This window comes from Pedobacter sp. R-06 (genome assembly GCF_049913135.1).
Lineage (GTDB): Bacteria > Bacteroidota > Bacteroidia > Sphingobacteriales > Sphingobacteriaceae > Pedobacter.
In genome coordinates this window covers 1,211,098-1,268,768 of sequence record NZ_CP183977.1, presented here as the reverse complement: position 1 = coordinate 1,268,768, position 57,671 = coordinate 1,211,098, and the positions used below count along the sequence as shown (strand labels likewise).

Genomic DNA, 57,671 nt, shown 5'->3' with positions numbered 1-57,671 from the left:
CCAAAAATCATCTGGCTGATCATCGGAACATGGCTTTTGCCTTCAATCTCTTTTATTTCTACCGGGACGTTGTTGGCTTTAAGTTTCTCGTATAACCTTGGCGTTTGCAATTTAATGGCACCATAGGTTTTGCTTCCATAAAAAAGCAGGTGCGGGTTTTTGATGTTGTTTACATAATCCAGTGGCGAAGCCACTTTCCAAACCGCAGGCTGATCGGTAAAAGTCCGGATGAAATCGAAGTAAAAATGGTCTTTTTCAGCTGTGGTTAAATATTCCTCCATATCTAATCCAAAAGGATCGTTCAGGATTACCCCTTTAACCGGGTTTTTAATACCCGCTTTTTTAAAATATTTAGGATCGGCGTTGATCAGTTCGGCAAGATGTGCCCCGGCCGAGTGCCCCATCACAAAAATCCTCTCCGCACTCTCTGTATAATCCCCGATGTGTTCTTCCACCCATTTTACTACCAAAGCACAGTCATCGCCCATTTTTCCGTACTGAACATTTGGTGCCAAACGGTAGTTGATGATTACCGTAACCACCCCCTTGCGCGCAAAGTTTCTGCCTAACCACCAATAGGTCTCTTTTTTGCCACTGCTCCACGAACCGCCATGAATAAATATCAGAACAGGTTTATTTTTGATGCTGTCGTTTTTATAAAAAATATTCAGCGTATTGGCTGCATCGGCATTGCCTGCATAATTGATATTTTTAGCCTTTTTTACCTGGGCCGAAGAAAGTATCGTTTGAAAAAGGAGCATCAGTAAAGCAAGGAATTTGTACATAAAAAAGATTTAACGCTTCACTTAATAAACGAAATTGTTGTAAAGGTGGATTTGTTAGCAGCGGGTATTAAGTAGAAAGTATCAGGTATCAATACATTTATATAGACGCCAAGCACACCCACTAACGCTATTAGCCTTATGGTTTAAACCCTTCATCTTTATACCGCAACCGCTCTGGCCCGGATCCGATATCAGATTTATTTCAGGCTCTATTCTATCTAAAATATATAAGACTAGGCGCTAAACAATTGTACTGGGTCTTCGACTCCGCTACCATTGACGTTGTTATTTAATTATTTAATAGTTAGTGACTTGTAGAAGATGCATTTCCATCCAACAGGGCCTTCGCACTGTACCTCCGTTCTACTTAAGTCCGGCCTAACAAATTTTTCGGACTGCACTGTCCAAGCCAACCTACTAGCTTCGAAAGAAAAATTTTCAGCTGGCAGTTTTTGTTTCTTTTTGATGCCAAAAAGAAAGAGCCCTTCGGCGGCGGCGAGCCGAGGCAAGACCGAGCAGTAGGAAAAGGGAAACGATTGTACGTCACTCATATTGATTTTTATACAATAAATTACCCCTCAGACTGACAATTCATCTAGCTTAAACTGCCAACAAAGGCACCGAAACGCCAAACGCTAACCGCAATACGCTATTCTATTTACCTTAGGCCTTAAACCTTCTACCTTAAGCCTTAATCAGCGGATTCTTTTCTTTCGCAAACAGATCAAAAACCTTTTTATCTACAAAAGCCGGGAAGAGTTTATTCATCCAAACGGCTAATTTTCCTTGTCCGGTCATGATTAAGGTACGTTTACGTTTTTCGATACCATCGGCGATAATGCCGGCTACTTCTTCCGATGTCATCATTTTGCCTTCATCCATACTGGTTTCGCCATGTGCAGCACCATCTTTTGATAAAGCGGTTACCCTGATGTTGGAAGCGGTAAAACCAGGACAGGCCAATAAAACATTTACGCCGGTTTTTAGCAATTCGGTGCGCAAAGACTCCATAAAACCGTTCATCGCAAATTTAGAGGCCGAATAACCCGTTCTGCCCGGCAAACCGCGGAAACCTGCAATTGATGATACACCAACCACAGTACCTTTGGTTTTCAAAATCTCGGGCAAAGCATATTTGGTGCAATAAACCGTCCCCCAAAAGTTCACATCCATCAGGTTTTTAAGCACCGATAAATCTAAATCGTTAAAGAGTGCACGCATGGATAATCCGGCATTGTTTACCAGAATATCGATCTTTTGAAAAGATACTAGTGCTTGTTTGATAATCAGTTCGCAATCTGCCTCTTTACTTACATCGGCCTGAACGGCTACCGCCCTGATGTTATATTTTTTCTCCAGATCGGCGGTAATTTCGCAAAGGGTTACATATTGACGGGCAGCTAAAACCAAATTAGCACCACGTTTAGCAAATTCTTCCGCACAGGCTTTTCCGATTCCGCTCGATGCACCAGTGATGATGATTACTTTATTTTTTAAATCCATATTAAGTTTAGCGTAGTAAGATCCGGTTTTTAGTACCGCCGTAGTTCTTACATCAAATGTTTTTGTTTAAAATATGCCGTAGCTTCGGTAACCTTGTCGGTATTGATAATGCCTGACATTGATTGCTTCCAATAATCTTCAGTATCGGGCGCTCCCCAAAAACGAAAAGGTTTATGAATTTGATGAGCGGCAAATATAAGTGTGAATAATTTTTGTCGATCAGCTTCCGGTATTTCGCCAACGCCTTTCCATTTAGAATAATCAGCAAAATTGGCACTGATCATTGTGATCTTTTTTAAATCTTCGGGTGCATAATTTACGCCAGGCAAGCCATCAAACTTGATCATCTCTGGATAAAGATGGAAAGTATGGTGTGACGGACGGTTTCCGCTGATGACAATACTTACTTTTTTCCCTCCTTTAGAAAATAATTTTTCGTAGGGTTTTAATGTTTTCAGCAAAACGGGATAAGTTAAATCCCAGCTTTCTTTAAAATCGATCATCAACTGAAAGCTATAAAATTCTTTGGTTTTAGATAAGGTAAGAATTGGCTTCAGGTACATATTCTCCAAAGTATTCCCTGCTTTAATCTCTTCTTTGCTGTGTGCCACCATTAATGAATCGCCAACTACAAAAACATCGGCCTCTATCGAAAAAGCCTTGTTTCGAATAGCTTCGTAAAAAGGTTTTTTGTGGGCATAATCGTTATGAGAATGGATCCTGATAGGTGTTTGATCAAACCAACCGGCAAAAATAATTACAGATAATAATAAAAAATGCTTTACCATTATTTCATCATTGCAGTTTCGTAAGGCACGCGGGTTACAATCGATCTGCCCAATGTAATTTCATCTGTATATTCCAGCTCGCCGCCAAAAGCAATACCCCGCGCAATGGTCGTTACCGGAACATTAAACTCCTTTAATCTTTTATACAGGTAAAACAATGTGGTATCGCCCTCCATATTCGGACTAAGGGCCAAAATCACCTCTTTAATCCCTCCTGCTGCCATTCTGACTATTAATCCATCAATAAACAGATCAGAAGGGCCTACGCCATCCATCGGAGAGATTAAACCGCCCAAAACATGGTAAACTCCAAAATATTGACCGGTATTTTCGATCGCCATTACATCGCGGGTATCTTCAACCACACAAATGGTTTCTTTATCGCGTTTTGGCGAAGTACAGATCTCACACACCACGTAATCGGAAATGTTATGGCAGGTGCTGCAATGTTTAATCTGCTCCTTAAGTTTTATAAAAGTATTGCCAAACTGGTTTACCTCTTCCTGCTCTTTGTTTAAAAGATGTAATACTAAACGTAAAGCTGTTTTTTGCCCTACACCAGGAAGTTTCGAGAATTCGTTTACTGCATCTTCGAGCAGTTTGGATGAAAAATTCATAATGCAAAAATAGGTAAAATGCTTCATTGGTTCAATAGTCATTGGTTCATTCGTCATTAGTTCATCAGGCTATTTGACTTCCGACTTCGTACTCCGGACTTCCGACTCAAGAATATTGCTTGATTTGATACTTTTCTTTACATTTATCAGCTTAACACAAAACTATGTCTCCAACCATTCTCTTATGTTTTCTGATCGGCTATTTTTTACTGCTGATTATTATTTCGTTCGTAACCTCAAAAAAATCATCCGATAATTCTACCTTCTTTGTCGCCAACCGGAATTCTAAATGGTATTTAGTAGCCTTTGGTATGATAGGAACTGCACTTTCGGGTGTTACTTTTATATCGGTACCCGGAGAAGTTGGTGCACCCAGTGGAAACCAGTTTCAATATTTCCAGTTCGTTCTGGGTAATGCAGTTGGTTTTATCATCATCGCCACAGTTCTGCTTCCACTCTATTACCGGATGAATTTAACGTCCATTTATAGTTATATTGAAAAGAGATTGGGGCATTACAGTTACAAAACAGCAGCATCGATATTTTTATTGAGCCGCACGCTCGGATCAGCAACAAGGTTATACCTCGTAGTAATTGTTTTACAGCGATTTATATTCGATAATTATGGCGTTCCGTTCTGGTTAACGGTTTTAATTTCCTTGGCCCTGATCTGGTCGTACACCTTTAAAGGTGGATTAAAAACCATTATCATTACCGATACACTGCAGACTTTTTTCCTTGTACTTTCAGTTTTTCTGACTATTTATTTCATCTGCAACAGTCTTAATTTTAATATTCCACAGGCATTCGAAACCATAAAAACCAGCAGTTATTCGAAAATATTCTTCCTGGATAATTTCCTGACCAATAAATTCTATTTCAGCAAACAGTTTATCGGCGGTATCTTCGTTACCATCGCCATGACGGGTTTAGATCAGGATCTGATGCAGAAAAACCTGAGTATGGGCACCATCAAAGAGGCACAAAAAAACATGTTTACTTTTACAGGGGTATTCGTAATCCTGAATGTTTTCTTTTTGAGTGTAGGCGCCTTGTTATACATTTTTGCAGCGAAAAACGGCATCGATATTCCATTAGATCACATTACCGGAAAACCGAGAACAGATTTATTGTTCCCTGAAATTGCCTTAAATAACCTGGGTGCTGTACCCGCAATTATATTCATGCTGGGCCTAACGGCCGCAACCTTTGCCACAACCGACTCGGCACTTACAGCTTTAACTACCTCCTTTTGTGTCGACTTTTTAGGCATGGCTAAAGCAGAAAATGTAAATGCGAAAGACGCCGTAAAAAAGCGCCATACCGTACACGTGGCATTTTCTATTCTAATGTTTTTAGTGATCGTTGTGATCAATGCATTGAACAGCTCATCGGTAGTCAGTTTGATTTTTACCATTGCCTCTTATACCTACGGACCGCTTTTAGGACTATATAGTTTTGGATTATTTGTAAAAAAACGTGGTCTTCACGATAAATTAGTTCCGATAGTTTGCTTATTATCACCTTTTTTATGTTACTTGCTTTCCACGTATTCTACCACTTTATTGGGCGGTTACGTTTTTAGTGTTGAACTGATTTTGATTAACGGTTTAATCACATTTATAGGCTTGTTGTTCATCAGTAAAAAAACCGATGCGCAAACCAGATTTTAATATTAGAATAACAGTATATGACGAGTGAAGAAAAAATTAGAAGTGCTTTTGAAAACAAAGACTGGCAAGAAATTAAAGTAACAGATTCTTGGCAAATTTTTAAGATCATGGCCGAATTTGTAGACGGTTTTGAAAAACTGGCTAAAATTGGCCCATGTGTTACCATTTATGGTTCGGCCCGTACAGCTCAAACGCATAGATATTATCAATTGGCAGAGCAGTGCGGCAAATTATTAACCGATCGTGGTTATGGTGTAATCACTGGCGGTGGTCCTGGTATTATGGAGGCCGGTAATAAAGGCGCCCACACCAATGGAGGTAAATCGGTAGGTTTAAATATCGAGTTGCCTTTTGAGCAGTTCCACAATAAATATATCGATCATAATAAATTGCTGGAGTTTGATTATTTCTTTGTGCGCAAAGTGATGTTCATGAAATATAGTCAGGGTTTTGTGGTTTTACCTGGTGGTTTTGGCACCATGGATGAACTTTTTGAAGCTTTAACCTTAATCCAGACCGGAAAAATTGCACGTTTTCCAATCGTATTGGTGGGTGTTGATTATTGGGGAGGATTAATTGATTGGATTAAAGGGACGATGTTGCAGAAGGAACACAATATCCACGAAGAAGATTTAAACCTTTTCAGACTGGTAGATACCGCTGAAGAAGCTGCAGAGCACATTTTCCGTTTCTACGATAAATATGTACTTAAACCGAATTTCTAGGTTGGTTTAATGGTTCATTTGCCATTGGTTCATCAGTCAGTTGCAGATGGTTAACTGAAAACTGCCAACTGTCAACTGAAAAAGTGCTTACAAAAAATAAGCACTTTTTTTATGTCTTCATTTATTGTAACAACTGGAGAAAACTGCTATCTAAAATAAAACATATCTAAAATGTCGAAATTTATCAGCTGGAAAAACAATTGGTTAAGTGGAAACTTTCAACTTTTTGCCGATGGTGTACAAAAAGGGGCAATCACTTTTGGAACATGGAAAAGCGATGCAGAAAGCATGTTAGAGGATAAAAACTATTTCTTCTCGAACGAGGGCTTTTGGCAATCGAGCACCAAGGTAATTGATAGAAAAACAAATGAAACGGTGGCCATGATTACTTACGACACCTGGAAATCGAAAGCGGTAATCAGCTTAAAGTCGGGTGAACAGTACGAATGGAAATCGACAAATTTATGGCGTTCGCAATGGACGGTGAGCAATTATAAAGATGAGCACATTATGTACAGCGCTAACAGCAGCAGTGGAGCATTATCGTCTGATACCGACAACGAATTATTGATTATAGCAGGTTTATTTATTAAGCAGATCTATAATAAACAGGCAATTCTACTTATTGTGTGCTTCGTGCCGATCATTACAGCATCGACACTTCATAATTAGTGATAAATTAAATCCTTTTGTGAGATGGAACAGGTATTAAATTGGAGAAAAGGTTTATTTGATAGCAATTATCAGGTATTTAACAACGGACTATTAAAATTTTCGCTGAATTTTAGTTCGTGGAAAAATTCGGCAATAGCCACTACCCAGGCAGGTATTTACCTGTTAAAAAGTGAAGGGTTTTCAAAACCTGAAACTAAATTGCTGAACAATCAGAATGAGGTTTTAGCTATAATTACTTACGACTGGCTTCGTTTTAAGGCAAAAATTGTATTTGCCTCTGGCGATAATTTTGACTGGAGCTTTCAAAACAGCTGGTTAAGCCGGTGGTCGATAAACGACCATCAGGATAAACAGATCTTGTTCAATGCTTCAAGCGGAAATGGAATGTTACATAGTAATGTAGACGACGATAAACTGATTTTATGCGGGCTTTTTATCCGGGAATATTATTCGAGGCTTCTTGTTGGTTTTATCATTTTTATGTTTATTCTGTTTAGTTTCAAGAATATTTTTTAGGCTAATACCGCCACTTTCAAACTTTTCATAGCAAAACATTTCTTTTGAAGCGCTAACACCCGTAGTCAATAGGAAGGTTCCAGTCCTGCTGTACATTCCAATCCTTTTGGAAATTATGCTATACAGACAATCACCTACGCCCAAAAGGGATTTCCATTTCCATCAGGGCTATTGTGTGCAGGCAGTCATCAGATATCACCACAAAACAATCTGGTCTTAGCGTCTCGCTAAGACATTAGAAAATACTAAATTTAAGTTACAGAACTATTGTATGTCGTAGCGAGACGCTACGACTAGAGTCAGCTGAAGAAGATGCTGAAACAAGTTCAGCATGACGATACCCGATAATAACACAATCTGGTCTTAGCGTCTCGCTAAGACATTAGAAAATACTATACTTAATTTACGGAACTATTTTATCTCGTAGCGAGACGCTACGACTAGAGTCAGGTTATCCCAAAATCTCTTTTATTTTTTCGGTTGGTCTGGCGATAATTGCTTGATCTCCTGAAATGATAATCGGTCTTTCAATTAAAATAGGATGTGCAACCATGGCATCAATCCATTCTTCATCAGTTAAGCTTTTTCCTTTATAATTTTCGGTAAAAACCTTTTCCCCTTTACGGATCAATTCCAATGGTTTAATACCCAGTTTTCGAATAATTTCTTTTAGTTCGCTTTTATTGGGTGGGGTTTCCAAATAATAAACCACCTCGAAAGCCTTTCCGCTTTTTTCAAGTTCATCCAAGGCACAACGGCTTTTGGTGCATCTGTTATTATGGTAAATCGTAATCATTTAGAAATTTTTAAAGTCCGCTTACGCCACCGCTAACCACCAGTTTCATGGCATCAGCTGCTGTCATATGCAAATCAGTCACTTTATCTCTTCTTACAATGCAAAGCTGACCTGCAAAAGAATAAGAAAGTGGAAAATATACTGCAACTTCATCGGGTAGATTGAGTTTATGCAGATCGTTCTGCGTTAAAAATCCAATCTTTTTTAGGCCTCCTTCTACTTCTACCAGCACCGGGTGGTTAAATTTCTTCTCATCACCTACAAAAGCTTCTGTTAAATCTTTTATAGAAGAATAGATAAAATTAAGCAAGGGCAGCCGCTGCATAATCCGCTGAAACCAATTGTACATGGGCTCGGTTACCAAATTGGTTACAAAAATACCGGCCAGCAAAATAAGAGCTAAAACCGTTAGCAAACCTAGCCCAGGAATGTTCCGGCTTTCGCCTGTATTTGGATTTACGCCTAAAATATTGTTTACATTCAACCAGCTATCTACAGTTGTAACCGCCCAAACCACAATAAAAATACTTACGGCAATGGGCACAACAATTAATAAACCTTTAATCAAATAGTTTAAAATAGCTTTCCCGACTTTATTCATGGTGCAAAAATAACATTTTTTTTAGTTCATTCGTGCGGGAGTTCTACAGTTCATTCGTCATTGGTTCATTTGTGCTAAAGTGTTCATTGGTTCATTAGCCATTGGTTCATTTGTGCTGGGTGCATAGCCTTGCAATACGTATAAGAGATTTTATTTGGCACATTTACCTGGTTTATTGCACCTAACGTGTACCCAGGCAATTCTCCATACCAATAAACTATTAAACAAAAAAGCTGATAGGCAATATGTTACACTAATGGCCAATGAACCACTGAACGAATGAACTTATAGGCAATATGCTGTACTAATCACCAATGAACAACTGAACGAATGAACTACACAACTATTCGTAGAAATAAACCCGTTTAACCCTTTGCGAGATATTGGTTAGAATTTCATACGGAATGGTGCCGATATCTTTGGCCAGCTGCATAATGGTGTGCTCCTTATTAAAAACAATAGCCTCATCGCCTGGTTTAACATCAATGCCTGAGATATCTAACATGGTCATGTCCATGCAGATTGAACCAATGGTAGGCACCAAGTTACCATTGATGAGCATTTTACCTACTCCATTGCCAAAATACCTGTTATAGCCGTCGGCATAGCCAATTTTTACAGTTGCTATTTTTCCACCATTTGGCATCACACCCTTTCTGCTGTAACCTACAGTTTCGCCCGGGGCTAAAGTCTTCACCTGTGTAACCGTAGTTTTAAGTACCATTACGGTCTGCAAACCCCGGTTATTCGGCAATGCAGCATCAAAACCATATAAGCCTATGCCCAAACGAACCATATCCATTTGCCCTTCCGGCCAACGCGAAATACCCGAAGTATTGGAAATATGAAGTAAAGGTTTATATCCTAAAACATCTACCAGTTGATTTGCGATGGTTTTAAACCTCTCAATCTGCTGTTGCGTAAATCCATCATGTTCTGCCGCATCACTTGCCACCAGGTGAGAAAAAATACTTTGCACTTTTACCTTTGCCGAATCTTTAAGCAGATTAAACAATGTGTCGATCTCCGACTGGTCAAAACCTAAACGGTGCATACCGCTATCTATTTTAATATGGATCGGATAATCGAAATCATAATCTGATAATGCGTTTAAAAAGCTATTCAGAATTTCTATGCTGTAAATTTCGGGTTCGAGCTTGTGTTTAATGATAGCTTCGAAAGCAGATTCCTCCGGACTCATGACCATAATCGGTAAAGTGATGCCCGCTTTACGCAAGGCAATGCCTTCATCGGCATAGGCTACCGCCAGATAATCTACCTTATGGAACTGCAATAAATTGGCAATTTCAAAACTTCCGCTCCCATACGAAAAGGCTTTAACCATGGCCATTATTTTAACACCTGGTTTGATTTTAGAACGGTAAAACTGCAGATTACCAACCATGGCATTCAGATCGATTTCTAAAACCGTATCGTGTATTTTTTGGGTAAGGAGTTTACTGATCCGGCCAAATTCAAACCGCCTGGCCCCTTTTACCAATATGGTTTCGTGGTTAAACTGTAAACCGGGGAAAGCATCGATAAAAGCATTGGTATCGTCGAAAAACTGCGTTTCAAACCTAAAAAGATCAGCATACTTCGAAATATGAGTCCCAATTCCAATCAGGCGGTTTACTTTCTTCTGTAAAAGCAATTCGGAAATCTCCGTGTATAAATCCAGATCATCTCTCCCCGTTTCAAATAATTCGGAAAGAATAACGGTTTTCTTTGCGTGCTGATTCTGTTGATTTAAAAAATCCAGGGCAATGGCCAACGAAGAAATATCGGCACTGTAAGAATCGTCGATAATGGAACATTGGTTAATCCCATTTTTCAACTCTAAACGCATGCTCACATGACTTAGTTTTTCCAAACGTAAATCGGCCTGCTCTGGCGTATAACCTAAAGCCAGTAAGGTTGCCCAGCAGATCATTCCATTTTCTATCGAAGCTTTATCTTTAAAAGGCAAAATGCATTCAATTTCCCTATTCTGATAAATGGCCCTCAGGTAGCAATTGCCTTCGATGGGTTCAACCGCAATAACCTGAAGATCTGCCGCTTGTTTGCTGCTCCAGCTAAACTGTTTTTTACCAGGTAGCTCTTTTACACTTATTTCGCTTACATATTCAGGCGAGTAAATAAACAGTTCGGATGCTGTAAAGAGTTTCAGTTTCTCCGTTAGTTTTTCCTTTTTAGAACTGAATCCTTCGGCATGTGCTTCGCCGATATTGGTTAAAATTCCGATTTCAGGGCGGATAATTTCAGCTAAATGCTGCATCTCGTTAACGGCAGAAATACCAGCTTCAAAAATACCCAGGCTATGATCGGCCTCAATCTGCCATACCGAAAGTGGTACGCCAATCTGTGAATTATAACTTTTCGGGCTTTTAACAATATTAAAATCAGCTGCCAAAAGCTGGTAAAGCCATTCTTTAACAATTGTTTTTCCATTACTCCCCGTAATACCGATGGTTTTTAAATCAAATTGATTCCGGTGTTCGATAGCAAGTTTTTGTAGCGACGCTAAAGCATCATCTACCAGTAAAAAGTTGCAGTCGGGGTACTCGTTAATATATTTCGCTTCGGTAATTACAAAATTCCTGATTTCCTTTGCATAAGCATCTCTAATAAATTCATGTCCGTCGCGGTGCGAAGACAGCGCAAAAAATACAGAATTTTCCGGAACCAAAACCGAACGGCTATCCACCACCAGATATTGAATAATGACCTGTTCATCAACTAATTTGGCATCGGCATTTAAAATTTCGGCTATTTTGGCAATGGTGTATATTGGATTTTGCATGCTATTATATTCAGAAAAATACGGTAATCGCTATTATTTTTACGAATTTCAGTAAATAATTATGAAAAGCAGTAAACAAGAGGCAGTATTATTAGATAAAAAACAAGCGCTGGTAAAAGCCGAGCATTTTTGTGCTTACCAGGAGCGCTCGCAAAAGGAAGTAAGGTATAAACTGGTAGAATGGGGCATGCGCGGCGATGAACTGGAAGAAATAATCAGCGAACTGATTTTGAATAATTTTTTAAATGAAGAAAGGTTTGCAAAAAGTTATGCATCGGGCAAATTCAACATTAAACATTGGGGGCGTGTTAAAATTAAACAGGGTTTAAAATTGAAAGGTGTACCGGATAAAATTCTGCAAAAGGCAATTTACAGCATTGATGATGATGATTATTTACAAACGATAGAAAAATTGGCCATTAAAAAAGCGGAGAGTTTGAACGAAAATGATCTGTTTAAAAGAAAAAATAAGCTAATGGGCTACCTTCAGGCAAAAGGTTTTGAAACTGATTTAATTTTACTTGTACTGAAAGCCAGCAATTTAAATTAAATATTAAATTTTTAACAAGAAATCTCTTGACAGAAATATAAATCTGCCTATATTTGCATCACCAAAACGAAACAACAACATCAGTTTTGTTCATGCGAAAGTAGCTCAGTTGGTAGAGCACGACCTTGCCAAGGTCGGGGTCGCGAGTTCGAATCTCGTCTTTCGCTCTATAAATGCCTTCCTACCAGAAGGCATTTATTTTAAAGTTAACCAAGCCGATGGAGATCGGCAGCGGCTAATGCTCGGGTGGTGGAACTGGTAGACACGCAGGACTTAAAATCCTGTGCTTTCAAAGGCGTGCGGGTTCGATTCCCGCCCCGAGTACACTCAAAAAAAATCGAATGAAAACCTTTCAGAAATGAAGGGTTTTGTTGTTTATGGTCATTTTTCTTTATAGATCGAAAGGCTAATGCCCGGATGGTGGAACCGATAGACACGTCCCGACATAAGTCGGGATGCTTTCAAAGGCGTGCGAGTTCGGTTCCCGCCCCGAGTACACAAAAAAAAAATCGAATGAAAACCTTTCAGAAATGAAAGGTTTTGTTGTTTATGGTCATTTTTCTTTATAGATCGAAAGGCTAATGCCCGGATGGCGGAACCGATAGACACGTCCCGACATAAGTCGGGATGCTTTCAAAGGCGTGCGGGTTCGATTCACGCCCCGAGTACACTCAAAAAAATCGAATGAAAACCTTTCAGAAATGAAGGGTTTTGTTGTTTATGGTCATTTTTTTTTATAGATCGAAAGGCGAATGGTTGATGGTGGAACCGATAGATACGTCCCGACATAAGTCGGGATGCTTTCAAAGGCCTGCGGGTTCGATTCCCGCCCCGAGTACACTCAAAAAAAAATCGAATGAAAACCTTTCAGAAATGAAAGGTTTTGTTGTTTATAGTCATTTTTCTTTATAGATCGAAAGGCGAATGCCCGGATGGTAGAACCGATAGACACGTCCCGACATAAGTCGGGATGCTTTCAAAGGCGTGCGGGTTCGATTCCCGCCCCGAGTACACTCAAAAAAAATCGAATGAAAACCTTTCAGAAATGAAGGGTTTTGTTGTTTATGGTCATTTTTCTTTATAGATCGAAAGGCTAATGCCCGGATGGTGGAACCGATAGACACGTACCGACATAAGTCGGGATGCTTTCAAAGGCGTGCGGGTTCGATTCCCGCCCCGAGTTATAACTGCTGTTATATTCTTACCACAACTGTATTTCTAAATGCCTGGCCAGATATAAACCAGCTCCTCAATTATCGTTTATTGTTATTATAAATTTCTATTTTATCATTAATTATATGAATCGGAAGCCACAAATAACTTGATTTCTCCAGATCGGATTTATTCCATCTGTCGGCCATAAAAATAAATTTCCCTGGTTTGTTAACTACAGGCAGTACAAACGCACCCTGTGAAAAAAAAGACACTTCGGCGTTTGGCTCTTTACATGGATTTTCACGCACTACCCATGGCCCCATAATATGATCGGCAACAGCATAAGAAGCCGCATTAGGCGACCAACCGGAACAGCCGGATGTAATTAAAAAGTATTTGCCCTGGTTTTTAAAAATAGCCGGACTTTCTCTTCCTTTGTTTTCCAATATCCGAGTATAAGTTTTTGTCGGTGCCAGATAATCATCGCCAAGCAAACATACATGCATAGTATTGTTATTTTCTGATGAATAAATGAGATAAGCTTTCCCGTCGTCATCTTTATACAAAGTCATATCTCTTAACATTTGATTGTTAGGCGCAACACTACCCAGGTATTTATAAGGACCAAAAGGATTATCGCTTATCGCAACGCCTCCACGGGAATAACTGTAGTCGTTTTTGTCTATGTGCATCCACATCACAAATTTCCTGGTACGTTCATTATAAACTACCTTTGGCCTTTCAATCACCCTACCTGTATCGAGGTCGTAACCAGGATTATCCGTAGTTGGTTTTAACACCACTCCCCTGTTTTTCCAATGTTTGAGATCTGTAGAAGAATAGCATGAAACCCCTCCGGCAGGAACCCGAAAATCTTCCCAGTTCTGCTTCGGAACAAGCCATGTTTTACCTTTCTTCACCTCTCCAAAAAGATAATAAACACCTTTGTGGTACAATACACCTGCGCCATGAGCATTAACTGGCTTTCCATCAGTATCGATTAACATAGTGCCATTAAACAGCGTATCAGTTAACGGACGTATGTTACTTGAAAACGATAAGTTGCAACAGCTTATCAATAATATAATAAGAAAAATTTTAATTCGGCCATTCGAAATATTCATAACAGTTATTTAATTTTTTGTTTTTAACGCCAGGGTAGTTACCACAGGGTCTAATTTAATCCCGGCCAAATCAAGCGTGATGCCAGTTGCATCCTGCTGAAATTTAACTTTTTCACCTTTTATTAGGGTACATGCCGTAATAGTCTGCTTAACTGCCGGTAATTTAATGATGCTGGTTCCTACAGGAGCCTTCAGGAGGTGGATATATATATAATTATCTTTGTGTGTAGCGCCATAAAAACCATCAACAGGCTGAAAAGGCCCTGGACGTGTTCCGTAAATCCCTTCGCCATTTTTAGCTAACCACTCTCCTACTTCTTTCAATCGCTGTACATGTGTAGGCGGAATAACGCCATCGGGATCTGGTCCAACATTTAATAGCATATTTCCGCCACGGTCTACAGTATTCACCAACATATCTATAACCCTTTTTAAAGGCATCAAATTCTGAGCTTTGTTGTATCCCCAGCTTGTTTCATTAAGGTTCAGGGTTTTTTCCCATGGAAAAGGAATAATAGGTCCTTTAACATCTCCTCCACCTTCGTCGGTCTGGAAATCTCCAACCATCCCAGACCTGGGGTTAATCACTACATCAGGGTTATATTTACGCACCATTGCATTAAGCTTTAACGGTTCCCAAAACCAGGCTGCGTCAGCATCGCTCCCCTTGTGCGCCAGCCAGCCCCCATCGTACCACAAAACATCAATTTTGCCGTAATTTTTCATGAGCTCTTCTACCTGCCCATAGGTCTGTTTCTTAAGAAGCGCAGCATTTTCAGGAAGTCCTTTAGGGTCAAAGTAACCAGGAAAGCGCCAGTCCAGCGGAGAATAATAAATACCTACATAGAGGCCTGCCTTACGGCATGCATTGACATACTCTTTTACAAAATCGCGATGAGATGCAGTTTCCCAGCTATTAAAGTGTTTATAACTTGAAGGGCTATTCCAAAGGGCAAAACCATCATGGTGCCTGGCAACCATTACCATATATTTCATTCCGGCTTCTTTCGCTACCTTTGCCCAGGCGGCACCGCTAAAATGTTTCGGATTAAACTGATCAGCCAGTTTTGCATACTCCTCAGCTGGTATTTTTTGATTAAACATAGTCCATTCGCCACTGGCGGGGATTGCATATAAACCCCAATGTATGAACATTCCGAATTTCTGATCTTCCCACCATTTCATCTTTTCCGGCGAAAGGTTAGAACCCGGACTCGATACGCCTTCTCCTCCTCCCTTTAATGAAGGATAAACTGTTCCCTTTTCCATTGATTTTCTTTCTGCATCGCCCATTACCTGGCTCTTTACAGATAAAGAATAACTCATGAACATTAATGCAAGCCCAGTTGCAGTAATTTTTATTTTTTGTTTGAACATCATCTGATTTAGAAACTTAACAAGTTAAGTAGTGACATACATTGTCGTATTTGGTTAATAAATATTTTCGGCATTAGCGCGCAATTATAGACTGTTTTGCCAATAATTATACGAAATTAAATAAATTTCCAACTTCCAGATTGTTTACATCAGACCTTATTTTGTACAGATCCGACTCAATTAAGTACCTTCAAATATCCTGAACAGCACAGCATGCTTAATCGTTCGTCTTCATGGGGACAGATTTACAATTGGATTTAATACCTAACCATGCTGATAAATTAACATCAGGATATACTTCCACAAATTATTCTAATCAATTATAAAGGTTTAGCAATTATCTGGAATTCCAGCTTTCATAAACTCATTACCTGATGTTTCAAAACCTAGCGAGACATAAAATGCTTTGACATCAATTTGGACACTAATCCTAATTAGAACATTGTCAAAAAAATATTTCATTTTTTTCAAGTTGGATAATTTCCTTCATCCAAGTTGCTAAATCTGCTTTTAACTCACTGATAATCTACAAATTTTAAAATTAAAACAAAAAAAACGCAGCACTCATTTCTTGTTATTCCGGCACAAAAAATCCCTCAATCCACCTTTTAGAGCAAAAAAAAATAAAATTATTTTTGATAGTGATATTTATATTTCTATATTTGCAACCCCAAAGGAATACAACACAATGTATTAATTTGCGAAAGTAGCTCAGTTGGTAGAGCACGACCTTGCCAAGGTCGGGGTCGCGAGTTCGAATCTCGTCTTTCGCTCTAAATGCCTTCCTACCAGAAGGCATTTATTTTAAAGTTAACCTACCGAAGGATTTCGGAACAGGCTAATGCTCGGGTGGTGGAACTGGTAGACACGCAGGACTTAAAATCCTGTGCTTTCAAAGGCGTGCGGGTTCGATTCCCGCCCCGAGTACACACAAAAAAATCGAACGAAAACCTTTCAGAAATGAAGGGTTTTGTTGTTTGTGGTCATTTTTCTTTATAGATCGAAAGGTTGATAGTGGAACCGGTGGACACGTCCCGACATAAGTCGGGATGCTTTCAAAGGCGTGCGGGTTCGATTCCCGCCCCGAGTACACACAAAAAAATCGAACGAAAACCTTTCAGAAATGAAAGTTTTTTTTTGTTTATAATCATTTTTCTTTATAGATCGAAAGGTTGATAGTGGAACCAGTAGAGACGTCCCGACATAAGTCAGGATGCTTTCAAAGGCGTGCGGGTTCGATTCCCGCCCCGAGTACACACAAAAAAATCGAACGAAAACCTTTCAGAAATGGAAGGTTTTTTTGTTTATAGTCATTTTTTTTTATAGATCAAAAGGTTGATAGTGGAACCGGTAGAGACGTCCCGACATAAGTCGGGATGCTTTCAAAGGCGTGCGGGTTCGATTCCCGCCCCGAGTACACTCAAACAAATCGACAACGAAACCTTTCAGAAATGAAAGGTTTCGTTGTTTATGGTCATTTTTTTTTATAGATCAAAAGGTTGATAGTGGAACCAGTAGAGACGTCCCGACCTAAGTCGGGATGCTTTCAAAGGCATGCGGAGTCGATTCCCGCCCCGAGTACACACAAAAAAATCGAACAAAACCTTTCAGTAATGGGAGCTTTTGTTGTTTATGGTCATTTTACAGTGTATCCTAGGTTCTGAGAAAATCGGAAAATTTTGTATTGGAGTAATACCACACTATCCCCATGCAGCAATTATTTCACAGCCCTGGTCGCCTTATCAAAAGACAGCACCAGATTCTTCTGATCAATATCTTTTAAGGAAACCTCGTGAACACCACTGCCCAGGCCCGCAGTAAAATAAACATCAGCCTTAACAGTAGTCCCTTTCTCAAGCCCCTCCTCAAACAGGGCGATCCCGAACAAAGTACTGTCCACCTTGGATGAAACAGTTATACTCACCGTCCCCAGATCATACTTTCCGTTATTCTTCAAGGTAACAACCCCTTGCTTATAAGTATAGCTCACCCCTTTCAGTGTTTCCAGATAAGTTTTATTCTTACTTGTGATAGCCTGATAGGTTTGTGCATAACCTGAAAAACCAGCGATTGCCAGTAGTAAAACTAAAATGATTTTCTTCATGATCTTAAGCATAATAATTCAATTATTTCATTTTGGTAAGCGCAGCTTTAAGTTCCCCTATTTCATCATCAGGATCCCCACCTGAAGCAAAGATTTCCGCGACATCCATGTCTTTACCATATACTGCAGCATTTGCGGCCGCATCAATCTCCAGCGATGCGCCGTTTACAGAAAGCCCTGCAAAAAGCCCCTTACTACGGGAATAGGAATACACCTCGGCATCGAGTTTGTAATCTGTATTCACTGCAGAACTGCGTCCCAAGGGACCTGCCGCAATAGAAAGATCACCACCAAGGGTAAAACTACTTTTCTTGATATCAGTCAGACTATTGGCATGGGTAAAAACAAGCACAAGTTCAGTCGATTGTACACCCGCCTGAAGGCCAACACTTCCTCCGGTAATGGTTACAAAAACAGGATTGCTCCAAGAGCCGTCTGCCCTTTTCACCATTGCAATGCCCCTGCCGCGCTTCCCTCCAATAACAAAACCTGCATTGATCAGCTTTGGTACAATAACAACGCCCTCTGTAAGCTCAAGCAGTCTTGAGGGAATGGATTCTTTCATTTTCCCGAAACCCGAAAGCACCTGGGTTGAAGCTTTTATTCTTTTTTGCTCCTTATTCTGCGCAGCGGCCGCAGTAGGAAATAGTAATGCTACGCAGCAGAGCGCAGCGAGATTCATCTTGATCAAATTAATTGTGTTCATATATATCGAAAAAATAACCGGCATTATTCAAGCAGATCTGCTCTTAATAACGGTCCGGAAATGCAATATTATACCTTTTATTTCTTTTCCCAACCGGTCTACAGGTAAATTACCTTTCTGTGAGAATTCACCCGTGATACCTTAAAATTTCAGGATATAATGGATTAAAAATTTTGATTTCCCAAAATAAAGCCACTGATCAATTTCTAAATCAAGGGCCATGGTTTCTTTTGCCTGATCGGTAAATATGGGGCAATTGCAATATCCGATGTTAGGAGGAAAAACATTTAATCTCATTGAAGATCTTCGAGTTAAAAATCATCTGTAGCATTTAAGTAGTGCTTATCGTTTATGTTTAAACATATCATACACGATGAAACTTAAATTTATTATCCCCGCAGTATTGATCGTACTTGCAGGTTGCAGCCAAAAAGTGCAGCATCCGTCCTCCAACCGGCCCTCAGAGCACCAAGGCGATTCACTTTACGTGGTTCTCAGCATAAAGGATATTATAAAGACAGGAGAAAAAGCCACCTTAAAATTTGCCGTCCACAATGATCAGCCAACGGAAAAATCATTTTGCAAATGGCACACTCCCTTTGAACCCCTGATGAGCAAATACCTTGATATAAAAGATGAGAATGGAAATGAGGTTTTATATAAAGGGCCTATGGCAAAAAGGATTATGCCCCCTCCCGCAGATAGCTACCTTGTTGTTAAACCAAAAGACATACTTTCATCAGAAGTCGACCTTTTAAAAGCTTATCAGCTGGAAGCCCAAAAAAAATATACCGTTTCTTATAACGCTAGCGGCATGAGCGGAATAAAAAGCACCAACACCGTTACCTTCAGTTACACCAATTAACCTTAATAACTCCAGAGGCAGAAAAAGGGGAAGGCCATCCAGCTCCTCCCCTTATTTATCATCCACTAACTTATATTATTATGGATTTATTTAATGATAAATCTATAATCGCTCTTTATAAATGGTATTTACCCTCCTTAGGCTGAACAAGTTAAACAGTGCGGCCGCTTGAGAATATTACGGGTTTTGAATTATCTTGTTGAAGCGCTCAATTTATTTGACCGCGACACTGAAATTAACTTCTTCAGGGGGCAGACACTGCTTGTCGTTGCACACCATCGATTCTACAGTTCCTTTCACCACCGCTGTTTTTCCGTTAGTTTTAATTTTTTGTTGAAAGATCACACTGTGTTCAAAATATTTTACATCCATTTTGAAGGTATCCTCATATTTTGTTATAGGTTTTGGCTCCAGCGTCGTGCCCACAAGGGAGTATTCCTTTGAAGGCTTAAAACTAAATGTGGTTTTCACTGGTCCTCCATCTTTTACAAACTGGGAATATAAATGCCATCCCTGGTCGATTGTTGCTTTAATAAAAACTGTTGCCGTGTTGGCACCTGTTTTTTTTGCTGCATAAGACCATTTTATTGGTTTTAATATCTGACTTTGGGCACTAATGAACAGTAAAGAAAACAGCGCTGTTATTAGAATAGATTTCTTCATTACTTAATTGTTTTTTTTAGCCATGAAAAGATGATGTGAAAAGCTTCCGGCGAAACACCGCTTTTGATATTTGGGATCTCAGCTTGATTACAGGTAATACACGGTAACAACAAGTGATTGACATTTTTCAACAAATGTGTTTCTACCTTTTTATTGCCGCCTGCCGCAATATAGTTCTTCCAGTTTTGAAGATTTGCCTCGGGAACCACATAGTTATCCTTATCCCCGTTTATCGCTAAAACTGGGACTTTAATATTCGCCATCGTTTTAGCTGCATCGTACTTGATAAAATACCTGTACCAAGGTCCTATCGCATAATTTACGAAGCTGTAGATCGGAAAGCGGAAATGATCGAATTTAATATTCAGGGTCTTGAAATAGGCATCATCTTTTACTTTCCATGTGTTGTAGGTTTCACTCAATTTTGCCTCCATATTAGCCGAATCTGCATATTTCAATGCCGTTTTAAACATACGTTCATTGATGTCGTTGGATCTGGCCTTATCATAATCGGGCAAAGTGGAATTGTTGACTATACTCTCATTTTGCGAAATCAGGGCATCATACCCATTCATTGCCAAGCCTGAGAGGCTGATCAAAAATTTAATATCCTTACTTTTGGAAGCAGCGATCGATATGATCGCTCCACCTTCACTATGGCCGATGAGACCGATTTTACCAGCGTCTACCTGAAGTACGGATTTTAAGTATTTTACGGCCAATAAAGCGTCAGTTGCGAAATCGGCAGTAGTTGCATGTTCATATACTCCTGTCGTTTTACCTACACCTCTGTCATCCAACCGAAGAACAGCATATCCATGATTCGCAAGGCTATCGGCGATTTCTTTAAAGATCTTATGACCCGCCATCAGGCCATCACGATCCTGCCTTCCCGTTCCGGAAACGATAACGACGGCCGGACTTTTTTTATTTCCCCTGGGGATCGATAAGGTACCTGCATAGGAGATGCTATCATCCGGTGATCTGAATGTGATTTCCTGATCTATAAAATTCTGTGCAAAGGATGTTTGCGTAAATACTGCCAATGCGGCAATGACCAATCTGATCTTATTCATTTTCTTGTTATTCTGCTTTTTTAGTCATTTCAATCAACGCCGTCATCTCATCAGCCAAACCTGTAGCACTCCCCCTGAAACCTACGGAAATGAACCGCACGTACCCATTTTTGTCTATGATCAACTTTTGGGGTATGCCAGAGATGGTAAATGCTTTACAAATCTTATTAAATACTTCCGAATTGGTCTTCATGCCTTCCAATCGGTTATCAAATAGCACGTTGAAGGGATAATTGTTGTCTTTGATGTACTTCGCATTTTCTGTTTTGTAAGTATCACCTCTCTCTTCTGTATCTACAAAATAAAATACAACATCCGGATCATTTTTATATTTCTCTACAGCTAGTTTCATTCCCGGAAAGGAAGCTTTGCAAGGAACACACCATGTTGCCCAAAAGTCAAGGATTACGGTTTTCCCTTTGAGATCATTCGAATTAATGGTCTTGCCATTAAGGTCTTTCATGCTCCAGGTTGGCATTTCTTTCTTGATCATGCTTTCCATGATATCTTTTAGTTCCTTTTCTTTGTCGGCCGGGTTTTTCAAGCTTTCCAAATATTCCTGAAAACCTTTCTCTGAACCACGTTCTTTAACGAACGCCTCTCTAATCATCGCAATCATTTCTGTAGAGCTCTGATTCTTGAACATACTTTTTTTCAAAAGCACCTGCAGATCCCTGTTCAGACCTAACATCTTTAAACTTAATGCCTGTTGGTTATTTATCTCTGCATTGTTGTAGTCTAAAATGACCTGTGCCTCTTTTGCATATTGAAGTGCCTGCTGGTATCTTTTCTGATAATTCAAGAGCCCAATGTGATCTGAAGAAACGGTGGCAACAAATGTTTTCTGGTATTCACTTTTCCACTCTGAAGGAGAAAGATAGGCCATCGATGCCGGCTGGTTGGCTTTGAAGTATTCGAATCTTTTTACAAAAAGATCAGAGTCTTCAGCAATTTTTTTCAGATCACCTTCTTTTCTGTGATAAGGAATGCCTATTAGCTTATAATAAACTGAGGTAAGCATATTATATGGCAAGGAATCGATATACATACTCACGTAATCAGTTGGCCTTTTCTTCAGCCTTCCAAAAACCATCAGGTTTTGATATATAACACCATAATTGATTCTATTTTCCAAATTAAACTTTGCGTTTGTATTTGCTTCAGGGAATTTTGAAAGAAAATCTTCGGAAGCGACCAACAGTGAGTCAATATCTCTGATGGAGGACAATTTCTTGAATGCTGCAAGCCGTGCTATACTCCCATTTGGAAACTTTTGGCTGATTACCATATTGATAGAATCTGTTAGATTTTTATCCCGAATAAGGTTAGCACTGATATATCTTGCATCGAGCAGTTCCGACTCATTAGCATCCGTACGGGTAAGGTACTTAGTGGCTAAAACCAGTTTAGGAGCAGCATGCTCTCCCATGTAAGAGGAAAGGGCTATAGCATAATCCCTGGCCAATAAAGATTTCGATTTTTGGTTATTCAAAATCTCCTGGTTTAGCCAATGATATGTTGCAGTATCACTGATGCCCTTAAAATTGATGTATCCGGGAATATTTTTACCATATTTCGGTGATCTTGCAAATCCCCATCCAATGTATCCTCCAGGGGCCATTTTTCCTGGTCTATCCTTATCATTGAGCATAATAAAATAGCCAAAATCCTTGTTGTTGTCGATGGAATCTCCTGAAACGAATTTAAAGGCAAGTATTCCAGTATTGATCGGAACCTGTAAATCTGATTTCCATTCCTTTCCAGCCTTGACAAATTTCACATCGGCCGCTTCCCACCTATAATCGGTATATTTATATACCACCGCGTTAACAGATTCTTTGTTCTGTAGTGGTGTGCCAGATGGATTATAGAAAACAGTCAAGGCTTTTCCGTTATAGGGCTTTTCAGGCAGCGACCTGAAATTATCGGTGCGCTGACAAAATCCATTGATAGAGAGGGCGATAAAGAGTAAAAATGTTAGGGTTTTGTGTATCATCTTTTATTGATTAATTCTGGATGTTATCCGTGTTGTGGTTTACGCGGGTTAGGGGTTTGGCTCGAGTTCTGGATTGAGGTTACGAAGATATTCCGCGATTGGAAATGTATATTGGTTACTGTTTGGCGCCAATGTATAAATCACACCTCCAAAGTTTCTGGTATACGTTTTTTGGAAAGTTGTTTCATTGTTCAGCCTCCTCATATCCCACCACCTCAGCATGGTTCCAAAAAACTCTCTTCTACGCTCATCAATTACTTTTATCAGGGCATCAGTATTGTCATTGGCTGTAGCAGGCACATAATCGGCAGGCTTGAATCTTTTGATCCTTAAGATGTTCAACGAATTCATCGCAGCAGCAATATTCCCCGTACGCGCAAAACATTCAGCGCGGATGAGCAACATTTCAGGTACTGAAACGCCCTCGTTTCTGGTCTCGCCGGTTACGCTTTCCTTATAAAAAAACCTTCCTGTATAAGTAGAGGAGACTGTTGCTGCAGGAACGGTAAACAGTGTATAACGCTGATCTTTGGTACCCAATACCGTTAGGTATTCGTCGCTCAATTTTAATACTGAAGGTGCAATTGTCAATGATCCTCCAATGGGAAGTTTTGATAGCATGATTTCTGGATTTGCAATTCTTCTTGGATAGTTTGAGGTGTTAACGGCAGTTATAGCCGATAAATCGATTAAGGTATTCTTAATTTTTAATGCCTCTTCTGCGTATTTTAAAGCATTTGGGTAATCTGCCATCATTAAGTATGCCCTGGCCAATTCTCCGTAAGCAGATGCTTTGGTTGGTAGCGTGTTATAGGCTTGTGTAGTCGGTAAAGCCGGTAGCGCTTGCAAAAGATCGTTAATGATTTGATTGTACACCGTTTCAATGCTGGCCCTCTTCAAAGATTGACTGACCGTTTGCACCAAAATCAGCGGCACGCCAAGATCAGAACCTGCAGACGACCTCACATAAGGTTTGGCATAGGTGTTGATTAAGTTTAGGTATGCATCAGCCCGATGGACCAAAGCTTCTGCTTCCAATGCCTTTTTCTCCTCTTGAGTCCCATCACTTGCCGGAAGCTCATTGATTATGGTATTGCAGTTTAGTATTATAGCGTAAAGCGTATTCCAACTCTGGTCTTGCTCGTAAGTAGATCCAAATGGAAAAATAACGGGTCTCCAGTTATAACTTCCTGTCAGATAAGAATAGAATTGTGATCCGGTTAATGCCGTCTGTTGTGCGGCATCATTGATGTCAATATCAGACGAGGCAAAGTCGGATAGATTCTGTATATTCTCAAATGCAGCAGTATTGTTAAGCAAGTAGCGGTAATTGATCGTTTGATTGGGTACAAGGTTTCCCTGCGTTTTGATATCTACATACTTTTTACAGCCAGTCATTGCCGTCACAATGAGAGAAAAGCCTATAATTATATTTTTTAGTTTCATGATTGCCAAGGATTAAAAGTTAACATTTAAAGAGAAATTATAAGAAACTGCAGATGGAAGGCCCAAGGTTATAGAACTAAGACCAGCAACAAAATCCGGGTCGATACCCTCTTTGTTTGCTCTCCATAAAAGCCCTAAATTTCTCACAGCAAATGTGAAATTTGCGGTTCTGACAAAAGACGTTATTTTTTCAATCGGCAACTGATATGACGCCGATAGCTCGCGAAGTCGCACATAATCGCCCTTTAATACATTGATATCTGATTGTTGATAACGCAATAAACTCTGGGCAGCGAAATTTCCTACCGGACTGGGTACGTTGGTGAATGCCTCATCACCGGCCTTTACCCAACGTTTTGCCACATCCTCATGCAAATCATACCTTACGCCTGTTCTTGCCGAAGGGTAGGAACTGATAGTTGGTCTAAGAAACACGCTACCGAATTGGTAAGAGGCAACTGCCATTAGCGTGATATCCTTAAATTTAACAGATGTATTAAAGTTTCCAAAATAGGGTGCAGTTCTTCTTCCCGCATAATGCAATGCATTTATCGATGTAATATTCTGGTTAGCCGCTATTTTCGCGCCATTTTCATTGTACACCTGAGTAAGCCCATTTTGATCTAGTCCAGCATTTCTGTACACAAATATCTTATCCGTTGGGTAATCATTTAGATTGGCGCCAAATGCAGGATTAGAATAGAAGGATGAGGTGATTCCAAATCTTGCATCGGTGATTTTATTGGTGTTATAGGCAAAATTGATTCCGCTGTTCCATTCAAAGTCCCTCTTGCGGACAATAGTACCTCTGATACTCAAATCCATACCATTTCCGGATAAGTTGGTTGAGTTTCGATTAAGTGTGGTAACGCCATATGTCCCGTTGATTGGAAACTCATAAAATAAGTCCTTTCCTCGTTTCGAGTAAATATCTGCAGTTGCAAATAAGCGGCCGTTGAAGAGACCAAGATCAATACCCAGATTGGCCACGTATGTTTTTTCCCATCTCAATTCCGGATTAGCAGGTGCGACCAGAAACGCATAAGGCTGACCAGTGGTTAAATCTGCACTACCTAATCCGATATAGGTGAAGGGATAGATATTGGTCGATATATTACCATTCACGCCATAGGTTGCCCTTATACTTAAGGAACTTACAAATCCGGCTTTGGCTAAAAAGTGTTCCTTTTTTACATCCCATTTCAATCCCGTTGACCATAGTGGTGTTGCCCTGAACTTGCGATCGACACCAAAATTGTTGTAGTCATCATAACGTGCGCTTCCGGAAACGGTATACTTCCCGGCATAGGTATAGGCAGCGTTGGCATAGTACGATAAATATCTTCGTGTTTTATCCTGTTGAGTTGGCGCACCGCCCAAACTACTGGCAAAGCCTTGTATGGTTTGATATGGTGTAAAAAAATCCACAGGTCTGGAGAGTCCTGTACCGGTATTATAACCATACAGCGTATTGGCCCCTTGACCTATCTTGGTCTGGCGAATCTCTGATCCTGCAATAGCAGTCAATTGATGTAAACCAGCAAAAACCTGATCAAAATTGAGCTGGCCTCGAAGACTGTAATTGTTGCCGGAGGTGTTTATATTACTCAAAATCCCACTGCCTAACGGTAAACCAATAGAATTTTGGGCATTACCGTTTGAAGGTAGCGGTGTATAAGTATTGATAAAGTTCCGGTAATAATAGGATCTTTCATTAAAATAACTCCGGGTTTGACTAAAGCTTCTTTCGTTACCATAGAAAACATTCGCTGATAAACCTTTAAAGACCGGTACGTTCAGGTTGAGGTTGATCGTATAATTGTTATCCTGTTGGGTATTGTCCGCATTATCGATTTCATCCAAAGGATTGTAAAGCCAGTTGCGATACCCCCGGCTCTGCAGCGAATTGGTCCATCCCGAGTAGTATTGCCTACCGAAACCTATCCGATTTCCCTGATCGTCCAACAATCTATCGTAAGGCATAAAAGTGGATGATGAGGGACCAAATAACGTGTTGAGGGATTGACCATTATTATTGAATTTAAAGAAGGAACCTCTTACATTCGTTGATAAGGTGGCCACTTTGAAAATTTTGAAATTGTTGTTCAGAGTTATCGTTAAACGCTGTCCATCAACACCTACTGTTTGAGGATTTTCTTTGCTATAAGAGGCGGAATAATAATAGTCGCTGCTTTTTCCGCCGCCGCTCACCGAGAAATCATACTGCTGGTTGCTTGAGGGTCTTATCAAGTATTGAGATATCTGATCCCGGCTATCTATCGAGCTATATCGGCTAAGAGCGGCATCATAGGCAGACTGGGTTATTGTTCCGGCCCTGAGCTTGAAAATCAGATCGGTTACATTAGCTACGGGCTGTCCGAACGGGCTGGCTGAATTTGGTGGGGTGATCAGATTTTTAGCAACAAGATCCTGTTCAAAAGAGATCGCCTGACTTGAATTCATGATCTTCAAATAATCAAGATTGGGTTTATTGGATACGGTAGCTGAAACCGAGAAACTCACCCTGGGCGCCTGATTTGGGCTGCCCTTTTTTGTGGTAATTACAATTACACCATTCGCAGCCCGGGTACCCCAGATAGAAGCAGCGGCAGCGTCTTTTAACACAGTGATGTTTTCAACATCATTAGGATTGATGGTAGATAGATCCAATTCACTAATTGCACCATCTACCACCACCAATGGAAAGGTTTCTCCACGCAGCGTGCTAGCCCCACGAATGGACATACTATAATCTGATCTACCCACACTGCGCGTACCGTTGTTAATTCCAATTTGTGTATTTCCGTAAGTAAAGATATTATCAGAATTCAAATCAACTTTCAATCCCGCAACCTGGTTTTCCAGTCGCTGTATAAGATTAGGCGTCTTGATTTTCTGTAAATCAGCAGCCTTGATTACAGCAGCTGCTGCAGTAGAACGCTCCTTTGGCAACATCTGATAGCCGTTTGACACCACATTTACATCCTGAAGTTGTTCACCTGTAGCAGGCCTCATTCTTATCGATAAGTTTGTCACCTTTCCATCCAAATCTTTAGAAACCGATTCATAGCCTAAATAGTAAAAGCTTATTGTTGTCGCTGTATTAGGAAGAAAAATGGAGAAACTTCCCTGACGGTCGGTAATGACAGCGCGATTGGAACCATTTGACTTTATGGTCACTCCCGGCATTCCTTCTCCATCCTGATCAGTAACTTTTCCACTATAATAAACCTCTCCATTATCGTTTTTTAATTGAGTAGCGGAGAGATCATTCTGAAACATCCTATCCTCTTGCGCTATAATAGTGTAATTGCCCTCGCTCACATATAAAAACAAAAGACCGTTAGGGTATAAAGCTCTCTTGAGCGCCTCATCGACAGATTTCGCATTCAGGCTTTCTGAGGTCGTGGTTTTGCCCTGAATAATGTTATGCTTATAGGCAAACTTAGTCTTAAATCGGACAGAAATTTCATTTAGGGCCTTTTCAAGTGTTAATGTTTTTTGCTGCGCGGAGGAATCCGTGACTACAAAAAACACCATTAGAAAAACAATCACAGAGGTGATTGGTTTAAGTAGTTTTGTTTTCATTTTTTGTTTGGTTGGTTGTTTGGTTGTTGATTGTATTTTGAAGCCGGACGCGTTAACGTCTTGATGTAAGTGTGATCACGCTTCCCTCCTTCTTTATATTAACATTAAGTATATTACTCAGGGTGAATAAGACTCCGTTCTCATCTTTTAAGGAGATCGTCCCATCTATGACTTCATTGAGAAGATTTTGGTTTTCCATGACAACTTTATATCCGTACCTATCCTGAAAGGCAGCTATAATCTCACTCACTTTCGCCTGTTTAAGAATCAGCTTCCCTTCAATCCATGATGATGGAGATATGGACTGCACAGAACTAGATGTGATCCCCTCATTAAGCATATTGTTTTTGAATACGTTACCTGGTATCATGCTAAATTCCTTTCCTGTCTTCATCGATCTTACTAGTACCCGGCCACTTATAAGCGCTACCTGGGCTTCATGCCGGCGATCTCTGACATTGAATTCTGTTCCAAGCACCTGAATCTGGACAGTCGGGGTGTGTACCACGAACAGGTCTCCTCTTTGTATTGTTGCAGGATCGACATTCAAATGCCTAACCCTGAAGTATGCCTCTCCATCCAGCGAAACCGACCGCACCTTTTTCCACAGGTAGGCTCTGGGCATGGTCAATACGGAATTCGAGTTGAGGTGTATTTTGGTACTGTCATCCAATGTGACGATTTTGGTTTCACCGAAAGCTGTTTTAACAACAATGTCGCTATTGAAATACCAGGCTGAAAACACGGCAAAAACCAGAGATGCTGCTATAGATGATATCCAGATCGCTGTTCGCCTGATTTTTATTTTTTTTATTTCTTTCTCTGTTATTGAAGCCTTGATATCAACCCAAAGCTCCTCAATAAAAAATGGTGGGATTTGAATATGTTCTGCAGACAGAATGTACTTTAACTCTTTGAAGGCAAGATTGTAATTTTCCAGGTGACCTGCATTCGCCACAACCCAGCCCTTCCAAAACGCCACATCATCCTGAAGATTGTATTTTACAAAGCGAATGAAATCCTGATCATTCAGAAATTCTTCAACAGCATAATTATGGTATTTTTTTTCGTTCATCTATGGTACCTTTAAAGCAGGTTCACCATATAGACAGATGAATATTGAAAATTACCCCATGAAATAAAAAATAATTTAAAAAAAATTGGTGACGGTTACAGGATATGATTTTTATTTATGCTAATGAGGTAAATCATCAATAAAGCCTTGTCTATTTTCATAATCAGGCGAAGTGCCTCAAGTGCACGGGCGTTAAGTTTATAAGTACCTTTGATGGTTAAATCCATAATCTCAGAGATATCTTCATAATCCAGTTCTTCAAAATATCTTAAATAGATAATTTCTTTCTGCCTAGGGGTTAGCTGTTCCATTGCCTTGGATAGTTTAACAGTCTGCTCATTTTGCTTTTCTTTTTCAATCAGCTCCACTTCCACCGAAAAGGTCAGATCAAAGTAGTCCTGGTCATCTATTTCCGAATCTTTAAATTTCTTCGTCGACAAGCGGTAGTTGTTCGCCGAATTGCGGAACGAGGTGATGATATAACTGCGCACATTGGATACCATTGGCAGCTTTGCTCTTTTTGACCAAAAACCTACAAAAACATCCTGCATACAATCTCGGACTGCCTCTGAATTGTAGAGCAATCGCGAGCCATATTGAAATAATGATGGAGCATGCCGCTTATAAATTTCTTCCAAAGCTTCCATATCGCCATCCAACAAATGGCCCCAAAGCTGAGCATCAGTTAAGCTATTATCCAAATTCAATGATGAAAGGGGTTTGATAACTACTCAAGTTATATTAGATTCAACCGCATTTGCAATGATAACATTTTTATTACCAATCTGAAGGAGCTGTTGGATAATATTACTGGAACACAAATTTATGAATATTTTCTTCTAAAACAGTGCTCATAAAAAGCTATTCTGCAACCTCACTTTAAATATGGACAAATCTGGTTTATAACCAGGCTAAAGTGATAGTCGATTTACAGGTATTGGCTCATCTGAAAATGTTCGAAGAGGACTATTTCGTTAAATTGTTATCTGCAGACGCCGAATGATATACAATAAAAATTCGCATATGGGGGAAGTAATAAATTAATGGGTGCATTTTTCAGCTATTTAGCCCATGGAAACATTTTTAACAGCTTCCAGATGTACGTTTCCTTTAATTATCTATTTCCTACTAAGACCATTTTAGGATCATGATATTGTACAGTGGTTCTTTGATTGTTTTCAGGTTCCGCTAGCTGATGGTCTTGAACGAAGTCTAATTTTGAATTGATCGATCCTTTTTTTGTTTTCCTGTTGCAATAAGGATGGATATAAATTCAGTAGAATATTTATAACCATCATAATCAATGCAAATAAAAACTGACCGTTAAGTACTTTTACGATTGCAAAGATCATCACAAAGATGAATGCAATCAAATGGCCGACTTCAGCGATAGTCATTTCATGACGGAGATTATCCAATTCGCTTATCTTAATTTTCTTTTTTATAGAAAGTTTGGGATTAAAATATTTAAAGAATGAATTTTGAACGATCCAGAGAAATATTCCTAGTCCGATTCTTTTACTGAAAGCCGGATTCCTGATGATGATTAAATTCGTAAGTTTTTTTTGATAAAAGCTGGTTTTAACTAAAAGTGCATTTATTATTAGGCCGACTATCCAGGAAATGATGGCAATTGAGATGCTAAAAGAGATGTATCTGAGCATTTTTTTAAATTAATGTAATTCTTCAAAAGTAATTAAATTACGATTCTGAGCCAACAGTTAATAAAAAGATTGGCAGCAAAGGTCAATATGTTGTGCCGAAATCAGACTTTATCACACCAAGATTCACCATCATGGTGGAGGGCAAGAAATACCTCCATCTGCTCGGACTGAGTCTGTCCACCATGCGGCATGATAACGAACAAGAAGCTCCTGTAGGCGAATTCAGGATGTTGAACCATGCCCAGATTGCTTAGTATATGGTCATGACCAGCTCTTGGCAATTCTCCCTGTTTGGAACTATTTTGAGCGATGATGATAAAAAGCCTGGGATAATAGCAATAGAGAATTTGGACAAAGGCCTTCCACTTTTTTACCATTATGTTACCCATAGCACCGCCTGCAAAATTAGCCGTCTTAACAGCGGCCGGCTTGGATATAAAAAAGCCATTAAATGCCGGCCGAACAGCTATTCGGTTTTAATCTGTCTTTTGAGCAGGATGGAAATTTCTACATCCAGTTTTTTTTGGAGGATCTCGCCTTCAAAGCCAATGGTCCTAAACTGCATTTTACCCTGCTGATCAATAACGGCTATTGTAGGGATTACGTTAAAGCCCACTTTTTCACCGATATTTTTGTCATTATTAAAGTAAACAGGGAACTGATACTGGGGATTCTGCTTTACCCATTTCCTGGCGTCTTCAATGGTATTGTTAGAGCCGCTATTAACCACCATGAACATAACATCCCTGTTGTTTCTGTATTTTTCAAAAACCTTGTGAAAATATGGCATTTCCTGCATGCAGGGAACGCACCAGGTTGCCCAAAAATCAAGGATGACGATTTTTCCCTTCATCATTTCAGCGCTAACCGGTTTTCCTTCCAGATCCACCAGACCTGAAAGCTCGGGGCCAGGCTTGTTCATCATCAGCAGCCTGGTTTTAGCAGTCAGCTGATTGATTTCCAAAGCTTCCAGCTCTGCTACCTTCGAGCGGAAATCCTCTTCTGAGCTATTATATTTTAAAAAGTTGAGTTTGGCACTTTTTAGCACAAGGGAATCCGTTGGGTTTTTGACCAGTAACCTCCAAAGGATATCAAAGGCTTTACGGTGTTCGCCGAGCTGGGCCGATACTTCGGCACTATTGATCAGCCCATCTCTCCCATCTGAAGTCCTTATCGCCTCATCTGCCAGTTTTTTGGCAGAATCAACCTGCTTTAACTTAAGGAAATTAAGCGCTTTGAGTGAAAGCAGGCCAGACTTTGCCTCGGCTACAGTAAGCCTTCTTACACTATCGGGAACAAAAGAAGGGATATAACCAAACTCGGGGAAATACCTGATAATCCCTACAGGCCACTGCTCTGCTATCTTTAGCGATCTGTTGGCATAGCCGATAGCTGCCGATGGTGCAATCTTGCTCGCGGTCAGCGTGGTGGCGATATCTTTCAGCGTCTGCGGTGTGTAGGGCGTAGCCCTGGCATTGAGTTTTGAGGCATGAAGTAATGCCCTGACCGAATCTTTCTGAGCAGCATAATATTCAAAAAGCATTTTATGAATATTTTCAGATCCTTCTCCATCAGGGTGATTTCCTGTTTTCAGCAACGCTTCAAGCTTTGCTATCCTCACTGCGGCATCAGGCTCCTTTGCAATAATTGAAGCACGGAGATCTTTTGAAATATCTGCCTGGGGAAAACGTCGCATGATCACGCTGCGCACCGAATCGAGCCTGCTCTTTTCGCCTATCATCAGGTATCCCATGGTAACCAGGTTCACATTGCCTGGCAGGGTCGGGTTTTCCTCCAGCTTTGCGGCAATAATCTTTCTGGCTTGCTCCCTGAACTTCAGCTTTTCTTCCGCACTTTTCGCCATGATCATCCTGGTATTGAGCAGCGCCACTTTTGCTTCATAGTTACTGGGGTTGTTTTTCAATTCCTCTTCCAACAGGGCAGCTTTCCGTTCCTGTAAGTCAGGAGATTTAGGTATCTGAGCCGACAGGCTATAGGATTCGTGGAGCAGACTGCTTTTGACCCTTTTCGCGCCCTCAAACACCTTTAAAGCATAGTGCTGGTCTGGGCCAGGTTTCTGCACCTGATCCCCGCTCTGAAGATAAAAGGTGGCAAAAGTGGCAAACCTTCCGGCAACAAAAGAAGCCGTCCATATTTCACCCTGTTTTACCATTGGCATTTTCCATGGGAGATCATAAAAGGTGGAATAGGTGAACACGATCGTTACTGATAAGCTTTCAGGCTTGATTTTCGCATCTGCACCTGTTGGGTCATAACGTATGGTAACCGTATCACCTCTTTTTATTTTCTCGGGTATAATCGAAACGCTTTGTGCCCAGGCCTGCAGGAATGCAAGCACTGAGAACAAAAAACATAAAATTATTTTTCTCATCGTTCTAATTATTAGTTGTAACCGGGGTTCTGGATCATATTGGGGTTTGTGCGCATCGCCTCGATCGGGATCGGAAAAAGCACAGCTGTGGATTTCCAGGATGACTTGCTTTTCGGCAAAATATCATCCGCGCGGGATTTCGAAGGATCGCCTGAAAGGCTTTTCCACCTTTTCAAATCAAACCAGCGGTGGCCCCATTCTGAGAATAGCTCAGTCCTTCGTTCCTGCTCCACCTGGGCCATGGCTATAGCTGGTGTTGCTGCCACGGCTAAAGGTGCAAGGCCTGCCCGGTCGCGGATCACGTTCAGGTCATCCTTAGCGTCACTTAACCTGTTCAATCCTACCCTAGCTTCCGCCCGGATCAGGTAAGCTTCAGCAAATCTGAGTATCATTGAGTATTCTGTAACCGCAGCACCGGCAGGGCCCAATCTCACCTTATATTTAAAGGGATAGTAATGGGTAACAATTGGTGCCGTTGTAGTGGTGTAATTCCCAACCCAGTTGCTAAAACGCTTATCCCCAGCCTCAAAGCCTGATTCCAGTCCATCGCTTCCTTTTGTAAGACGATAAAGGGGGGCACCTGTTGGGATGAGCGTATTTCCTTCCCAGGTATTTCTTCCCCCAAGGGTATTGACTACCTGAAGCTGCCAGACAGCCTCTAAAGAATTCTTTAAAAAAGCCTTGGTCATGTGGGCAGCGTTATTGGGATCTGCGTTTTTCAGGAGCGAATATTGTGTAGTGGCCACAATAACTTCGGTAGATTCAGCCTCTGCCAGCGCATTATCCCCAGTGTAAAGGTAAACCCTGGAAAGCAGCAGTGTGGCAGCGGTTTTATTGGGCCTGGTACGTTCGCCATTTCCCGGATAGGCCGACACAAGCAGGCTCTTAGCATCTTTTAAGTCTTGGATGATCGCAGCATAAACTTCTGCTTTTGGCGTCCTTGGTTTACTGCTGTTGGCAATCACATCAGTATTGAGGATCAAAGGTACATCACCAAAGAAATTTACCAGGTAAAAATGACAGAATGCGCGCATAAACTTGGCCTCGCCCAAAAGCTGGTTTTTTACTGCCGGGCTTAGCGTACCAGATGCACTAACCCCTTCGATAACAGCATTTGAGCGGTAAATAAAATTATATGGCGAAGACCACATAAGTCCTACATAGCCATTGCCCGATGTCAGTGCATTATTCTTGAACTCATCAAAGTTGGCAAGTACCGAAGCATATACAAATTCATCTGCGGCCATTGCACAGGTGAAGCTGGTCAGCACGTTTGCAAACTGGTAATTGGAGGCATTCATGTCGGAGTAAATCCCCACCATAGCAGCAGTTGCGGTAGCATCGGTAGTGAAAACGGTCCCTGTGGCGAGCTGATCCTTTGGATCTTCGATTTCGACATATTTTTTGCATGACAGCGAGGAGCTGAGCACTGCGATGAACAATATATAATTGATAATTTTCATTGGAATTTTATTTAGGGTTAAAATGAAAGCTGTACACCTGCCGTATATACACTTACCGGAGGCATCGAATAGCCCTTGGTCTCGGGATCAAAACCATTATATGATGTAATGGTGAAGAGGTTCTGCCCCTGCAGGTACAGCGAAATGTTGTTAAATTTCCAGCTCTTGAGCAGATCTTTGAAGTCATATTTCAAAGAAATGTTCTTTAGTCTGATAAAAGAGGCATCAACCCAGTTCGCACTCGACAGGCGATAATTGTTCTGATAGGCAGTATAGATCGGTTTGCCAGCTGTGGCGCTGGCGCCCGGAATAACTGCAGGAACGCCCGGAGTTGTCCATCTGTCAAGGGCACTAAGGTCTTTATTTCTAAGGGCATAACCATTAGAATAACTCTGATAGCCATAGTTCAACCCCGGTCCTTCCTGTTTTACAAACTGGAAAAAGAAATCAAGACTGAAGTTTTTATAGGTAAAACTGTTCTGCAGGCCACCATAAAATTTGGGCATTGCATTTCCGATCACCACCAGATCAGCCGGATCGGTAATCACCTTGTCTCCATTTACATCCCTGAACTCAGGAACACCGGTCTGCGGATTGATCCCAAGAAAATCAAAACCCATTACGATTCCAATGGGTTGCCCGATGAAATATTTAGCGGCATTGGCCGAATTTTTCAGGTCAGGATATTCCAGCAGTTTATTGCGGGCAATAGTCAGGTTGAAAGCAGTATTCCATGAAAAATCCTTCTCCCTAATATTCACTGAACTGAGTTCAAACTCCCATCCGGTATTCTCTACCAGCGCTGGAAGATTGGCCTGATAACTGGTAAAACCAGATTGGGAAGAAAGCGTAGTACCAATTAACTGGTTACCGGAGCGGTTTCGGTAAAAGTTTGTAGTGAGCAATAATCTTTCGTTAAAAAAGCCCAGATCTAACCCAGCCTCGATTTTTTTGTTGACTTCCCAGCTGTAATCCGGATTAGGAAAACGGCTTGGTGATATCCCCCCTGTACCACCATAGGGATAAGTGGTAGGTGTCCAGCTGTCTAAAAACTGGTAATCGCCGATCTGATCATTACCGACCGTTCCGAAACTACCTCTTAACTTACCGAAACTTAAGAAAGGGATATTTTCCTTTATAAAACCTTCATTGCTGAATATCCATGCAGCACCCAGGGCGCCAAAGTTCCCAAAGCGATTGTTGGGTCCAAATTTGGATGAACCATCCCGGCGGAAGGTACCATTGATGATATATTTCTCATCCCAGTTATATGTCAGTCTTCCAAAAACCGAAGTATAACGGTATTTGGCATAACTGTAGCTCCTTGGGGTAATCAGTGTAGCCGCCTTGATATTGTCAAGCTGCTGATCGCTGATGTATCCACTTCCGGTGAGTCCCTGCTCTTCTCTTATACTGTGCTGCCAGGTTCCGCCCACAAGAGCTGAGAGATTTCCCTTTCCCAGTTTTAGGTTATAATTTAACTGGGGCTCTACAATATAGGAGCTTAAACTTCCGTCTCCATAGTTGGCGCTGCTACCGGAATAGGTAGCTGGGTTAAAACCCAGTTTAGGGAGTGTCTGGGTCTGTTTCATATGCATCCTGTTAAAGCCTGCGGCCAGCTTTGCACTAAAGCCTTTTAAAAACTCATAGCTCAAAGTCGTATTCCCAAATATATTTGAGGTATTACTCAAACTGGTACGTTCAAAATAGGCCATTGGGTTCTGCTCATTTCCTACCCAATAATAGTCCCCCTTGGCATCATAGATCGGGAAATTAGGTGCCAGATTAAAAAAGCTGGTCACATCGCTCTGCAGGGTATTGTTTTCATCCAGTGTATATTTCAAAGAACTATTAAACTGGAATTTCTTATCTATTGAACTATGGTTCAGCGACATATTCAGGGCACCCCGTTTATAGCCAAGATCGCCGGGCAAAACTATTTTTTCATCCCTGAAGGTCCCGCTAATCAGATATCTGGTTTGCTCAGTGCCACCGCTCAGGCCCAGTTGAACCTCCGAGAGGTTTGCAGATTCTCCTATCAAAAGGTCCTGCCAGTTCTGATCAAGGGTCTGATCCCATAATAATAGGTCTGGCGCCTGGGTATCGGTCGGGGTCACGCCATCTTTGGCATAAGCTTCACGCCTAAGGGCGAGATAATCCGCTCCGCCCAGCATTTTAACCCGTTTATTCACTGAGGAGATTCCCGTATGTACATTTGCCTTAAATTCTGCCTTTCCGGCTTTTCCTTTTTTTGTGGTAATCAAAATTACTCCATTTGCTCCCCGTGATCCATAAATCGCTGTTGCATCGGCATCTTTCAGGATATCGATCTGCTCGATATCAGACGGGTTGATACTGGAAAGGGGACTCTGCGCGCCGTTAGCAGCAGAAAACTGGCTCAGGCTTTCCGAAGTAAAGGGAACTCCATCCACAATGTAAAGCGGGTCATTTCCAGAAGTAATCGAATTCTGCCCGCGAAGGCGCACGTTATATCCTGAACCCGGGTAACCTGTTACCGAAGAGATATCCAATCCTGCAACCCGGCCTTGCAGGGCAGCCAGGGGATCTGCTACAGGCTGGTTTCCGATCTGTTTGGCGCTCACTGTGGTTACTGATCCGGTATTGGTCCGTTTGGTTGTGGTCCCATATCCGACCACCACAACCGCATCAAGGGTTCCGGCCTGCGGCGATAAGCTGATGTCGATAGATTTCCCCATCGGTACTGGTCTTTCGGCAACAGAATAGCCAACGTAGCTAAAAATAAGAATATCATCAGAAGAAGCCTGGATTTTAAAGGCCCCGTTAGCATCGGTTATCGTTGTGGCAGTTTTTCCCTTTACTTTAACCGAAACCCCTGGAAGAGCAGCACCACTTTCATCTCTGACCACTCCTGTAACCTCCCCAAGGTTGGCGCTGGTCTCAGTGGTGGATGCCAAAGATTTGAATATGATAATACTGTTGTTGAGCAGTTTATAATCAAGGCCCGTGCCTTTTAAAAGCTCGTCGAGGGTCTGTTTTAAGCTCCGCTTTTTCAAGGTGAGAACAGGCGCTGTTAACCCTGAAAGCACCTGTTTTTTATACGCAAAGCGAAAATCGGTTTCGCGCTCGATCTTTGTAAAGGCCTGCTGAAGGCTGCCGCCGGAAAACCCTAGGGAAACATTGGTTTCCTGCAGGCCCTGCGCCGAGCTGTCGGTGGCATAGAGGCTGCCCATGGCAAAGAGAGAGATAACCAATAAGATCGCATTTACTTTCATGAAAAATCTTAGTTTTTGGGTAATAGTATAGTGATAAGTCAGCGGGGGCTGACTTGCAAAAGGTGTATTTTTATAATACATTGCATTGGTTTTAGGTTGTTCGATATATGATTTAAAACTGTTGTAAGCCCCGGTGGCCGCCGGGGTTTACTTAATTCTTCTGCTATATCATGTGGGCGATATTTTTTTCTTCATTAAATTTAGTTTGTTTTTGATTGGTTATTAATTTTCACATCCGGGCCCGTCGATCAAAAGTTTACCAGCTTTGAGCTGAAAGGATGCCCCGGTAATATCGGCTAATACTTCAGTTACCTGGCCGATTTCGTTCCGGTCTAAAAAGGCAGCGGTAAAGCGGCACTTTTTCACCTTTTCATTTTTAAAGGAAACCTCAACGCCATAACGTTTAGCAATGAGTGCTGCGGCCTGAGCAAGGGTAACATCATCCATGATCAGATCTCCTGACTTCCAGGATAGAGTCTGCTCAGTGTTTACTGTATGTTTGAGTGGGCTTACCTGGCCGCCCTGCCAGCTCAACTGCTCATTAGGGGTTAGCACCGCCAGGGTCTCACCCTTTTTTTGCACCATCACCTTGCCCCTGATTACCGTTACTGTTACAGCCTTTTGCCCCGGATATGCTGAAATGTTAAAAGCGGTGCCCAGCACCGTGGTGGTAAGCTCGCCCGTGTGGATTACAAAGGGATGGGCAGAATCATGTGCCACATCAAAAAAGGCCTCTCCAACGAGTGATACCTCGCGTTTCTTTTTGCCTTTGAAGCCCCTAGCATATTCTAAACGGCTGCCCCTGTTGAGCTGAACGGAAGTTCCGTCTTCAAGTTTGATCCATCTGTGCCCACTGCTCTTCTCTACCGCAGGTTTCACCGGCGTTTTTTCCGCAAAAACGACTGGCTGGGATGCAGGCCGGAGCATAAAATAGGCGACCGTGCAGACTAAAAGTATAGATGCGGCATAACCGATCCAGCTAAAGGATTTACGTTGCGGCCTTAAAGTGGTACGGGCCTTGATTTTTTGATAAAGCAGCTGTTCATCCATAGAGACCTTCTGCTGATTTCCCTGCTGAAAATCGGCCTGGAATGCTGATAGCGCCTCATTCCACTCCTGCTCGTGCCCCCCGCTTTGTATTAATGAGAGCACTTGGGAAATTTCTTCCTGAGATGCCTGGTCATTGATATATTTTAAGAAAAGTTGTTTAATCGCTTGTTCCAAGATAGACGGTGTTTAATGGTATAACACTTTGGAGCCGCCCTACATTTACTCAAGGAAAAAATATTTTTTTCCCAGGGGTAAAGGGCTGCAAAAAAAGAAAAATCTCTGATTGTTAAAATGGCCGAACAATAAGCAGCACTACGAGCGCGCCATTGCGAATGAGGTATTGCTTGATCGAGCGGATGGCCTTGACCATCTGACTGTTGATGGTCGCATCCTTTAGCCCGAGTTCCTCGGCAGCCTGTTTATAAGAATAACCCTGCCCATGGCATAGTTCATAGATTTTTCTGCGCTGTGAAGGCAGCAGTTCAATGGCCCGCGAGATAAATGCTTTTGTTTGCATGTGCTCGCTATAGGCCAGGCCGTCTTCACACTTATCAAAGGCGTGCCTCGCGATCTCATCGGTAATTATGGTCTCTCTGGCTGCTTTACGGATTACGTTGAGCGATAAATTCCTGGCTATGGTAAATAAATAGCCCTGAAGTGATAATTTGGTATCCAGATGAGCAGAATTTTCCCATAACCTGACAAAAACTTCCTGTGTGAGGTCTTCGGCAAGCACTGGAGATTTAAGGATCTTTAAAGAAAAACTGTAAATACGATTTACATGCAATTGATAGATAAAGGAAAAAGCTTCTTCACTTCCTGTTTTAAGCTTTAGCAACAACTCTTCCTCTGAATCTTTGACAACTTGCATGGTCTACAAAATTAGTAGATTTAAATTAAAAACATAACAGCTTAAAATTGGTATCAAAATTAAAAATTTCGGGGTCAAATTAGGTTTATCTATACCTTTTTTACATTTTGATTTCAGTGGTGGTCAGAACAGACAGGTTTGTTTAGTTGGGTGCATCGAAGCTGGCCTTCACTATTTGCTGCGACCAGTGCCATTTTGCCCTATTGAGTCCCCCTGATGGGGTCAACTCGGGTGTTATATTATTGATACAATTGCGATAATCTGTTAACCTATAAATTGAAGGATACCAATACTTGTCTATCTATTATCCCCATGAAACTAACCTGTTATGTTGTGGATGATGAATATGCTTCAAATTACGTAAAATCGTTCTACAATTACCCACTTTTGTATCACTTACCAACACTTATTTAGCTGAACTTTGTCAATGAATTTATATCATAATTAAGCAGATAACAATGGCAAAGACAATTTTTATAACCGGGGCATCCCGAGGCCTCGGCCGCATATGGGCAGAAGCATTTTTGAAACGAGGCGATCAGGTGGTGGTTGCAGTAAGAAACCCGCAAGCTTTAACTGAACTTTCAAAAGAATATGCTTCAACATTGCTGGCTTTGACGCTCGATGTTACCGATAAGGCTGCATGCTTTGAGGCTGTTAGAAAAGCTTTTATTAAAGGAGGGAAAGATGAATATTGCGGAGATCTCTCATTCGCTGGGGTTTGAGAACCCTACCTACTTTTCCAGACTATTTAAAAAAGAAGCCGGAGTTTCGCCAAATTATTTTAGGGATCAATCTTTAAATTAAGTGCTTCATTTTTTGACCGATTTGATATATTGAAATTCTAACTGAGATTGTAGTATATTAGTTATTACCTAATTCCGCTATAATGACTCCCCAGATCATTAAACTTAACAGCCGCGATATTAAACGTTTTACAGAACTCATTCGCCTGTTTGAAGATGTCTTCGAAATGAAGAATTTAGTGATGCCATCAGCAATACACTTACAGAAGGTACTTTCTGAAGAAACTTTTCTCTCTTTCGTGGCAGTACATGATAATAAAATCGTTGGTGGGCTTACCTGCTATATCCTGCCAGCCTACTATGTAACATCGTCCTCCGTTTATGTTTTCGATCTTGCAGTTCTTCCTGCTTTTCAGCGCAAGGGCATTGGCAGAATGCTCATTGAATCAGTTAAGGAATACTCGAAAAACCTGGGTTATAAAGAAGTGTTTCTACAAACTGAGGTGGAAGATCAGCACGCTATTGATTTCTACCGGGCAACAGAAGGCTTTGAAGAACAAACTGTGTTATTTTCTTATCCTTTAATAAATAAATTTCAGATCTTTAGGTTTGTAATATCAAAATATGGGAATAGTCACTGCACTGATGACTGAAGCACCTAAAGCCGTTGACCGTGATTGACTTATTGCAAATGTCGAATCTTCAAATCCTAAAAACATCTCGCTATATCAGCATTATGATTTTGAGGTTACTGGTGAAATTCAATCCGGTAAACTCACCTATCTGAAGGCCCATCTTGAAAAAAGCACAATAAATCAACAGCATTTTTATTTTACTGCCTTTCAACCAAAAGAACCCTAAAACAAAAAGGCTTTCTTTACCATAAAGAAAGCCTTTGCCAGCAGAATATCCGCTTAACTTAAGATAATCTGGTAATTTACATTTACTCTTTTCGGATAATTGCTTTCCTCGTTGTTTAGGGAAACAAATGCCGCATTGCCATGAACTTCATTTTTCAACGCATGTTCATAATGCGATTGGATAGTTTCCTGATAATCGTGCTGAAGGTTTTTCGTTGTTTCGGCTAAAAGATTTCTATCATTCAGGTTTTCTGGCAATAATGTAATATCGCAGTTTCCGTCACTGATTTCTTTGACTAAGTATTTCATTTTTGGCTTTTAAATCTTCGTTTCCTGTTTTATAAATAAGATTTCGAGAACGGTCAAAAATATGGTAAGTCTTTATTTTGTATGTAATCTAAAAGTTAATTTTTTACTTAAAATGATGTATTAATTTAAATGCAAATTACATTACTATCGCTACATTTTAATTTCATCACGATTAGCATAATTACGAGTCTGCTTATTATTTTTTCATTGAATTACAGGCACGTTTAAAACTAGCCGTTGTGCTTTCGTCAAAATAGATCGAAACCTTTTAGCCCTGCCTTTGTTAATCAACCATAAGTTATTTATTTACAACACGTTAAATACAATCACAATAACCTGATGGAGAATGAGAAAATGAAAAAGATATTAGTGGTAGATGATAATGAGGAAATACTGGAGGTTATAGAATTAATTTTAAGACTGGAAGGCTATCAGGTAAGTGGACTTATGGATGCAAGTTATTTCAACCAGCGGATTAGCGAATTTAAACCCGATTTAATTTTACTGGATGTGATGTTAGGTGCCCTCGATGGGCGAGATCTTTGTAATCTACTCAAAGCAGACCGGTTAACCCTGCACATACCGGTAATTATGATTTCGGCCAGTCATAATTTAAACGATATACAAGGCATTATTTGTCACCCTAACGATTTTATCGCTAAACCATTTGATATCGGCAACCTCATTAATAAAGTAGGTGCACAGCTTGCTGCTTAAACTATATTAAGGTTTTGGGTTAAAATAATTGTTTAAGAAAACACTCTGAAACTTAATGGCATTGGCCCAATAATCCCAGTTGTGTGCACCAGGTCTGGTGGTAAAATCGTGGGGAATATTGTTGTACAAGAGCTCATCGTGCAAACGTACATTCATTTTATAGAAAAAATCTTCAGTACCACATTCAATCGCAATAGCGAGCGATCCGGGTTTAATGCGGTAAATCATATCAATCACGGTGTTCTGTTTCCACCGTTCTGGAAATTCATCCTGTGTTCCCAATCTTTTCGAGATATTCCACCCATTTGGAAAAGGTTTAATATCTACACCCCCACTCATGCTGCCTACGGCACCATAAACATCCTGGTGTTTAATGGCCAGGTATAATGCACCATGGCCGCCCATGCTCAAACCCGTAATGGCCCTGCCCTTTTTTTCGGCTATGGTTTTATAATGTTCATCAATATAGCTTACCAACTCTTTAGCCACATAGGTTTCATATTTCCATTCAGGATCTACCGGACTGTCGAAATACCAACTGGTTACATTACCATCAGGACACACAATAATAAACTGGTACTGATCGGCCAGGTTTTTAATCCCTGGCACTTTTTTGGCCCATTCGGCATAGTTACCACCGGCACCATGGAGCAGGTAAACCACCGGAAAATTTTTTCCTGTTTTATAGCTATCGGGTTTAATTACCACTGCTTTAATATTTTTGTTCATCGATTTGCTATAGGTTAAAGCGGTATCTACTTCCGCAGCGCTTAAAACATGGCTAAACAAAAACAAACAGGTGGCTATTAAAAAGCTATTTTTCATATGGAGTTTTTAATTATTATTATAATATGGTGCTAAATTTATAAAATAACTGGATATTGTTTGCTATTTCTGCGAACTGAAATCAAAAAATAATGATATCCTAATGATCTATTCCTTAAAGAGCTAAAAAACTTTAAAACAATTTTATTACCTTATGGTTGTTGAACGATGAACCCATCTAAAAATGCTTAAAACCTACCCATTTTACATCAAGGCTCCTGTAATTCTTTTAGGATTAGTAATTACAGTATTTATGATGAGTGTGCTGAGAGATATTCTTGTGCCACTTGCTTTCGCTGCGCTAATTGCGATATTACTTAACCCACTTACCAATCGTTTCGAAAGAAAAATGCCTAAAATACTAAGCATTATACTCGCTATGGTTATTGGTATTGTGGTCGTATTTGCCATACTCTATTTTCTATCCTCGCAGGTTGCCCACTTTTTCGACGATCTGGAAAGCATTAAACAAAAATTATCACAATTGTTAGCAGAAATCAGAACCTGGCTACAAACTACCTTTGGTATCTCCTCACAAAAACAGATGCAAATGGTTAACGATGCTGCAAATGGAAGTAAAGCTTTAATTGGCCAAACTTTAAGTGGCTTAATGGGTGTGCTCAGTGTCGTTTTTCTAATCCCTGTTTATACTTTTCTGATCTTGCTGTACAAAACATTGATCCTTAATTTTATTTATGAGGTGTTTTCGGAAGAGAACAAACAAAAAGTTGCCGAGATTTTAGGAGAAACGAAAGCAGCAATACAAAGCTATATCATCGGTTTATTGATCGAAACTTCAATTGTTGCGGCAATGAATTCTGCGGCCCTGCTGATCCTCGGTGTACAAAATGCCATTTTAATTGGTGTTATTGGGGCAATACTGAACCTGCTGCCCTACATCGGCGGTATTATTGCCATAGCCTTACCAGTGCTAATGGCGACTTTAACCATGGATGGTTTTACCACCCAGTTATTAATTATAGGTGCTTATGCACTTATCCAGTTTATCGATAACAATATCCTTGTACCTCGCATTGTTTCGAGTAAGGTGCAGATCAACGCACTTATTTCCATTGTAATTGTATTAATGGGTGCTGCACTTTGGGGTATACCTGGCATGTTCCTTTCCATCCCATTTATCGCGGTACTGAAAATCATCTTTGATCGGATTGATGGTCTTAAACCCTGGGGGAAATTGCTGGGTGATAATATCCCGACTGAACATATGGGGCAGGTGAAAAGGTTTAGAAGGAAGAAAACCGTGGCTACTGGTAATTAATATTCCTTTTATTTATTTGAAAACGGACATTCAGTAATTCTTCTGGAGCAGCAGCCCCGTTATCCGCTAATTCCGGTAAAATCGGAACCGCTGCTACCGGGTTTATAAACAAAGGCTGGTGCAGGTAAGCATGCAGTCAAAAATAGTATTACCTAACGAGCTACCCAGACCCGATCCGATAGCATTGAATGGAGTGAACACGAAGCCCCAGGCAAAGTAAAGCGGGAGGAAACCCAGATATCTTGTAGTGGCTCTGCGCTCCTAACAGCTTTTATATGGTTTTTATCTGAAAATGAGCGTTTAGCATTAATCGGGAACAGCAGCCCCGTTATCCGCTATAGCCCCTCCTTTGGTCGGGGGCTGCCGCTGCTACCGGGTTTATAAACAAAGGTTGGTGCAGGTAAGCACGCAGCCAAAAATAGCATCACCTAACGAGCTACCCAGACCCGATCCGATAGCTATCGGATGGAGTGAACACGAAGCCGCAGGCAAAGTAAAACGGGAGGAAACCCAGATATCTTGTACCGGCACTGGGCTCCTGATTTTGAATCGGGTAATGTCATTAAATTACCCTTCGACTCCGCTCAGGGTGACAATCGAATGGATAAATTGCGCATGGTCTTCCGTTCAATTGTAAATTTTATTACTTTTGGTTAACGCTAATCAACATGAAACTGACCTCTTTTCTTTGCCTGACACTACTGCTTACGGTACTATTTTTCGAAGGCTTTGCCCAAAATAAATTACAATCTTCATCTTTCATCACTTTTAATGGCTATAGTTCTACCATAGTAGAAAAATTAGGGAAAAACGAACTCGTAACCGTTGCCTTTTTGGGTGGGTCGATTACCAATATGGAAGGCTGGCGTGGATTGGTAAGTAACTATTTGGCCAAAACTTATCCACAAACAAAGTTCAGGTTCATTAACGCAGGTATTCCATCACTGGGCAGTTTGCCACACGCGTTCCGTCTTCAGCGGGATGTACTCGACAGTGGAAAAATTGACCTCCTGTTTGTAGAATCGGCTGTTAACGATCATGTCAACAAAACCGCTGAACAAACACAACGCCGTGCTTTAGAAGGCATTATCAGACATACTTTAAATAAGAACCCGAAAACAGACATCGTAATGATGGCTTTTGCCGATGAAGATAAAAATGCTGATTTTAACAAAGGTAAAATCCCAACTGAAGTAAAAGTACACAGCGATTTAGCTGAATATTATCACTTGCCATTTATTAACCTTGCTTTAGAAGTAGATAAACGTATTGCCAATGGAGAATTTACCTGGACGGCTGATTTTAAAGACCTGCATCCATCGCCATTTGGCCAACAACTTTATTTCAATACCATTAAAACTTATCTGGAAGAAAATCAGAAAAATGCCAACAAGAAAACTTCAGCAGGCCTTCCTAAAATCATTGATAAATTTGCCTATACCAAAGGACAATATCTTAGCATTAATAGCGCCGAAAACTTAAATACTTTTAGCATCAATAAAAACTGGAAGCCAACCGACGGGCTGGAAGGAAGACCTGGTTTTGTTAATATCCCGGTGCTCGAAAGCAATACCAGGAACAGTACCTTCGATCTGATTTTTAAAGGAAACGCTGTGGGGATTGCTATTCTATCAGGTCCAGATGCGGGCGCGCTCCATTACCGCATAGATGACGGAGAAGAAAAAATGATCGATCTGTACACACAATGGAGTTCAAGCCTGCATTTGCCATGGTACCTGCTTCTGGGCGATCAGCTCACTGGAACGCATAAATTAAGTGTACGGATCAGCGATCAGCACAACTCAAAATCTACAGGTTATGCCTGCCGCATTGCTTACTTTTTGGTAAACCCGAATTGATGGTTTAATTTATTTTGTTGGCTTGGATTTGCAGTCCGGATCTATTTAACTGCAGCATTGCAAGCTGTACATAAATCTATATATTTATAACACTTAATCGTTTTAGTTTATTAATTAAAACAATATCAACATTCATTTGCTTATAAAAAAACTCTTCAATGAAAAACTTAAAATTTATCATCCCGGCACTTTTAGTATTGTTTTCTGCCTGCAGCGAGGCCACCAGAAACACCGCAAATAGTAAAAGCGAAAACATGCCTCAAACTACTGCTAATAAAACCGATTCGCTTGAGGTTAAAATAAAAATAAATGGCAATGTAGCTGCCGGCGATCCACTATTACTAAGGTTTGTGGTGTACAACAATACCGATAGTGTAAAAACTTTCTGCATCTGGCATACACCATTTGAACCTTTAATGAGCAGTTATTTAAGCATTACCGACGAGAAAGGAGAAGAAGCACAGTACAAAGGCGCAATGGCCAAAAGAGTAATGCCACCTCCTGCATCGAGTTATTCGAAGGTAAACCCAGGTGATAGCCTGGTTGCAAACGCCGATTTACTTAAAGCCTACGACCTGAAAAAAGGATCGAGCTATCAGGCAGTTTACACAGGCGGAAATATGAGCGGCTTAATATCTAAAGACACGGTTACTTTTATTTATACGGAACTACACTAGGCTTAGTTGGGTTGTATGGAGATGCACACAGGTATTTTAATTAATTACCTGTGTGCATTCTTTTTTATCAGTAGTTAACCATTTCGCTAATCGTAAAGCTTAATTATATAATAGTGGCATATTACCCCCTATTTTGTCGCATTTACGCTTTCTGAGTTGTTAAAGTTCCTATAACTTTATTAAAAAATTAAACACCATAAAACATGGAAAATAAAATATCAATCACAGTAGAAACAACAGTAAATGCACCCGTAGAAAAAGTTTGGGAATTTTGGAACAATCCGGATCACATTACTAAGTGGGCCTTTGCCTCACCAGATTGGCATACCCCTTATTCGGAAAACGATTTAAAAGTTGGCGGTAAATTTAAAAGCACCATGGCGGCAAAAGATGGCAGCATGAGTTTTGATTTCGGAGGAACCTATACCACGGTTGATCCCATCAAAAAAATAGAATATACCATGGAAGATGGCAGAACCGTAAGCATTGTTTTTGATGCATTGAGCGAACAAACCAGGGTGACTGAAACTTTCGATGCCGAATCTACCAACCCAATCGAAATGCAACGTGGTGGCTGGCAGGCCATTCTGGATAATTTTAAAAGTTATACAGAGCAATCATAAACACCTTGTTATAAACAGGCTGTATCACATTTGAAATTCCATCCGTCCTTCGACAGGCTCAGGATGACAATTTAACTGTTATGATACAGCCTCTTCTTATTTCTAGCAGCAGTAACTGTCCCTTTTTACGCCTTAAGTAACAATTCGATTATTATTTGATTCGCATAATTTTTGATTTGAACCGAATACTTTGATATTGCAATCATAATTTACATTTGCCGTGTAAATTATACACTATGTCTCGTATATCTTTATTCTCTTTTTCGTTACTATTATTATTTATCAGTCTATCCATCGGCGTAAGCGCACAAACGCTTAGCCTTAAACAAGCTGTTAACACCGCATTAAGCAATTATGGCACCATTAAGGCCAAAGATAATTATGCCAACGCATCGAAATCATCTATCCAACAGGCCAAAAGAGAGTATTTGCCAAACTTCAGTTTAAGTGCCCAACAAGATTATGGAACCATTAACGGCCAAAACGGACCGCAATATGGACTTGGTGGTTTGGGAACAGCCTCATCTGGTCCTGCTCTAGACAAACAAAACTGGAATGCTGCATTCGGTGGGCTTTATCTGGCCAACGTTAACTGGGATTTCTTCACTTTTGGAAAAATCAGAGAACGCATTAAAATTGCCGATGCCGCTTACCAAAGAGACAAAAATGATCTGGAACAGGAGAAATTCCAGCAGGAAATCCGTGTTTCTGCGGCATATTTAAATTTGCTGGCTGCGCAAAGGTTAAGCAAAACGCAACAGAAAAATCTCGATCGCGCTGTTACCTTTAAAAATACGGCTATCATCAGGGCTAAAAACGGATTAATTGCAGGAGTAGATTCTTCTTTCGCAAAAGCAGAAGTTTCTAATGCCAAAATTGCGTTAACAAAAGCTAAAGACTTAGAGCAGGAACAGGCCAACCGTTTGGGCGTATTAATGGGATTAACCGCAACCTCATACGAGTTAGATACCGCCTCAATTACGCGTATCCCTGGCAATCTGCTCGAAGACACAACAATCAAAAGCTCACATCCACTGTTAAAGTTTTACCAAAACCGTGTTGATGTTAGCCAGCAACAGGTTAATTATTTCAGAAGATTATACTACCCTACGTTTAGTTTATTCGGTGTAATACAGGGCCGTGGTTCGGGTTTTAGTCCGGGTTATGCCTTAGATCAGGCTGCTTATTCTACCAGTTATACCGATGGTATAAACCCTACCCGCGGAAACTATTTGATTGGCATAGGAATGACCTGGAACCTCTCAACCTTACTTAAAAACCGCCCGCAGGTACGTGCACAGGAATATATTAGCCAGGGTTTAAAAGAAGAATATAACCTTGTTGATCAGCAACTTAAAGCACAATTGGCACTTGCAGAAACTAAACTGGCCAACGCTTTGGCCAATTACAGAGAAGCACCTATTCAGGTAAAAGCGGCATCCGATGCCTATCTGCAGAAAAATACGCTCTACAAAAACGGGCTCACCACATTGGTAGATCTTACGCAGGCCCTGTTTACGCTAAACCGGGCCGAAACGGATCGGGATATTGCCTTTACCAATGTTTGGCAAGCCTTGCTATTAAAATCGGCAGCACTCGGCAATTACGACATATTTATCAACGAATTTTAATCTGGCTATATAAATGAATTTAATACGTTTCGCACTCCGCAAGCCTATATCCATCTTAGTTTTAGTAGCTGGATTGTTCTTTTTCGGTATAGGAGCCATCAATCAGATCAAGGTTGATATTCTTCCGCAGATGAACCTTCCGGTAATTTATATTGCCCACCCTTTTGGCGGATATACCCCTGATCAAATGGAGGCTTATTTTGGTAAACAGTACGTTAATATCCTGCTTTTTGCAAACGGTATTAAAAGCATCGAAACCAAAAACACGCAGGGTTTAATGTTAATGAAGCTAACCTATTACGAGGGTACCAACATGGCACAGGCGGCGGCAGAGCTAAGTGCGCTATCTACCAGGGCGCAGGCCATTTTCCCACCAGGTTCACAACCACCCTTTGTTATCCGTTTTGACGCTTCATCGCTTCCCGTTGGACAGTTGGTATTAAGCAGCCCTATCCGTACCAACAACGAACTGCAGGATCTGGCCAATACGTATGTGCGCCCCAGTTTTTCAGCGATACCAGGTTTGCTTTCTCCTGCCCCTTTTGGAGGTAGTCCGAGAACGATAGAAATCAATGTAAATCCTTCACTTTTGCGTTCACATAACCTAACGGTAGATCAAGTGGTTGAAGCCATTAGGCTAAATAACCAGACCGCACCTTCAGGAAATGTGAGGATAGGCGATAAAAACTATATCACACCCACCAATTATACCATTAAAAAGGTTAAAGATTTCGAGAACATTCCCCTATTTAAAGGCAGTGTACAAAATTTGCAGCTCCGCGATGTAGCAACCGTTAAAGATGGAGCTGATTTAGTAGCAGGTTATGCTTTAATCAATGGCAAACGCTCGGTATACTTAAGTATCGCTAAATCTGGGGATGCCTCCACCTGGGATGTGGTTAAAAACTTAAAGAAAAACCTACCGAACATCCAAAATACCTTACCGGAAGATGTTAAGCTTTCTTATGAGTTCGACCAGTCTGTTTATGTAATCAACGCCGTAAAAAGTCTGATCAGTGAGGGCGCAATCGGTGCGATATTAACAGGTTTGATGGTTTTGCTTTTCCTGGGTGATAAACGTGCGGCATTGATTGTAATCCTCACCATTCCAACATCCATTATTGCTGGTGTTTTGTTCCTGAAGTTATTCGGACAAACGATCAACATCATGACACTGAGCGGATTGGCTTTAGCCATTGGTATTCTGGTAGATGAATCGACGGTAACGATAGAAAACATCCACCAGCACTTTGATATGGGCAAACCCAAGGCCCTGGCCATTTGGGATGCTTGTAAGGAAATCGCTTTCCCGAAACTGTTAATCCTGTTCTGTATCCTTGCTGTATTTGCACCTGCATTTACCATGACAGGGATTCCAGGAGCATTATTCTTACCATTGGCATTGGCAATCGGCTTTTCGATGGTGGTTTCATTCCTGTTATCACAAACTTTCGTACCAATTATGGCCAACTGGCTAATGGTTGCACACCCTAAAAAAGGCAATGAACATCACCCTGGCATTACACAGGATGAGGCTGATTTTGCAGCAACCGGCATTACACTCGAATCGGAGAAAGATACCTTAAACCAGAAAAGAGTGCTGGTAGAACGTGAAGATTTTAGTGGCAATGGCAAAATTGGTTTCTTTGATAAGTTCCGGAACCGTTTTATGCGTTTCCTTGACCGGATACTGCCTTACCGAAAATCTGTGGTTATAGTTTATTTGGTGGCAATTATCGGTTTAGCCGCCCTGTTACTGGCGAATATTGGCCGCGATGTTTTACCAAGAGTTAACTCAAGTCAGTTTCAGTTGCGTTTACGTGCGCCTGATGGAACGCGTTTAGAACGTACTGAAGAAAAAGCGAATGTGGTTTTAGCTGAGCTGAAAAAAATGGTTGGCGAAGAACATATGGGTATATCATCCGTTTATGTTGGTCAGCACCCTGCCCAGTTTTCGGTAAACCCCATCTACCAGTTTATGGCAGGTCCGCATGAGGCTGTTTTCCAGGTAAGTTTAAAAGACTTCGAAGAAGACATGGATGATTTTAAAGATCAGTTCAGGGAGAAAATCAAAAAAGTTCTGCCTGATGTTAAACTTTCTTTCGAGCCAATAGAGCTAACGGATAAGGTATTGAGCCAAGGCTCTCCTACCCCCGTTGAAGTTCGTATTGCAGGCAAAAACAAAAAACTGAATGAAAAGTATGCCAATAAAATCCTCGCAGAATTGAAGGAAATACCTTACATGCGAGATGTTCAGCTCGCACAGCCCATTAAATATCCATCGTTAAATATCGATATCGACAGGACCCGTGCAGCACAGATCGGGGTAGATATGGCCGATATTTCCCGATCATTGATCGCTTCAACTTCATCATCGCGTTATACGGATAAAAATATCTGGTTAGATGAAAAAGCGGCATTGCCTTACAGTGTTCAGGTTCAGGTGCCGCTGAATCAAATGACCAGTAAAGATGATATTGGCGAAATTCCGCTGTTGAAAAATTCGGCACGACCGGTTTTAAGCGATGTTGCAAAAATTACTCCTGATACCACGGCTGGCGAAAACGATAACATTGGTGCTATGCCTTTCCTATCAGTAACGGCAAACCTTTACCATACCGACCTGGGTTCAGCATCAAAAGATGTAGAAAAAGCCATTAAAAACGTTGGCGAACTACCAAGGGGATTAAATGTTACCGCTATTGGCTTAAGCAAAGTATTAACCGATACTTTAGATAGCTTACAATCAGGCTTATTTGTAGCCATTGTTGTAATTTTTCTGATGCTGGCAGCCAATTTCCAGTCTTTTAAAGTTCCATTGGTTATTTTAGCCACTGTACCAGCGGTTATTTTAGGCTCGTTATTGTTGTTAACCATTACCGGATCAACCTTAAACCTGCAATCGTATATGGGGATTATCATGTCGGTGGGTGTATCTATCGCCAATGCAGTATTGCTCATCACCAATGCAGAGCAACTAAGAAAGCACAATGGCAATGCACTCGAATCGGCACGAGAAGCTGCAGCATTACGTTTACGCCCAATTATCATGACGAGTATTGCAATGATTGCGGGTATGTTGCCAATGGCCATCGGCCACGGTGAAGGTGGTGGAGCGGTTTCGCCCCTTGGTAGAGCAGTTATTGGTGGTTTACTGGCTTCAACATTTGCCGTACTCATTATATTGCCACTGGTATTTGCATGGGTTCAGGGAAAACAGACCACCGATTCGATATCGCTTGATCCGGAAGACGAAGAAAGCATCCATTACATTAAAGGTTTACAAGAAAAAGAATAAATCATCATCACAAATGAATACGAAGATATTTTCAACAGGATTATTAAGTACAGGATTTTTAGTGCTAACGGCTATGTATGGCTGTGGGCACTCCGAATCGAAAGTAACACCCAAGAAAGAAAAAGAATCAGCTATAGCCACCTTCGATCTAAAAAAAGAAAAGCTATCCACCAAACTGAGTTTGCCAGGCGAATTAATTGCTTTGCAACAAGTTGATCTATACGCTAAAGTAAGTAGCTTCGTAAAAACACTAAAAGTTGATATCGGTTCAGAAGTAAGTAAAGGTCAATTGTTGATGACTTTGGAAGCTCCTGAAATGACTTCGCAACTGGCTGCAACACAGTCGCGGATAAAAGCACAGGAAGCCATTTATACCGCGAGCAAAGCAACTTATAACCGTTTGTACGAAACCAGCAAAACCCCTGGAACGATCTCTACAAACGACCTGGACCAGGCGCTGGCTAAAAAAAACGCAGACCTTGCACAACTCGAAGCAGCAAAAGCAGCTTATAAAGAAGTGGGGGCAGTTCAGGATTATTTAACCATCAGGGCACCGTTCAGCGGAATCATCTCCGCCAGAAATGTGAATTTAGGGGCTTATGTCGGTCCAACAGGCAAAGGTTCTGATTTACCTTTATTTACTTTACAGGATCAGAAAAACCTCCGTCTGGCCGTTTCCATCCCGGAAGTTTATACCGGATATTTAAAAGCTGGTGATGAGATTAGTTTTACCGTTAAATCTTTGCCTAGTCAAACATTTAAGGCTAAAGTGAAACGTTTGTCGGGTGCCTTAGATTTACGCTTACGTGCTGAGCGCATTGAAATGGATGTATCAAATGCTTCGAAGGTATTATTACCAGGCATGGTTGCTGAAGTAAACATTCCGCTTCCGGCCAATGCCAGCACCTTTATCATTTCTAAAAAAGCTTTATTGGATACCAGCGAAGGATTGTTCGTGTTAAAAGTAGCCGATAATAAAGCGGTTAAAGTGGGTGTAAAAAAAGGCCGTGAAACCGACGATAAAGTAGAAGTTTTCGGCGATTTAGCAGAAGGTGACAAATTAGTGGCAGAACCGACCGAGGAAATGCATGAAGGAATGACGATTAAACCATAACTTTACCTGTATTAAGCACTTAAAATATGTTATCAAAAAATCAAGAGCTTTCTACCCTTCAAAAAAAGGAAACATTAGAGGATTTTTACAATAAATTAAAAATCACAAGGCCTGAAATTCCTACGCCAAGTTTAGGGATGATCAATGATATCGGGCACTTTAATGTTTTTAACCGCACTACTGTTTGCAGCAACGTACCATCTGTTTTTAGCCGCAGAGATTTCTATAAGATTTCGCTGATCATAGGCAATGGGATTTTGCATTACCCTGATGCGCAGATTGAAATTAAAGGACGGGCGTTACTGTTTACCAATCCGAATATTCCATATTCATGGGAAAGTACTTCGCCAAAACCTGCTGGTTTCTTCTGTTTGTTTACCGAGAATTTTATCCATAACCGTAACGAAACCCTTCGCGATTCCTTATTGTGGCGGATTAATGATAGCCCGGTAATCCACATTAGCGAAGAGCAGGAAGTTATCTTAACCGATATCTTTACTAAAATGATGAAAGAAATGGATGGCGATTACATCCATAAATACGATCTGTTAAGAAACTATGTACAGCTTATTGTTCATGAAGCACTAAAGGTTAAACCTCAGGATGTTATCTTTAAACAGAATAATGCATCGGCCCGTTTAACTTCATTATTTATCGAATTATTGGAAAGGCAGTTCCCAATTGGTTCTACAGAGCATATTTTGGAGTTGAAAACAGCCCACGATTTCGCCTTTCGCTTGTTGGTGCATGTAAATCACTTAAACCATGCGGTAAAAGAAGTAACAGGCAAAACCACTTCTGAACACATTTCGAGAAGGATCGCAACCGAAGCGGTGGCCTTACTGAAACATACCGAATGGAATATTGCACAGATCGCTTATTGCCTGGGTTTCGAATATCCGGCAAATTTTAACATATTTTTTAAACGTCAGATGCAATGTACCCCAAAGGGTTTTAGAGCAAATTGATCATAATCGTATTAAACCTAGTCGTTTAATAAGTGAAGCGCCAATCCTGAAGTAAGGAAACGGCGCTTTTTTATTGACCGATAACTAAATGGCCCATCATCTCCGGTAGTTTCGTCATTTCGACTGAAGCCAACCGGTTCTTCACCGGTAGCAAAATGGAGAAATCTATCAAGTTAGATTTAGCTTCGCTTAGCACTTCGTGGTTCTCGACTACACTGCACTCCGTTCGAAATGACGAAACTTGAAGAATTATACCTCCGAAGAATATATTAGAAAGGTCGTCATTTCGACTGAAGTTAACTGGTTCTTCACCAGTTGCGGAATGGAGAAATCTATCAAGACAAATTAAATCACTTAGATCCCCATTATTCATCCCACTCATTTATAACTTCAGTTAAATCGTTCCAATTCTTATTAAAATTATTAATTAGCGTTTCTTTCTTTGATCTACTCCATTTTTTTAATTGCTTCTCCCGATTGATGGCCTCTTCGATCGACAGAAAATCCTCGAAATAAACACAATAAATCAAATTATACTTCGCAGTGAAGGAATCGGGATAAATTTTATTTTGATGATCATAAACACGGCTTCTTAGATCGGAGGTTACGCCAATGTATAATGTCGTTTTTTCATAATTGGTCATGATGTAGATCCATCCTCCGAGTTCCATATTTATGAATTTACAGAGAAAATCGTTATTTCAACTAAAAAATATCTTCATTTAGATTGTAGTGCAACCAGTATTCGTTGGTTGCAGAACTAAAAAATTTAACGCAATAGATTTCTCGACTGCGCTGCGCTCCGCTCGAAATGACGAAACTAGGGGAAATAGGCTTAAAATAGTAAATTGTAGCATAGAAAAATCGTCATTTCGACTGAAGCCAACCGGTTCTTCACCGGTAGCGGAATGGAGAAATCTTTTAAAGTTACTAAAGTCCAAAAATTCCTCTACTGCGGTCGAAATGACGATCTTTCTACAAGTTTTTTTATTTCACCACAGCTACGTGATCGCCTTTATCAGCATCCAATACATATCCATATGGATCAATGGCTATTGTTTTTGGTTTACGGCCGACAATGATAGAAAGTTTAGTTTTGCGCTGCTTTACTTGGATCTTCTGGGCGTATATGGCCTTAGTATCAGCTTCCCAAGCTATTTCCAATTGATCAAAGCAAGCTACATCCAACTCAAGATCGGGCAATTGTTTGTTGCCACCACTTAACCTTTCTGCATCAATTTCAAGATCAACTTTAAATTTTCCGCTACTCTGCTTTTTACAATTGATCACTTTAATACCCAAATCATATGTAACCACCTCATTAAAACAATCAGTGATAAACTTTTTATGCTTACGCAAAGCTTCCTTTAAAAGTGCATTAACCAAATCGGTTGCTGTAGCTTTGGGCTTCGGGTTTTCGTGATCGGTAATAAACTGACTCAATATAGCATTGAATTTCTGCTCTCGCATTAATTCTTTCACCGCATACATCGTTAATCCTCCTTTTTGGTAATGTACATATGGCTGATCTAAGGTTTTGGCCAAGGGTAGCTCCTTTTCGTTATTATTCCGGTTTAAAAAGTAGAGGTTATTATCATAAGCCAAATATTTCCTCAAATACATTTTGCCAAAAGTCTTTTCAATCAACACATTTTCGGTGTATTTAGCCAACGATTCGGTGAGCATGGCATAACCTGCACCGTCTGCAGGAGCCAATATATTTGCCCACCATTGGTGTGCAGTTTCATGCGCAGTTATGGCATAACTTTGATCAATAGCACCTTTCTGACTATAATTTCCCAGAAAATTAATGTTCTCTGCACTGAAAACTACTCCTGGATAAGCTGTTGCAGCACCTTTATATTGAGGAATCTCGGCAATGCTTAATTGTTTTAATGGATATTTAGCAAAATTCGTATTACCATAATCCAAGGCATCTCGAAGGGCCTTAAACATACTTTTCAGGTTATACTCTTGTCCAGGTTGATAGTACACCCTAAGATCTACTCCCTTGTACTTTTCTTTTTTCACCCCATACCTCGCACTGCTCAAGGCAAACATAAAATTTATGGGAACCGAAGTTTTGTACCTGAAATAGCTTCGGTTATTGGCCATCCAGTTTTTTTGCAATTCACCAACGGTAATCACCTGCTGATCTACATCAGTAGAAATGACCGTTTCTAAATCGATCAGTTCGTAAGTATTGTTAAAATTGGGCTTGGTGGCTATTTCGGCTAAACCTGCTTTTTTCCGGGCCCGTTTATCTTCGCTTTCAAAGTTATAACAATAACCAAACTGAGGAACAATTTTCTCCAATTCAATATAGGTCCCATTTTTTACAATAGAGTTTTCGCTATTAAAAGTAATAAATCCAGAGCGGATTACTTCAATTGAAAAATCCATCATAACTTCTTCATTAGGTTGCAATGGTATTTTTAAAGTGATAAACTGCTGATTAAATGCTTCATCTCTTTCGTTTTTTTTACTTCCGCTAATGGTCATAGAAAATGAATTTACAGCAGGGCTAACGTAAGTCCAGATTTTGGCAATAGGTATTTTGGATTCATTTTTTAAACGGTAAGTGCCTTTAATGGTATATTTCCCTTCATTAGGGTATAAATCTACATTGGTTTTAACAGTTTTAATTACTGGTTGGGGCAGGCCTGCCAGCGCTTTATATTTCTGCTCATAAGCCAGGCTCCAATCTAACCGCTCCTGCTTATTTTTATACCTCCCGACAATATTGGTTTGATGATAAATAAATGCCCCACAGAAAACCCAGGTTAGCAATGCTAAAACAGTAATCCATTGATGTTGCTTAAATGCCAAACCCACCGATTCGAACCTCGATTTAGCCTTAATTT

At 40.6% G+C, this 57,671-nt stretch carries 46 protein-coding genes and 4 tRNA genes (2 of these 50 only partly in view); 22 read left to right on the top strand and 28 right to left on the bottom strand.

What is annotated here, in order from left to right; all coding sequences use genetic code 11:
- The 4 genes from ACN9MR_RS05475 to recR all read right to left on the bottom strand — a co-directional run.
- On the bottom strand, window positions 1–785 hold the 5' portion of the coding sequence (locus ACN9MR_RS05475) for an alpha/beta hydrolase (RefSeq protein WP_426328600.1). 55 nt of this gene lie to the left of the window's left edge; the window shows 785 of its 840 coding nt (coding positions 1–785); its start codon is at window positions 783–785; its stop codon lies beyond the left edge, outside the window.
- A 684-nt stretch (window positions 786–1,469) separates the two neighbouring features.
- A complete protein-coding gene (locus ACN9MR_RS05470) occupies window positions 1,470–2,288 on the bottom strand; it encodes an SDR family oxidoreductase (RefSeq protein ID WP_426328599.1) in 819 nt (272 codons plus the stop codon).
- A 47-nt stretch (window positions 2,289–2,335) separates the two neighbouring features.
- Window positions 2,336–3,076 (bottom strand): hypothetical protein, encoded by a 741-nt coding sequence (locus ACN9MR_RS05465; RefSeq protein WP_426328598.1) that lies wholly within the window; start codon window positions 3,074–3,076, stop codon window positions 2,336–2,338.
- Window positions 3,076–3,693, bottom strand: a complete 618-nt coding sequence (gene recR / locus ACN9MR_RS05460; protein ID WP_426328597.1) for a recombination mediator RecR — start codon at window positions 3,691–3,693, stop codon at window positions 3,076–3,078. The genes ACN9MR_RS05465 and recR overlap by 1 nt, the downstream gene beginning before the upstream one ends.
- Window positions 3,694–3,857: 164 nt before the next feature.
- Between recR and ACN9MR_RS05455 the strand changes: the two genes are divergently transcribed.
- The 4 genes from ACN9MR_RS05455 to ACN9MR_RS05440 all read left to right on the top strand — a co-directional run bounded on the left by ACN9MR_RS05455 (window position 3,858) and on the right by ACN9MR_RS05440 (window position 7,282).
- A complete protein-coding gene (locus tag ACN9MR_RS05455; protein ID WP_426328596.1) occupies window positions 3,858–5,366 on the top strand; it encodes a sodium:solute symporter in 1,509 nt (502 codons plus the stop codon).
- Between the two features lie 17 nt (window positions 5,367–5,383).
- Complete coding sequence (locus ACN9MR_RS05450; protein ID WP_029278019.1) at window positions 5,384–6,091, top strand: TIGR00730 family Rossman fold protein; 708 nt, start codon at window positions 5,384–5,386, stop codon at window positions 6,089–6,091.
- 171 nt (window positions 6,092–6,262) lie between these two features.
- A complete protein-coding gene (locus ACN9MR_RS05445; RefSeq protein ID WP_426328595.1) occupies window positions 6,263–6,763 on the top strand; it encodes a hypothetical protein in 501 nt (166 codons plus the stop codon).
- A 24-nt stretch (window positions 6,764–6,787) separates the two neighbouring features.
- On the top strand, window positions 6,788–7,282 hold the full coding sequence (locus tag ACN9MR_RS05440) for a hypothetical protein (protein ID WP_426328594.1): 495 nt from the start codon (window positions 6,788–6,790) through the stop codon (window positions 7,280–7,282).
- Between the two features lie 451 nt (window positions 7,283–7,733).
- Here ACN9MR_RS05440 and arsC read toward each other — a convergent pair whose 3' ends face one another.
- The 3 genes from arsC to ACN9MR_RS05425 all read right to left on the bottom strand — a co-directional run bounded on the left by arsC (window position 7,734) and on the right by ACN9MR_RS05425 (window position 11,482).
- A complete protein-coding gene (gene arsC, locus ACN9MR_RS05435) occupies window positions 7,734–8,078 on the bottom strand; it encodes an arsenate reductase (glutaredoxin) (protein ID WP_426328593.1) in 345 nt (114 codons plus the stop codon).
- A 10-nt stretch (window positions 8,079–8,088) separates the two neighbouring features.
- Window positions 8,089–8,679: a DUF502 domain-containing protein gene (locus ACN9MR_RS05430; RefSeq protein WP_426328592.1), complete on the bottom strand. Its 591-nt coding sequence runs from the start codon at window positions 8,677–8,679 to the stop codon at window positions 8,089–8,091.
- 343 nt (window positions 8,680–9,022) lie between these two features.
- Window positions 9,023–11,482 carry a bifunctional UDP-N-acetylmuramoyl-tripeptide:D-alanyl-D-alanine ligase/alanine racemase gene (locus tag ACN9MR_RS05425; RefSeq protein ID WP_426328591.1) on the bottom strand — a complete coding sequence of 820 codons (2,460 nt, stop codon included), beginning with the start codon at window positions 11,480–11,482 and terminating at the stop codon, window positions 9,023–9,025.
- 61 nt (window positions 11,483–11,543) lie between these two features.
- Between ACN9MR_RS05425 and ACN9MR_RS05420 the strand changes: the two genes are divergently transcribed.
- From ACN9MR_RS05420 to ACN9MR_RS05410, 3 genes are all read left to right on the top strand, one after another.
- Complete coding sequence (locus tag ACN9MR_RS05420) at window positions 11,544–12,032, top strand: regulatory protein RecX (RefSeq protein WP_426328590.1); 489 nt, start codon at window positions 11,544–11,546, stop codon at window positions 12,030–12,032.
- 94 nt (window positions 12,033–12,126) lie between these two features.
- A tRNA-Gly gene (locus ACN9MR_RS05415) sits at window positions 12,127–12,199 on the top strand.
- 73 nt (window positions 12,200–12,272) lie between these two features.
- Window positions 12,273–12,356 (top strand) — tRNA-Leu (locus tag ACN9MR_RS05410).
- A 929-nt stretch (window positions 12,357–13,285) separates the two neighbouring features.
- On the opposite strand, the gene ACN9MR_RS05405 is transcribed toward ACN9MR_RS05410, so the two are convergent.
- Entirely contained in the window at window positions 13,286–14,311 is a 1,026-nt protein-coding gene (locus tag ACN9MR_RS05405; RefSeq protein WP_426328589.1) for a glycoside hydrolase family 43 protein, read from the bottom strand.
- Between the two features lie 9 nt (window positions 14,312–14,320).
- Complete coding sequence (locus tag ACN9MR_RS05400; RefSeq protein ID WP_426328588.1) at window positions 14,321–15,691, bottom strand: alpha-L-fucosidase; 1,371 nt, start codon at window positions 15,689–15,691, stop codon at window positions 14,321–14,323.
- 697 nt (window positions 15,692–16,388) lie between these two features.
- Between ACN9MR_RS05400 and ACN9MR_RS05395 the strand changes: the two genes are divergently transcribed.
- Together ACN9MR_RS05395 and ACN9MR_RS05390 are read left to right on the top strand one after the other, a co-directional pair.
- Window positions 16,389–16,461, top strand: a tRNA-Gly gene (locus ACN9MR_RS05395).
- A 70-nt stretch (window positions 16,462–16,531) separates the two neighbouring features.
- Window positions 16,532–16,615: transfer RNA gene (locus tag ACN9MR_RS05390), tRNA-Leu, on the top strand.
- A gap of 790 nt (window positions 16,616–17,405) precedes the next feature.
- Here the strand turns inward: ACN9MR_RS05390 and ACN9MR_RS05385 are convergent.
- Together ACN9MR_RS05385 and ACN9MR_RS05380 are read right to left on the bottom strand one after the other, a co-directional pair.
- Window positions 17,406–17,792 (bottom strand): hypothetical protein, encoded by a 387-nt coding sequence (locus ACN9MR_RS05385; RefSeq protein WP_426328587.1) that lies wholly within the window; start codon window positions 17,790–17,792, stop codon window positions 17,406–17,408.
- Window positions 17,793–17,814: 22 nt separating this feature from the next.
- Entirely contained in the window at window positions 17,815–18,498 is a 684-nt protein-coding gene (locus tag ACN9MR_RS05380; protein WP_426328586.1) for a lipid-binding SYLF domain-containing protein, read from the bottom strand.
- Window positions 18,499–18,871: 373 nt separating this feature from the next.
- Between ACN9MR_RS05380 and ACN9MR_RS05375 the strand changes: the two genes are divergently transcribed.
- On the top strand, window positions 18,872–19,363 hold the full coding sequence (locus tag ACN9MR_RS05375) for a protease (protein ID WP_426328585.1): 492 nt from the start codon (window positions 18,872–18,874) through the stop codon (window positions 19,361–19,363).
- A gap of 213 nt (window positions 19,364–19,576) precedes the next feature.
- Here the strand turns inward: ACN9MR_RS05375 and ACN9MR_RS05370 are convergent, their stop codons facing one another.
- From ACN9MR_RS05370 to ACN9MR_RS05310, 13 genes are all read right to left on the bottom strand, one after another.
- Complete coding sequence (locus ACN9MR_RS05370) at window positions 19,577–20,026, bottom strand: protein-disulfide reductase DsbD domain-containing protein (RefSeq protein WP_426328584.1); 450 nt, start codon at window positions 20,024–20,026, stop codon at window positions 19,577–19,579.
- Window positions 20,026–21,102 carry an alpha/beta hydrolase family protein gene (locus ACN9MR_RS05365; RefSeq protein WP_426328583.1) on the bottom strand — a complete coding sequence of 359 codons (1,077 nt, stop codon included), beginning with the start codon at window positions 21,100–21,102 and terminating at the stop codon, window positions 20,026–20,028. Before ACN9MR_RS05365 ends, ACN9MR_RS05370 begins: the two co-directional genes overlap by 1 nt.
- A 7-nt stretch (window positions 21,103–21,109) precedes the next feature.
- Window positions 21,110–23,098, bottom strand: a complete 1,989-nt coding sequence (locus tag ACN9MR_RS05360) for a TlpA family protein disulfide reductase (protein WP_426328582.1) — start codon at window positions 23,096–23,098, stop codon at window positions 21,110–21,112.
- A 48-nt stretch (window positions 23,099–23,146) separates the two neighbouring features.
- Window positions 23,147–24,544, bottom strand: coding sequence for a RagB/SusD family nutrient uptake outer membrane protein (locus tag ACN9MR_RS05355; RefSeq protein WP_426328581.1), 1,398 nt, complete (start codon window positions 24,542–24,544; stop codon window positions 23,147–23,149).
- A gap of 12 nt (window positions 24,545–24,556) precedes the next feature.
- Window positions 24,557–28,132, bottom strand: coding sequence for a SusC/RagA family TonB-linked outer membrane protein (locus ACN9MR_RS05350; RefSeq protein ID WP_426328580.1), 3,576 nt, complete (start codon window positions 28,130–28,132; stop codon window positions 24,557–24,559).
- A 52-nt stretch (window positions 28,133–28,184) separates the two neighbouring features.
- Window positions 28,185–29,207, bottom strand: coding sequence for a FecR family protein (locus ACN9MR_RS05345; protein ID WP_426328579.1), 1,023 nt, complete (start codon window positions 29,205–29,207; stop codon window positions 28,185–28,187).
- 95 nt (window positions 29,208–29,302) lie between these two features.
- Entirely contained in the window at window positions 29,303–29,908 is a 606-nt protein-coding gene (locus ACN9MR_RS05340) for an RNA polymerase sigma factor (protein ID WP_426328578.1), read from the bottom strand.
- Between the two features lie 477 nt (window positions 29,909–30,385).
- Complete coding sequence (locus ACN9MR_RS05335; protein ID WP_426328577.1) at window positions 30,386–30,871, bottom strand: hypothetical protein; 486 nt, start codon at window positions 30,869–30,871, stop codon at window positions 30,386–30,388.
- Between the two features lie 466 nt (window positions 30,872–31,337).
- The gene (locus ACN9MR_RS05330; RefSeq protein ID WP_426328576.1) at window positions 31,338–33,263 is read right to left on the bottom strand and encodes a TlpA family protein disulfide reductase; all 1,926 of its coding nucleotides are present in this window, start codon (window positions 33,261–33,263) and stop codon (window positions 31,338–31,340) included.
- 11 nt (window positions 33,264–33,274) lie between these two features.
- Window positions 33,275–34,726 (bottom strand): RagB/SusD family nutrient uptake outer membrane protein, encoded by a 1,452-nt coding sequence (locus tag ACN9MR_RS05325; RefSeq protein ID WP_426328575.1) that lies wholly within the window; start codon window positions 34,724–34,726, stop codon window positions 33,275–33,277.
- A gap of 17 nt (window positions 34,727–34,743) precedes the next feature.
- Window positions 34,744–38,061, bottom strand: a complete 3,318-nt coding sequence (locus ACN9MR_RS05320) for a TonB-dependent receptor (RefSeq protein ID WP_426328574.1) — start codon at window positions 38,059–38,061, stop codon at window positions 34,744–34,746.
- Window positions 38,062–38,202: 141 nt separating this feature from the next.
- Window positions 38,203–39,204, bottom strand: coding sequence for a FecR family protein (locus ACN9MR_RS05315; RefSeq protein ID WP_426328573.1), 1,002 nt, complete (start codon window positions 39,202–39,204; stop codon window positions 38,203–38,205).
- A 112-nt stretch (window positions 39,205–39,316) separates the two neighbouring features.
- Window positions 39,317–39,901, bottom strand: a complete 585-nt coding sequence (locus tag ACN9MR_RS05310) for an RNA polymerase sigma factor (protein WP_426328572.1) — start codon at window positions 39,899–39,901, stop codon at window positions 39,317–39,319.
- A 458-nt stretch (window positions 39,902–40,359) separates the two neighbouring features.
- On the opposite strand from ACN9MR_RS05310, the gene ACN9MR_RS05305 reads away from it, so the two are divergent.
- From ACN9MR_RS05305 to ACN9MR_RS05295, 3 genes are all read left to right on the top strand, one after another.
- Window positions 40,360–40,626 (top strand): SDR family NAD(P)-dependent oxidoreductase, encoded by a 267-nt coding sequence (locus ACN9MR_RS05305; RefSeq protein WP_426328571.1) that lies wholly within the window; start codon window positions 40,360–40,362, stop codon window positions 40,624–40,626.
- Window positions 40,589–40,708, top strand: a complete 120-nt coding sequence (locus tag ACN9MR_RS05300) for a helix-turn-helix domain-containing protein (RefSeq protein WP_426328570.1) — start codon at window positions 40,589–40,591, stop codon at window positions 40,706–40,708. Before ACN9MR_RS05305 ends, ACN9MR_RS05300 begins: the two co-directional genes overlap by 38 nt.
- Before the next feature lie 82 nt (window positions 40,709–40,790).
- Entirely contained in the window at window positions 40,791–41,300 is a 510-nt protein-coding gene (locus ACN9MR_RS05295) for a GNAT family N-acetyltransferase (protein WP_426328569.1), read from the top strand.
- A gap of 261 nt (window positions 41,301–41,561) precedes the next feature.
- Here the strand turns inward: ACN9MR_RS05295 and ACN9MR_RS05290 are convergent, their stop codons facing one another.
- A complete protein-coding gene (locus ACN9MR_RS05290) occupies window positions 41,562–41,816 on the bottom strand; it encodes a hypothetical protein (RefSeq protein ID WP_116251214.1) in 255 nt (84 codons plus the stop codon).
- Window positions 41,817–42,170: 354 nt separating this feature from the next.
- On the opposite strand from ACN9MR_RS05290, the gene ACN9MR_RS05285 reads away from it, so the two are divergent.
- Complete coding sequence (locus ACN9MR_RS05285) at window positions 42,171–42,533, top strand: response regulator (RefSeq protein ID WP_426328568.1); 363 nt, start codon at window positions 42,171–42,173, stop codon at window positions 42,531–42,533.
- 6 nt (window positions 42,534–42,539) lie between these two features.
- Here the strand turns inward: ACN9MR_RS05285 and ACN9MR_RS05280 are convergent, their stop codons facing one another.
- A complete protein-coding gene (locus ACN9MR_RS05280) occupies window positions 42,540–43,358 on the bottom strand; it encodes an alpha/beta hydrolase (protein WP_426328567.1) in 819 nt (272 codons plus the stop codon).
- A gap of 184 nt (window positions 43,359–43,542) precedes the next feature.
- On the opposite strand from ACN9MR_RS05280, the gene ACN9MR_RS05275 reads away from it, so the two are divergent.
- The 8 genes from ACN9MR_RS05275 (at window position 43,543) to ACN9MR_RS05240 (ending at window position 54,807) form a co-directional block, all read left to right on the top strand.
- Window positions 43,543–44,637 (top strand): AI-2E family transporter, encoded by a 1,095-nt coding sequence (locus ACN9MR_RS05275; protein WP_426328566.1) that lies wholly within the window; start codon window positions 43,543–43,545, stop codon window positions 44,635–44,637.
- A gap of 668 nt (window positions 44,638–45,305) precedes the next feature.
- Window positions 45,306–46,496: an SGNH/GDSL hydrolase family protein gene (locus tag ACN9MR_RS05270; protein ID WP_426328565.1), complete on the top strand. Its 1,191-nt coding sequence runs from the start codon at window positions 45,306–45,308 to the stop codon at window positions 46,494–46,496.
- Between the two features lie 158 nt (window positions 46,497–46,654).
- Window positions 46,655–47,173 (top strand): protease, encoded by a 519-nt coding sequence (locus tag ACN9MR_RS05265; RefSeq protein WP_426328564.1) that lies wholly within the window; start codon window positions 46,655–46,657, stop codon window positions 47,171–47,173.
- A gap of 203 nt (window positions 47,174–47,376) precedes the next feature.
- Window positions 47,377–47,796, top strand: coding sequence for an SRPBCC family protein (locus ACN9MR_RS05260; RefSeq protein ID WP_426328563.1), 420 nt, complete (start codon window positions 47,377–47,379; stop codon window positions 47,794–47,796).
- Window positions 47,797–48,032: 236 nt separating this feature from the next.
- On the top strand, window positions 48,033–49,427 hold the full coding sequence (locus ACN9MR_RS05255) for a TolC family protein (RefSeq protein WP_426328562.1): 1,395 nt from the start codon (window positions 48,033–48,035) through the stop codon (window positions 49,425–49,427).
- A 13-nt stretch (window positions 49,428–49,440) separates the two neighbouring features.
- Entirely contained in the window at window positions 49,441–52,725 is a 3,285-nt protein-coding gene (locus ACN9MR_RS05250) for an efflux RND transporter permease subunit (RefSeq protein WP_426328561.1), read from the top strand.
- A 13-nt stretch (window positions 52,726–52,738) separates the two neighbouring features.
- On the top strand, window positions 52,739–53,839 hold the full coding sequence (locus ACN9MR_RS05245; protein ID WP_426328560.1) for an efflux RND transporter periplasmic adaptor subunit: 1,101 nt from the start codon (window positions 52,739–52,741) through the stop codon (window positions 53,837–53,839).
- 26 nt (window positions 53,840–53,865) lie between these two features.
- On the top strand, window positions 53,866–54,807 hold the full coding sequence (locus ACN9MR_RS05240) for a helix-turn-helix domain-containing protein (RefSeq protein ID WP_426328559.1): 942 nt from the start codon (window positions 53,866–53,868) through the stop codon (window positions 54,805–54,807).
- A gap of 365 nt (window positions 54,808–55,172) precedes the next feature.
- On the opposite strand, the gene ACN9MR_RS05235 is transcribed toward ACN9MR_RS05240, so the two are convergent.
- Both ACN9MR_RS05235 and ACN9MR_RS05230 read right to left on the bottom strand, forming a co-directional pair.
- Window positions 55,173–55,478 (bottom strand): GIY-YIG nuclease family protein, encoded by a 306-nt coding sequence (locus tag ACN9MR_RS05235; protein WP_426328558.1) that lies wholly within the window; start codon window positions 55,476–55,478, stop codon window positions 55,173–55,175.
- A gap of 316 nt (window positions 55,479–55,794) precedes the next feature.
- Window positions 55,795–57,671, bottom strand: partial view of a M1 family aminopeptidase gene (locus ACN9MR_RS05230; protein ID WP_426328557.1) — the 3' portion only. 1,642 nt of this gene lie beyond the right edge of the window; the window shows 1,877 of its 3,519 coding nt (coding positions 1,643–3,519); the start codon falls outside the window, past its right edge — the gene reads right to left on this strand; the stop codon is at window positions 55,795–55,797.

Bases quoted from the DNA above. Each gene is read 5' to 3' on its own strand.
- ACN9MR_RS05455 (WP_426328596.1), top strand. From the start codon at position 3,858: ATGTCTCCAACCATTCTCTTATGTTTTCTGATCGGCTATTTTTTACTG.
- ACN9MR_RS05335 (WP_426328577.1), bottom strand. From the start codon at position 30,871: ATGCTCAGATACATCTCTTTTAGCATCTCAATTGCCATCATTTCCTGG.
- ACN9MR_RS05420 (WP_426328590.1), top strand. From the start codon at position 11,544: ATGAAAAGCAGTAAACAAGAGGCAGTATTATTAGATAAAAAACAAGCG.
- ACN9MR_RS05360 (WP_426328582.1), bottom strand. From the start codon at position 23,098: ATGATACACAAAACCCTAACATTTTTACTCTTTATCGCCCTCTCTATC.
- arsC (WP_426328593.1), bottom strand. From the start codon at position 8,078: ATGATTACGATTTACCATAATAACAGATGCACCAAAAGCCGTTGTGCC.
- ACN9MR_RS05345 (WP_426328579.1), bottom strand. From the start codon at position 29,207: ATGAACGAAAAAAAATACCATAATTATGCTGTTGAAGAATTTCTGAAT.
- ACN9MR_RS05380 (WP_426328586.1), bottom strand. From the start codon at position 18,498: ATGAACACAATTAATTTGATCAAGATGAATCTCGCTGCGCTCTGCTGC.
- ACN9MR_RS05240 (WP_426328559.1), top strand. From the start codon at position 53,866: ATGTTATCAAAAAATCAAGAGCTTTCTACCCTTCAAAAAAAGGAAACA.
- ACN9MR_RS05370 (WP_426328584.1), bottom strand. From the start codon at position 20,026: ATGAAGAAATCTATTCTAATAACAGCGCTGTTTTCTTTACTGTTCATT.
- ACN9MR_RS05440 (WP_426328594.1), top strand. From the start codon at position 6,788: ATGGAACAGGTATTAAATTGGAGAAAAGGTTTATTTGATAGCAATTAT.
- ACN9MR_RS05255 (WP_426328562.1), top strand. From the start codon at position 48,033: ATGTCTCGTATATCTTTATTCTCTTTTTCGTTACTATTATTATTTATC.
- ACN9MR_RS05375 (WP_426328585.1), top strand. From the start codon at position 18,872: ATGAAACTTAAATTTATTATCCCCGCAGTATTGATCGTACTTGCAGGT.
- ACN9MR_RS05445 (WP_426328595.1), top strand. From the start codon at position 6,263: ATGTCGAAATTTATCAGCTGGAAAAACAATTGGTTAAGTGGAAACTTT.
- recR (WP_426328597.1), bottom strand. From the start codon at position 3,693: ATGAATTTTTCATCCAAACTGCTCGAAGATGCAGTAAACGAATTCTCG.
- ACN9MR_RS05365 (WP_426328583.1), bottom strand. From the start codon at position 21,102: ATGAATAAGATCAGATTGGTCATTGCCGCATTGGCAGTATTTACGCAA.
- ACN9MR_RS05325 (WP_426328575.1), bottom strand. From the start codon at position 34,726: ATGAAAATTATCAATTATATATTGTTCATCGCAGTGCTCAGCTCCTCG.
- ACN9MR_RS05405 (WP_426328589.1), bottom strand. From the start codon at position 14,311: ATGAATATTTCGAATGGCCGAATTAAAATTTTTCTTATTATATTATTG.
- ACN9MR_RS05300 (WP_426328570.1), top strand. From the start codon at position 40,589: ATGAATATTGCGGAGATCTCTCATTCGCTGGGGTTTGAGAACCCTACC.
- ACN9MR_RS05310 (WP_426328572.1), bottom strand. From the start codon at position 39,901: ATGCAAGTTGTCAAAGATTCAGAGGAAGAGTTGTTGCTAAAGCTTAAA.
- ACN9MR_RS05385 (WP_426328587.1), bottom strand. From the start codon at position 17,792: ATGAAGAAAATCATTTTAGTTTTACTACTGGCAATCGCTGGTTTTTCA.
- ACN9MR_RS05295 (WP_426328569.1), top strand. From the start codon at position 40,791: ATGACTCCCCAGATCATTAAACTTAACAGCCGCGATATTAAACGTTTT.
- ACN9MR_RS05290 (WP_116251214.1), bottom strand. From the start codon at position 41,816: ATGAAATACTTAGTCAAAGAAATCAGTGACGGAAACTGCGATATTACA.
- ACN9MR_RS05355 (WP_426328581.1), bottom strand. From the start codon at position 24,544: ATGAAACTAAAAAATATAATTATAGGCTTTTCTCTCATTGTGACGGCA.
- ACN9MR_RS05260 (WP_426328563.1), top strand. From the start codon at position 47,377: ATGGAAAATAAAATATCAATCACAGTAGAAACAACAGTAAATGCACCC.
- ACN9MR_RS05285 (WP_426328568.1), top strand. From the start codon at position 42,171: ATGAAAAAGATATTAGTGGTAGATGATAATGAGGAAATACTGGAGGTT.
- ACN9MR_RS05235 (WP_426328558.1), bottom strand. From the start codon at position 55,478: ATGGAACTCGGAGGATGGATCTACATCATGACCAATTATGAAAAAACG.
- ACN9MR_RS05250 (WP_426328561.1), top strand. From the start codon at position 49,441: ATGAATTTAATACGTTTCGCACTCCGCAAGCCTATATCCATCTTAGTT.
- ACN9MR_RS05270 (WP_426328565.1), top strand. From the start codon at position 45,306: ATGAAACTGACCTCTTTTCTTTGCCTGACACTACTGCTTACGGTACTA.
- ACN9MR_RS05450 (WP_029278019.1), top strand. From the start codon at position 5,384: ATGACGAGTGAAGAAAAAATTAGAAGTGCTTTTGAAAACAAAGACTGG.
- ACN9MR_RS05265 (WP_426328564.1), top strand. From the start codon at position 46,655: ATGAAAAACTTAAAATTTATCATCCCGGCACTTTTAGTATTGTTTTCT.
- ACN9MR_RS05465 (WP_426328598.1), bottom strand. From the start codon at position 3,076: ATGGTAAAGCATTTTTTATTATTATCTGTAATTATTTTTGCCGGTTGG.
- ACN9MR_RS05330 (WP_426328576.1), bottom strand. From the start codon at position 33,263: ATGAGAAAAATAATTTTATGTTTTTTGTTCTCAGTGCTTGCATTCCTG.
- ACN9MR_RS05400 (WP_426328588.1), bottom strand. From the start codon at position 15,691: ATGATGTTCAAACAAAAAATAAAAATTACTGCAACTGGGCTTGCATTA.
- ACN9MR_RS05350 (WP_426328580.1), bottom strand. From the start codon at position 28,132: ATGAAAACAAAACTACTTAAACCAATCACCTCTGTGATTGTTTTTCTA.
- ACN9MR_RS05320 (WP_426328574.1), bottom strand. From the start codon at position 38,061: ATGTATTATAAAAATACACCTTTTGCAAGTCAGCCCCCGCTGACTTAT.
- ACN9MR_RS05305 (WP_426328571.1), top strand. From the start codon at position 40,360: ATGGCAAAGACAATTTTTATAACCGGGGCATCCCGAGGCCTCGGCCGC.
- ACN9MR_RS05425 (WP_426328591.1), bottom strand. From the start codon at position 11,482: ATGCAAAATCCAATATACACCATTGCCAAAATAGCCGAAATTTTAAAT.
- ACN9MR_RS05245 (WP_426328560.1), top strand. From the start codon at position 52,739: ATGAATACGAAGATATTTTCAACAGGATTATTAAGTACAGGATTTTTA.
- ACN9MR_RS05430 (WP_426328592.1), bottom strand. From the start codon at position 8,679: ATGAATAAAGTCGGGAAAGCTATTTTAAACTATTTGATTAAAGGTTTA.
- ACN9MR_RS05470 (WP_426328599.1), bottom strand. From the start codon at position 2,288: ATGGATTTAAAAAATAAAGTAATCATCATCACTGGTGCATCGAGCGGA.
- ACN9MR_RS05275 (WP_426328566.1), top strand. From the start codon at position 43,543: ATGCTTAAAACCTACCCATTTTACATCAAGGCTCCTGTAATTCTTTTA.
- ACN9MR_RS05280 (WP_426328567.1), bottom strand. From the start codon at position 43,358: ATGAAAAATAGCTTTTTAATAGCCACCTGTTTGTTTTTGTTTAGCCAT.